Below are 44,407 nucleotides of genomic sequence, written 5' to 3' on the forward strand. Positions count from 1 at the left end.
TCGGCGTTATGCGTGAGCGGACCGGCGCCGGGGGTGAGCACGCCGGTGCCGGCGCGGTGAGCACGCCGGTGCCGGAGTCCTGGCGTACCGCTGGAGTCGGGCTTCGCCGTGCCGGGGAGGGATGAATCGGCGGCCGGCGCGGGTTGACCCACCCAGGAAGCGGCCCGGAGCTGTCTCCCCGGCGAGGGGCGGAGCGGATTCCCGTCCCGACGGCCCGTCGGACACCCTCCGGCCGCGCGCTGCTGCGATGCCGGGACGGTGGAGAGCGGGAGGGGCCGATGAAGTGGCTGACGGGAGAGGGCCGGGGAACGGAGCCGGGGGGTGCTCCCGCGGGAGCGGTGGCTGACGTGCGGGTGGCTGACGTGCCGGGGGCAGTGGTGGTTGACGTGACGGTGGGCGGTGGGGCGGTGGTTGACGTGGCGGTGGCTGACGCGACGGTGGGCGGCGGGGCGGTGGCTGACGGAGCGATGGCCGGCCCGCCCGTGTCGGCGGTGGCTGACGGAGCGGCGGCCGACGTACCCCCGCCGGCGGGTTCCGACATACCCGTGGCCGGCCCCGAAGCGGTGATCGCTGAAGCCGCCGTCCCGGAAGCGGTCGCCCTCGTGCCGTCGGAGGGCGGAGGCGTGGACGGGGAACCGGAGTTCCGGCTCGCGTCCGGTACCGGTGGCCGGGCGGCGCTCGAAGTGGCGCGCGGCGGCGAGGTGGTGGCGGTGGACGTGGCCAACGCGTTCAGCGCGCCGGTGCTGGGCGGACTGCGCGGTGGCGGGGCGGCCGCGGCGTGGGCGGTGGCCTGGGGCTGCCTGCCGCCGGACGGTGGCGGGGTGACGGTGGAGTTTGGCCGGGGCCGGGCGGGGCGTCGGCGGGCGGCGGTGCCGGTGCGGGCGGTGGGGCCGTTCTGGGTCGCGCGGACCCGGGGCCGGTTCACCACGGTGACGGTCGGCGTGGGCACGGCGGACCCGGCCTCCGGACGCGGTGCGGGACGGCAGCAGCGCTGGCGGCTGGCCGGGCGCTGACGGCGGGGGAGCGGGGTGCGGGGTCCGGCGGGCGGAGGTTCGGGCTGCGGGGAACCTTCGGGGTGCGGCCCGCGTCTGTTGCTTAGGACGGGTGGGCCGGTTCTGGGGGGAGCAGTCGGCGATGACGGACTACGGGGGGTCACCGACCGGTCGCGGATCTTCCCGCCGGGCCATGCTCGCGTCGGACGCCGACCGGGAGCGGACCGTCGACACGCTGAAGACGGCGTACGCCGAGGGCCGGCTGACCGCGGACGAGCACGACGACCGGGTCGGGCGGGCCTACGTCTCGCGCACCTACGGCGAGCTGGCCGCGCTCGTGGCCGACCTGCCGCAGTCGCCGGGCGCCATGCTGCCGGCCGTCTCGCCGGTGTACCAGCCGTTCCCGCCCTACCCGTCGCAGGCGGTCTCCCCGCCGCCGTACTACCCGGTGCGGCAGAAGCCGACTAACGGGCTCGCGGTGGCGTCGTTGATGTGCGGGCTGGCGGGCATACCGCTGTGCCTGCCGGCGGTGGCGGCGATCGCACTGGGACACATCGCGCGCTGGCAGATCCGCAACAACGGCGAGGGCACCGAGGGCGGCAAGGGCGCGGCCACCGGCGGCGCGGTGCTGGGCTACCTCGGTGTCGTCTTCTGGCTGATCCTGCTGCTGACGACGGGTTCCGGCTGAGGCCGTGACCGCCGGGCCGAGCGGGATGACCACGGGGGCCGGGGCGCCCGTGGTGCCGGGAGCGTGCGGCCGACCGCCGGGTTGCGGGCGGCGGCAGGGCGGCGGCCGGGTGGCCGGGCTCCCCGGAGCGCGGGCGCGTCGTGCTGCGGGCGTCCGGCGTGGCGGCGGGGTGTCGTGGTGGCCGAGGAGTCGGCGAGTGGCGGCGTGGTGGCCGAGGACTCGGCCGGTGGCGGTGGCATGTCGTGGTGGCCGAGGAGTCGGCGAGTGGCGGCGGCGCGTCGTTGACCGCGGCGGGGCCGGGCGGGTGCTCTTTGGGATGATCTTGGCCGTCCGGAGGTGACCGGGGGCCGGGTGACGGTGGCCACACACCGGTGGAGGGGGAGCGTGGCCGGTCGCCGTCTTCCCCTGTCACAGGGGTGGCGGTTACCGTAACGGCGGTGTGCCGGGGCCGGGCGTCCTTCGCGTGTGCATTTGTTTTGACCGCAGCCCATGCGCTAGGTACGCTCTGTCCTTGTGCCTGGGGTGTCCCCGGGTTCTTGTGCGTGCACTCGACCGCACGGAACTCCGAGACTGCGACATCCAGATAAGTGAGCCGGGCCCGCCTCGCGGGAACGCGCGATCTATCCGACACGCCCGACCGCGTGGGTCGGCGAGTACGTCGGCCTCCGCGCGAGCGGGGTGTATTCCCCAGGTTAGTTGTACCGAGATCGGCACACAGAAACCGGAGAAGTAGTGCCTACGATCCAGCAGCTGGTCCGGAAGGGCCGGCAGGACAAGGTCGAGAAGAACAAGACGCCCGCGCTGAAGGGTTCGCCCCAGCGCCGCGGCGTCTGCACGCGTGTGTACACGACCACCCCGAAGAAGCCGAACTCGGCGCTGCGTAAGGTCGCGCGTGTGCGTCTGACCAGCGGGATCGAGGTCACCGCTTACATTCCGGGTGAGGGCCACAACTTGCAGGAGCACTCGATCGTGCTCGTGCGCGGCGGTCGTGTGAAGGACCTGCCGGGTGTCCGCTACAAGATCATCCGCGGCTCGCTCGACACCCAGGGTGTCAAGAACCGCAAGCAGGCCCGCAGCCGCTACGGCGCCAAGAAGGAGAAGTAAGACATGCCTCGTAAGGGCCCTGCCCCGAAGCGGCCGGTCATCATTGACCCGGTCTACAGCTCTCCGCTTGTCACGTCGCTGGTCAACAAGGTCCTGCTGAACGGCAAGCGCTCCACCGCCGAGCGCATCGTCTACGGCGCCCTCGAAGGTCTGCGTGAGAAGACCGGCAACGACCCGGTCATCACGCTGAAGCGCGCGCTGGAGAACATCAAGCCGACTCTTGAGGTCAAGTCCCGCCGTGTCGGTGGCGCGACCTACCAGGTGCCGGTCGAGGTCCGTCCCGCCCGTGCGTCCACCCTGGCGCTGCGCTGGCTGGTCGGTTACTCCCGTGCCCGTCGCGAGAAGACCATGACCGAGCGCCTCATGAACGAGCTGCTCGACGCCTCCAACGGTCTTGGCGCCTCCGTCAAGCGCCGCGAGGACACCCACAAGATGGCCGAGTCCAACAAGGCCTTCGCGCACTACCGCTGGTAGTCGCTACCCCCATCGAGACCGAGAGAAGACTGAGCCTCATGGCCACCACTTCACTTGACCTGGCCAGGGTCCGCAACATTGGGATCATGGCCCACATCGACGCGGGCAAGACGACCACCACCGAGCGGATCCTGTTCTACACCGGTGTGAGCTACAAGATCGGTGAGGTCCACGACGGCGCTGCCACCATGGACTGGATGGAGCAGGAGCAGGAACGCGGCATCACCATCACGTCCGCCGCGACCACCTGCCACTGGACGGTGGACGGCGAAGACCACACGATCAACATCATCGACACCCCGGGCCACGTCGACTTCACGGTCGAGGTGGAGCGCTCGCTGCGCGTCCTGGACGGTGCCGTCACGGTGTTCGACGGTGTGGCCGGTGTCGAGCCGCAGTCCGAGACGGTGTGGCGTCAGGCGGACCGGTACAACGTCCCGCGCATCTGCTTCGTCAACAAGCTGGACCGCGTCGGTGCCGAGTTCCACCGCTGCGTCGACATGATCGTCGACCGCCTGGGTGCGGTGCCGTTGGTCATGCAGCTCCCGATCGGCGCCGAGGCGGACTTCCGCGGCGTGATCGACCTCGTCCGGATGAAGGCTCTGGTCTGGTCCGAAGAGGCCGCCAAGGGTGAGATGTACGACACCATCGACATCCCGGAGACCCACACCGACGTTGCCGAGGAGTACCGCGGCAAGCTGCTGGAGACGGCCGCCGAGTCGGACGACGAGCTGATGGAGCTGTACCTGGAGGGCCAGGAGCCCACCGAGGAGCAGCTGATCGCCGGCATCCGCCGCGCGACCATCGCCTCGAAGCTCACCCCGGTGTTCTGCGGCACCGCGTTCAAGAACAAGGGCGTCCAGCCCCTGCTCGACGCGGTCGTCAAGTACCTGCCGTCCCCGACCGACGTCGACGGCGTCACCGGCCACAAGGTCGGCGACGAGGAGACCGAGATCTTCCGCAAGGCCTCGGACGAGGAACCGTTCTCCGGTCTTGCCTTCAAGATCATGAGCGACCCGCACCTCGGTAAGCTCACCTTCATCCGGGTGTACTCCGGCCGCATGGACTCCGGCACCCAGGTGCTGAACTCCGTGAAGGGCCGCAAGGAGCGCATCGGCAAGATCTACCGGATGCACGCGAACAAGCGTGAGGAGATCCCCAGCGTCGGTGCCGGTGACATCGTCGCCGTCATGGGCCTGAAGGACACCACCACCGGTGAGACCCTCTGCGATGCGGCCAAGCCCGTCATCCTGGAGTCCATGAACTTCCCGGCCCCGGTCATCCAGGTGGCCATCGAGCCGAAGTCCAAGGGCGACCAGGAGAAGCTCGGCATCGCGATCCAGCGGCTCGCCGAGGAGGACCCCTCCTTCCAGGTGCACACCGACGAGGAGACCGGCCAGACGATCATCGCGGGCATGGGCGAACTGCACCTCGACGTGCTGGTCGACCGCATGAAGCGCGAGTTCCGGGTCGAGGCCAACGTCGGCAAGCCCCAGGTCGCGTACCGCGAGACCATTCGCAAGAAGGTCGAGCGGATCGACTACACGCACAAGAAGCAGACTGGTGGTTCCGGCCAGTTCGCCAAGGTGCAGATCGCCATCGAGCCGCTCGAAGGCGATGGGTACGAGTTCGAGAACAAGGTCACCGGTGGCCGCATCCCCCGGGAGTACATTCCCTCGGTGGACGCCGGCTGCCAGGAGGCCATGGAGTTCGGCGTGCTGGCCGGCTACCCCCTCACGGGTGTCAAGGTCACCCTGCTGGACGGTGGCTACCACGACGTCGACTCCTCCGAACTCGCGTTCAAGATCGCCGGCTCCATGGCGTTCAAGGACGGTGCCCGCAAGGCCAGCCCGGCTCTGCTGGAGCCGATGATGGCTGTCGAGGTGACCACGCCCGAGGACTACATGGGCGATGTCATCGGCGACATCAACTCGCGCCGTGGCCAGATCCAGGCCATGGAGGAGCGCAGCGGTGCCCGGGTCGTCAAGGCTCTGGTCCCGCTGTCGGAGATGTTCGGCTACGTCGGTGACCTGCGCAGCAAGACCTCCGGCCGTGCCAGCTACTCCATGCAGTTCGACTCCTACGCCGAGGTTCCGAGGAACGTCGCAGAGGAGATCATTGCGAAGGCCAAGGGCGAGTAGCTCCGCGTTTCAACGAGCAGCACGCAAGCCTTAGGCTTGACGCCAGGTGGTCCGGGCGACCTACCGCAGACCGTGAGGAAAACGGTGGGTCCCCGGCAGCCCGGCAACCAATCCGCGGGTTGGATGCGCAATGCCCTTCGGGGTTCTCATCAACCCGGCAACGATTCCCCTGTCGCGATACGGCGTATGGCGCACAGAAATAGTTCACAGGAGGACCCCCGTGGCGAAGGCGAAGTTCGAGCGGACTAAGCCGCACGTCAACATCGGCACCATCGGTCACATCGACCACGGTAAGACCACTCTTACCGCGGCGATCACCAAGGTGCTGCACGACGCGTACCCGGACCTGAACGAGGCCTCGGCCTTCGACCAGATCGACAAGGCTCCCGAAGAGCGCCAGCGCGGTATCACCATCTCCATCGCGCACGTCGAGTACCAGACCGAGTCGCGTCACTACGCCCACGTCGACTGCCCCGGTCACGCGGACTACATCAAGAACATGATCACCGGTGCCGCGCAGATGGACGGCGCGATCCTCGTGGTCGCGGCGACCGACGGCCCGATGCCGCAGACCAAGGAGCACGTGCTCCTGGCCCGCCAGGTCGGCGTCCCCTACATCGTCGTCGCGCTGAACAAGGCCGACATGGTGGACGACGAGGAGATCCTGGAGCTCGTCGAGCTCGAGGTCCGTGAGCTCCTCTCGGACTACGAGTTCCCGGGCGACGACGTTCCGGTCGTCCAGGTCTCCGCGCTCAAGGCGCTCGAGGGCGACAAGGAGTGGGGCGAGAAGCTCCTCGGCCTCATGAAGGCCGTGGACGAGGCGATCCCGACTCCCGAGCGTGACGTCGACAAGCCGTTCCTGATGCCGATCGAGGACGTCTTCACGATCACCGGTCGTGGCACCGTCGTCACCGGTCGTATCGAGCGTGGTGTCCTGAAGGTCAACGAGACCGTTGACATCATCGGCATCAAGCAGGACAAGACCACCACCACGGTCACCGGCATCGAGATGTTCCGCAAGCTGCTCGACGAGGGCCAGGCCGGTGAGAACGTCGGTCTGCTGCTTCGCGGCATCAAGCGCGAGGACGTCGAGCGCGGCCAGGTCATCATCAAGCCGGGCTCGGTCACCCCGCACACGGAGTTCGAGGCGCAGGCGTACATCCTGTCGAAGGACGAGGGTGGCCGTCACACCCCCTTCTTCAACAACTACCGCCCGCAGTTCTACTTCCGTACCACGGACGTGACCGGCGTCGTGACCCTCCCCGAGGGCACCGAGATGGTCATGCCGGGCGACAACACCTCCATGACCGTCACGCTGATCCAGCCTGTCGCGATGGAGGAGGGCCTCAAGTTCGCCATCCGTGAGGGTGGCCGGACCGTGGGCGCCGGCCAGGTCACCAAGATCAACAAGTGACCTCACGCTGACGCGTCGGCTCCCAGCCGACCGAGCCCCCGCACACCTTTGGGTGTGCGGGGGCTCGGTGTTTTCCGGCACGCCGGAGCAGAGCCCGCGGGCGCGAACCCTCCGCACGCCACCGCCCCCGGGTACGAACGGTTCCGGAAGCGAACACCCCCCCGAACGACGCCGAGGGCCCGCCGCCGTACTCGCGTACGGCGGCGGGCCCTCGGATACCGGGACGAGACGGGGGTCAGAGGCGTTCGATGACGTAGTCGACGCAGGCCGTCAGCGCCTCGACGTCCGACGGCTCGACGGCCGGGAACATCGCGACGCGCAACTGGTTGCGGCCCAGCTTGCGGTACGGCTCGGTGTCCACGATGCCGTTGGCCCGCAGCACCTTCGCGATCGCGGCGGCGTCGATACCGTCGGTGAAGTCGATCGTGCCGACCACCTGCGAACGCTTCGCCGGGTCGTGCACGAACGGCGTCGCGTACTCCGACGCGGCCGCCCACCCGTACAGCCGCGAGGAGGAGTCCGCGGTGCGCTTGACCGCCCACTCCAGGCCGCCCTGGCCGTTGATCCACTTCAGCTGCTCGTTGAGCAGGAAGACCGTGGACAGCGCCGGGGTGTTGTACGTCTGGTTCTTGCGCGAGTTGTCGATCGCCGTCGGCAGGTCGAAGAACGCCGGGATGTGGCGCCCCGAAGCCGCGATCTCCTCGGCACGGGCCAGCGCGGCCGGCGAGAAGACGGCGATCCACAGGCCGCCCTCGGCGGCGAACGACTTCTGCGGCGCGAAGTAGTACACGTCCGTCTGCGCGATGTCGACCGGCAGGCCGCCCGCACCGGAGGTGGCGTCCACCAGAACGAGTGACCCCTCGTCGGCGCCCGCGACCCGCTCGATGCCCATCGCGACCCCGGTCGAGGTCTCGTTCTGGGTGAACGCGTACGTGTCGACGCCCTGCTGCGCCTCGGGCAGCGGGTGCGAACCCGGCTCGCCGGAGATCACCGACGGCTCGGCCAGCCACGGCGCGTCCTTCGCCGCCTTGGCGAACTTCGAGGAGAACTCACCGAACGTCAGGTGCTGCGACTTGGAGCGGATCAGCCCGTGCGTCGCCACGTCCCAGAACGCGGTGGAGCCGCCGTTGCCGAGGACCACCTCGTAGCCGTCGGGCAGCGAGAACAGTTCGGAGACGCCGTCACGGACCTCGCCCACCAGGTTCTTCACCGGAGCCTGGCGGTGCGAGGTGCCCAGCAGCGACGTGCCGGTGGCGGCCAGGGCGTCGAGCGCCTCCGTCCGCACCTTGGACGGCCCGGACCCGAAACGTCCGTCGGCGGGCTTGATGTCTGCGGGAATCTGGATGTCGGCCACGGGCGAAGCCTAGTGCGTTTCCCCGGTGTTTCACGGCGTGGTCCATTCGGTGAGATGTCTCCCGGATGCCCGCGAAACGGTCCCGGCGCGGTCCCGGCACGGCCGTGCGCGGCTGCGCCGCCCGGGTGTCAGCGGCCGCGCGCGGTCGACTGCCGGCCGCCCGCCGGGGCAGGCTGGGGGGATGGACACGCTGACGGTGGAGCTGGAACGGGACCTGGCCGCGGCCGTCCGCGGCGAAGTGGCCGCCGACGCGGGCAGCCGCGCGCTGATGACCATGGACGCGTCGAACTACCGGCGGATCCCGCTGTGCGTGGTCGCGCCCCGGGACGCCGACGACGTGGCCGCCGCCCTCGACGTGTGCCGCCGGCACGGCGTACCGGTGCTGGCCCGCGGCGCCGGCACCTCCATCTCCGGCAACGCCACCGGCGTCGGCGTCGTGCTGGACTTCACCCGGCACATGAACCGCGTCGTCTCCCTCGACCCGCAGGCCCGCACCGCCGTCGTACAGCCCGGCCTGGTGCTCGACCGGCTGCGCGACGCCGCCGCCCCGCACGGCCTCACCTTCGGCCCCGACCCCTCCACCCACAGCCGCTGCACCCTCGGCGGCATGATCGGCAACAACGCCTGCGGCTCGCACTCCGTCGCCTGGGGCACCACCGCCGACAACGTCCACACCCTCGACGTCATCACCCGCACGGGTGACCGCTTCCAGGCCGGCCGCGGCCTCGACGGCCTGCCCGCCCACCTGCGCGACGGCATCCAGGACCTGACCGCCCGCCACCTCGCCCTGCTGCGCACCGGCTTCCCCGAACTGCCGCGCCGTATCTCCGGCTACGCGCTCGACGCCCTGCTCCCCGAACAACACACCGACCTCGCCCGCGCCCTCACCGGCAGCGAGGGCACCCTGGCCGTCGTCACCGGCGCGACGGTACGGCTGGTCGACGCGCCCGCCGTCCGCGCGCTGGCCGTGCTGGGCTACGCCGACGAGTCCGACGCCGCCGACGCCGCCGCCACCCTGCTGCCGCTGGGCCCGCTGACCGTCGAGGGCATGGCCGCCGACCTGGCGGGCCCGGCGGCCGAAACGCTGCCGCGCGGCAACGCCTGGCTGTTCGTCGAGGTCGGCGGCGACACCGTCGCCGAAGCCGGCGACCGGGCGGCCCGCATGCGCCGGCACGCCGAATCCGTCACCGGCGCCACCGGGACCGCGGTGGTCACCGACCCGGCCGGCCAACGGGTGCTGTGGCGGGTGCGCGAGGACGCCTCCGGCACCGCGACCCGTATGCCCGACGGCAGCGAGGCATGGCCCGGCTGGGAGGACTGCGCCGTGCCGCCCGCCCGGCTCGGCGGCTACCTGCGGGCGTTCCGCGCCCTGCTCACCGAGCACGGACTGCGCGGCCAGCCCTACGGGCACTTCGGCGACGGCTGCATCCACGTGCGCATCGACTTCGACCTGCTCACCGCGGCCGGCATCGCCCGCTTCCGCCGCTTCTCCGAGGACCTGGCCGGCCTGGTCGTCGAGCACGGCGGCTCGCTGTCCGGCGAACACGGCGACGGCCTGGCCCGCTCCGAACTCCTGCCGCGCATGTACGGCCCCGAACTCGCCGGCCTGTTCGGCACGTTCAAGGACCTGTGGGACCCCGAGGGCGGACTCAACCCCGGCGTGATCGCCCGCCCCGAACCGCTCGACGCCAACCTGCGGTTCGCACCGCTGCCGTCCGGGCCGGTCGACGTCGCCTTCGGCTACCCGCACGACGCCGGTGACTTCGGCGCCGCCGTCCGCCGCTGCGTCGGCGTCGCCAAGTGCCGTACCACCGAACCGGCGGCCGGCGGCGGCGTGATGTGCCCGTCGTTCCGCGCCACCCGCGAGGAACGGCACTCCACCCGGGGCCGCGCCCGCCTGCTGCACGAGATGCTGGCCGGCGAACTGGTCACCGACGGCTGGCGGTCCCCCGAGGTCCACGACGCGCTCGACCTGTGCCTGTCGTGCAAGGGCTGCCGCACCGACTGCCCGGTCGGCGTCGACATGGCCACCTACAAGGCCGAGTTCCTCCACCACCACTACGCCGGCCGGACCCGACCCGCCGCGCACTACTCCATGGGCTGGCTGCCCTCCTCCCTGCGGCTGGCCGCCGCCCTGCGCCTGCCCGGCGTGCTCAACGCGCTCACCTCGGTCCGCCCGCTGGCCCTGGCCGCCAAACGCCTCGGCGGCATCGCCCCCGAACGCGGCATCCCCCAACTCGCCCCCGAACCGTTCACCCGCTGGTGGCAACGGCGTGGCGGACCGCGCGGCGCCGGACGGACCGTGGTGCTGTGGCCCGACACCTTCACCAACTACCTGCGCCCGCAGGCCGGCCGGGCCGCCGTCCGCGTCCTGGAGGACGCCGGCCTGCGCGTCGTCGTACCGCCCGGCCCGGTCTGCTGCGGCCTGACCTACGTCTCCACCGGCCAACTCGACCGCGCCCGGAGGGTGATGAGCCGCACCGTGGAGATCATGCGCCCCGCGCTGGCGGCCGGCACACCAGTCGTCGGCCTCGAACCCAGCTGCGCCGCCGCTCTGCGCACCGACCTGCCCGAACTCCTCGGCACCGAACCCGCCCGCCAACTCGCCTCGGCCGTGCGGACGTTCGCCCAGGCACTGGAGGAGTACGCCCCCGACTGGACCCCGCCGGCCCTGAACCGCCCGGTCACCGGCCAGACCCACTGCCACCAGCACGCGGTCCTGGGTGACGCCGCCGAGAAACGGCTCCGCGCGGCCGCCGGCCTCACCGGCGACCTGACTGGCGGCTGCTGCGGCCTGGCCGGCAACTTCGGCTTCGAACGCGGCCACTACGACATCTCCACCGCCTGCGCCGAGGAACAACTCCTGCCCGCGGTACGCCAGGCCGCCCCCGGCACCGCGGTCCTCGCCGACGGCTACTCCTGCCGCACCCAACTCGCCCAACTCGCCGACACCGACGCGGTCCACCTGGCGGAACTCCTGGCGGAGGGGTTGGAGGGCGGAGGAACGGCCGACGGGCGGCCCGGCGGGGGAGCGGTGGATGGAGGAGCGGTCGGCGGAGATGGGGTGGGCGGCGGCGGGGTGGACGGAGGACTGGCCGGCGGAGGTGGGACGGCTGGCGGCGGGGTGGACGGAGGACTGGTCGGCGGAGGTGGAGCGGCCGGAGGCGTGGCGGACGGAGGCGTGGCGGAACCGGGTGGGGCCGGACCGGGCGGCGCGGACCGGCTGGCACCGGAGTAGGTCAGCCCGCCAGCCAGTCACCGCCGAGGTGTTCGCGCAGGGCGTCGAGGGCCTCGGGGGTACGGGCGCGGGCGGCCAGCCCGGTGCCGTCGAGGTCGGCCACCAGGACGTCCGGCGCGGCGAACCAGCGCGATCCCGGACCGCCCGGGAACTCCAGCCCGGTGAAGTCCGCAGCCAGCACCGCGCGAGCGTGGTCGTCCTGCCGATAGCAGAAGTCGCACGATTCGTCGGCCGCCAGCAGCGGTTCGGCCAGCACGATGCCGGTGAACGCCGCCGAGACGCTCCCCAGCCACGGCTCCCAGCGCTCCTGCGCCTTGTCGGCCAGGTCGAGGCGCACCACGACGGGCGGGTCCTCCTGGTCCGGGTGCGGCACAAGTATGCCCCAGTGGGCGACGCCCTGGTTCTCACGCCGGAAGACCAGCACGCCGTCGAAGACGGTCAGTTCGTCCGGGGGCAACAGCGTGTCCTGATTACTCGTCAGGTCACTGCGCCGGCCCAGCAGCGCGTAGGCCTCCCGCAGCGCGGCCGGGAGGGGCAGGCCCAAGCGGCGCTCGGCGGCCGTGAGTTCCGCCTCGCCGACGCCGTCGCCGTCCACCAGCGGCACGTTCCAGAAGGCGGCCACGGCACGGACGAACGCCCAGGCGCCGGCGCGGTCCCGCAGCGCCGCAGCCAGGCCGGTCACGAAATCGAACTCGTTCATGCACTGACCGTAACGCCCACCACTGACAATCCTCCGGCCAGCAGGAAACAGCCGTCGGCGAGGGCGGTCGGCGGGGGTGCTCGGTGGCGGGCGGCGGCGGGTGGTCGCAGGGGGCCGCGGGAGGTACGGAACGCTCGGAGCCGGTGTGCGGCGGAGAAGGCTCGGAGCCGGTGTGCGATGGAGAATGGCGCCGGTCTGCGACGGAGAGGACCCGGAGGCGGCGGGTGGTGGAGAAAGGTGCCGGTGTGCGACGGATGAGGACCCGGAGCCGGCGCGTGACGGAGAAGAAGTGACGGCCCGGACCCCCGTTCGACGGGAGTCCGGGCCGTGCGGGCCGTGCGGTGCGGCCCGACCTCAGTGGTGGGCCTCGCCGTAGCCCTCGACGTCGCGGGGGTCGCGGGTGCCGGGGCCGACGTAGCGGGCGGAGGGGCGGATCAGACGGCCGGTGCGCTTCTGCTCCAGGATGTGCGCCGACCAGCCGGCGGTGCGGGCGCAGGTGAACATCGAGGTGAACATGTGCGCCGGGACCTCGGCGAAGTCGAGCATGATCGCCGCCCAGAACTCCACGTTGGTGGCCAGCACCCGGTCCGGGCGGCGGTTGTGCAGCTCCTCCAGCGCGGCCTTCTCCAGCGCCTCGGCGACCTCGAAGCGCGGCGCGCCCAGCTCCTTCGCGGTGCGGCGCAGCACTCGGGCCCGCGGGTCCTCGGCACGGTAGACGCGGTGGCCGAAGCCCATGAGGCGTTCACCCTGGTCGAGCGCCCTGCGCACGTACGCGGCGGCGTCCCCGGTGCGTTCGACCTCCTCGATCATGCCCAGGACACGGGAGGGCGCTCCGCCGTGCAGCGGGCCGGACATCGCGCCGACCGCGCCGGACAGCGCGGCGGAGACGTCGGCGCCGGTGGAGGCGATGACCCGGGCGGTGAAGGTCGAGGCGTTCATGCCGTGTTCGGCGGCGGACGTCCAGTAGGCGTCGACGGCCTTGACGTGCTGGGGGTCGGGCTCGCCGCGCCAGCGGATCATGAACCGTTCGACGACGGTCTGCGCCTTGTCGATCTCGTCCTGCGGCACCATCGGCAGGCCCTGCCCGCGGGCGGACTGCGCCACGTAGCTGAGCGCCATGACGGCGGCGCGGGCCAGGTCCTCGCGGGCCTGCTCGGCGTCGATGTCCAGCAGTGGCTTCAGGCCCCAGACCGGGGCGAGCATCGCCAGCGCCGACTGCACGTCCACCCGGATGTCGCCGGAGTGCACCGGAATGGGGAACGGCTCGGCCGGCGGCAGACCGGGGTTGAAGCTGCCGTCGACCAGCAGGCCCCACACGTTGCCGAACGACACCTGACCGACCAGGTCCTCGATGTCGACGCCGCGATAGCGCAGGGAGCCGCCTTCCTTGTCGGGTTCGGCGATCTCCGTCTCGAACGCGACGACTCCTTCAAGTCCGGGCACGAAGTCGGTCATCTGGCGGCTCCTCAGGGTGTGGTCGACGTTCGCTGACGTCACCCGGTGTCAGTCCCGCCCGGGTGGGTGGCTCCCGCCGCCGCCTCCCGGCCGGCTCGCGCCGGTGGGCGGCCCGGTGGTGGGCGTTCGCCATGAGCACGATAACCGCCGTGGTCGCGGCGTCACAGTGCTCCCGACCGCATCCTGACCGTTTCCGCACAGACGGGGAAGGGTGACGTCCGGCACACGGTGCCACCACCCGGAGGACCGCGCCGCCGGAGTGGCGCGCGGGACGGAACGGTGCGGCAGGATGAGCGGATGTCCTTCCCCGACCTGGCCGCCATGCGTGCGCGCTACCGTGCCGGCGGCCTGACCGAGGCCGACCTGGCAGCCGACCCGTTCCAGCAGTTCGCCCACTGGTTCACCGACGCGGTCGGCGCTGGACTGCCCGAGCCGAACGCGATGGTCGTCTCCACCACCGGCAGGGACGGCCGCCCGGGATCGCGCACAGTACTGCTGAAGGGTTACGACGCGGACGGCTTCGTCTTCTACAGCAACTACGACTCGCGCAAGGGCCACGACCTGGCCGCCACCCCGTACGCCTCGCTGCTCTTCCCCTGGCACCCGATAGCCCGCCAGGTCATCGTCTCCGGCGAGGCCGTCAGGGTCGGCCGTGACGAGACCGTCGCGTACTTCCGCTCCCGCCCGCACGGCTCGCAACTGGGTGCCTGGGCGAGCGCGCAGTCCACCCCGGTCGCCTCCCGCGCCGAGCTGGAACGCCGCTACGCGGAGCTGGCCGACCGTTACCCCGAGGACGACGACGCGGTACCGGCACCGCCGTTCTGGGGCGGCTACCGCCTCGTCCCGGACCGCGTCGAGTTCTGGCAGGGCCGCGACAATCGCCTCCACGACCGCCTCGTCTACGAACGCGGCCCGGCCCCCGCCGGCACCCCCTCCGCCGGCTGGACGGTAACCCGGCTCTGCCCCTGATCCGTCGGCCAGCGAGGCGACCGAACGCGCTCAGCCCGCGCCGGCGTGCGGTGTACGTGACGATGTGCTGTCGGGGTCGGGAGCCCGTGTACGTCGGGGCCGGCGGGAGCGGCCGAAGGCGTCAGCGAGGCCGCCGCGCGAGCCGCAACGGCGTGACGTGCCGGTGGCGCCGCCCAGGTGCGTGAGCGGCTGAAGGCGTCGGCTACGTGCGTGATGGGCCGAAGGCGCCAGCCGGGTCCGTGATGGGCTGAAGGCGTCAGCCTCGCCGGTACTGGCTCGACGGCGTCAGCCCGCTACGTGCTGTTTCGAAGGCGTCCGCCCCGACCGGCAACGTGCCGATGGCGCCGGCCGGGCCCGTGATGGGCTGAAGGCGTCATCCAGGATCGCGTGGGGTGAGCGAGCCAAAGGGCGCGCCGGTGTCGAAAGCGACGAGGAGGAGGGAGCGAGGGACGAGTGACCGTGCGAGGAAAAGTGTCGACAGCGGGTAAAGCGCCCGGAGGCGAGCCGAACACAAAAAAGCAAGAGCGAACACAAAAAGCAGACGACCCGCAGGCTGCTATCCGGAGGTTTCCGGATACCGGCCGGACGCATCCGGCGAGCCCGCGGGTCGGGTGACTGCGTTGGTTTGCCCCACGTCGCACTACGCGCCGCAGGCGGTGTGCGGCGTCAGGCCGCAGTCACCTCACGCGTCCGATAAGAACACATTCTTCGGACCACCTCCTTTCACGTGTACAGCCAGCTTAGGAACCGGTCCGCTCCAGGACAACCGATTTTCGCGAAGATGCTGTGTCCCGCGTCACAGGGGGGTTGAATGGTGAAATGTGCAGCCATACGACGCCCAACCCACCCGAATCTTGAGTGCCGGGGACGAACCGCTCCTCGCCGCCCTCCTGGAGACCATGGACGCGGCGCTGTGCGCCTTCGACGCCGACGGCGTCGTGACGCACTGGAACGCCGAGGCCGTCCGAGTACTCGGCTGGACCGCCCGGGACGCGGTCGGCCGCCGGGGACTGGCCGGCTGGGCGGTGCGCAGTGCGGACGCCGACGAGATCATGGGGCGGCTGCTCGGCGTCATGGGCGGTGGCGGCCGCCAGGTGCACGAATTCGCACTCGTCACGCGTGACGGCGGCCGGATCCTGGTGCGTGCCCAGACCGCGGCCGTGCACGCCCCGGACGGTGCCGCGATCGGCGTCTACTGCGCGTTCTCCGAGGTCCACGCCCAGATCGGGCTGGAGCGTTCCATCGCGCTCAGTGACGCGCTCTTCCAGGACGCCACCTGGGGCGTCGTCCTCATCGACGCCGACCTGCGCCCCGCCGTCGTCAACGGCTGCGCGGCCCGCGCCCTCGCCTCGGGGCGCGACTCCCTGCTCGGGCGTCCGCTCGGCGAACTGCTGGACCACGGAGTCGCGGAACTGGAGGCGGCGCTGCACCACGTGCTGTCCGAGGGTGCGCCGACCGCGCCGCTCGACCTGTGGTTCACGCTGCGCGGCGATCCGGAGGCCGTGCGGCACTGCTGGCACAGCGGTTTCGTCCGGCTCGGCACGCCGCTGGGCGAGGAACCGGTGCCGCTGGGAGTGGGTTGGCTGTTCAGCGACGTCACTGGCGCCAGGCTGGCCGACCAGGAGGCATCCAGGCTGCGGTTCCGCACCAACCAGCTGCGCCGCGCGGCCAACGTCGCCGCGGACTGCGGGGGCCCGATGGACGCCGCCACGGCCTACGTCGACTACGCCCTCGCCGGGTTCGCCGACCACGCCCTGCTCGACCTGGTGGGCCCGGCGGGCAAGCTGGTGCGGGCGGCCGGTACGCCGGGCGGCCCGGGGCCCTGTCTGCCGGTGTCGTCGGCCGGGATTCCGGTCGGGTACGCCGAGGGGCATCCGGCGCTCCAGGCGTTGGACCGCACCGGCTCGGTACGTACCTCCTGCCTGCCGTCGCACCGCACCGCCCCACTGCGCTGGCCGGACGGCACGGTGTCCGCGCTGTGCTCGGTACTGCGCAGCCGGGCCCGCACGCTGGGGGTGATCACCTTCCTGCGCGGGTCCGACCGCCCGTCGTTCGACCGCGCCGACGCCGCCTACTGCGAGGACGTCGCGGCCCGGGTGGGCGCCGTGCTGGACACCGGGTGAGACGGGAGCGGTCGGTACGTAATGGTGCGGGGTCAGGCGCGGGCGGTACGTGTAGTGCGGCCGTGTACTGCGGCCGCCCAGAGGTGTTCCGTGCCCGGCGTGCGGGCCGACCGCGCAGTAGTACCGGTGTTCAGCCTGCCCGGCGCTCAGGGGTGGTGGCTCAGTGGTGGTAGTGGATGCGGTCGCCGTACTCGGTGAAGACGCGGCGGTTCCAGTCGTGGCCGCCGTCCACGTTGCCGGACCGGAGCATCGGTGGGGTCACGCCGTCCTCCGCCAGGGTGGCGACCGCGGTGGCGATGACCGCCTGCATCAGCGCGCAGCTCACCACGGTCGACGCCGGACCGAAGGGCGCCGGCACGCCGTCGGCCGACAGTTCCGCGTCGCCCACCGCGATCTTGTTGTCGAGCACCACGTCGCAGTGGTCCTTGAGGAACGTCCCTGAGGCGTGCCGTGACGTGGTGGCGGCCGGGTAGGCCATGGAGGTCAGTCCGATGACCTTCAGGCCCCTCTGGCGGGCTTCCATGGCCATCTCGACGGGCAGCGCGTTGCGCCCGGACAGGGAGATCACGATCAGTACGTCGCCGGGGCCCGCCGGGCTGGATTCGAGTACCACCGCCGCCAGACCGTTCACCCGTTCGAGCGCACTGCCCAGAACGGCCGGCCGGACGTCGACGCCGACGGTGCCCGGCACGGCCAGCAGGTTCATCAGTGCCAGGCCGCCCGCCCGGTAGACCACGTCCTGGGCGGGGAGCGACGAGTGCCCGGCGCCGAAGGCGAAGATCCGCCCGCCCGCCCGCACACTGTCCGCGATCATCGCCCCGGCGGCCGCGACGGCGTCCGCCTCCTCGTCCCGGGCCCGCCGCAGCAGTTCCATCGCCGCGTCGAAGTACCGCCCGGCCAGTTCCGCCGTCATCGCGCGTTCTCCTCGCTCGTCACGCCGCCCCGCCGTCCGGGTGATCACCGTGGTGCCTCGCGTCATGGGATGTCAACCGCGTCGGGCGGCGTTGTCGGCGCGATGCGTCAGAATTGGTTGCAGGGCCACCGCACAAGCACTTAGGGGCACGTATGTCGGGACACCTCATCGACACCACCGAGATGTATCTCCGCACGATTCTGGAGCTCGAGGAAGAGGGCGTGGTCCCCATGCGTGCCCGCATCGCGGAGCGCCTGGACCAGAGCGGACCGACGGTCAGCCAGACCGTCGCCCGTATGGAGCGTGACGGGCTCGTCCAGGTCGCCGGGGACCGGCACCTGGAACTGACCGACGAGGGCCGCAGGCTCGCCACCCGCGTCATGCGCAAGCACCGGCTCGCCGAGTGCCTGCTGGTCGACGTGATCGGCCTGGAGTGGGAACAGGTGCACGCCGAGGCCTGCCGCTGGGAGCACGTGATGAGCGAGGCGGTGGAACGCCGCGTCCTGGACCTGCTGGGACACCCCACCGAGTCGCCCTACGGCAACCCGATCCCCGGCCTCGACGAACTGGGCGAGGCCGGCGAGGCCGACCCGTTCCTCGGCGAGGGCACCCTCAGCCTCTCTGAGCTGGCCCCGGAGAGCTCCGACGCCAGGAGCGTCATCGTCCGGCGCATCGGCGAGCCCATCCAGACGGACGAACAGCTCATGCACACCCTGCGCCGGGCCGGCGTGCGTCCCGGCGCGGTCGTCAGCGTCACCGCGTCCGCCGGCGGCGTGCTCGTCGGCAGTGGCGGCGAAGCGGCCGAGCTGAGCAACGACGTCGCGGGCCACGTCTTCGTCGCCAAGCACTGACCGCCGCGCGGCGCCGCCGGTACGTCGGTGGCGCGGCCGGGAGAGCGGCGACAGGTCAGGAGGCCGTCGACGGATCGGCGACGATAGGGGCCCCGGTGCCATGAACGGCACCGGGGCCCCTCGTCGTCCCCGCCGGCGTTCACCCGGATCCCCGAGCTCCCCGGGTCCCCCCTCGCCCTGCGGAGACTGTCCCTCCCGCTGGAACTAATCCCCGGGACGACACCGCGCGACACTCGAGGGTCGTCACTCGTAAGGGGGATCTTGGCTCGTGGGGGCGTTTTTTCGTTCATGCGTACGAATGATGTCGCCCAGTCCGTGCGTGCGTGGCCGTTCCGCCCGCCGGACCCGGGTGGGCCGCCGCGACAGCGGTCGCAGAGCAACGTTTCTGCCGTCCCCGGCCCGCCGTATACCCACTGAAAAGGCTCATACGATCCGTTAGCGGTCCGATCACCGTGATCGGCCACAAGGTGACGTATGGGGGCGCCGGGATGGCGGATCTGCGAGTGGACGACGGCCTGCTGGCCGACTGCGAGCTGCGGCTCTCCCGCCTGCACCGGGAATTCCGGGATCTCGACGCCCGGCGCGTCGACCTGGCCGGACTGCTCGGCTCCCGTGAGGTGGCCGACGCCATGGACGGCTTCTTCGACAACTGGACCCACTACCGGGCCAAACTCCTCACCGCCCTGGAGACGGTCGGCACGCAGGTCGCGCAGACCCGCACCACGTTCCGCCACGTCGACGAGCGCCTCGCCGGCGCGCCCCACCGGTGAGGTCCACCCGCAGTGCGCACCGCCCCTGCGACTGGGCTCCGCTGGCCGGCCACGACCCCGTTCCGGGTGACCCGGCCGCCATCCGCGACGAGGTGGCCCATATGCGCCGCACCGCGCAGGCGCTCCGCGACCAGGCCCGCGAACTGCGCGCCATCGCCACCACCGACGGCCGCCTCGAAGGCGCCTACGCCGACACCCTGCGCGCCGGTGCGGCCGACCTCGACCACCACCTGCGCCAGACCGCGGAACGCTACGAACACGTCCACGCCCACCTGACCAACTGGGCCAACGAACTCGACGACATGCAGTCCGAGTCCACGGTCCTCCTGCGCCGGGCCCAGGAGGAGTCCTCAGGCCCCGCGGGAGCCCCCGTCGGCACCCACCCGGACGACGACCCCGTCCAGCCCCTCCGCCGCTCCCTGAACCGCCTCACCGCCGACCGCGACGACCGCGCAGCCGTCTACGCCGCCCGCATCCGCCACGCCTGCGACGACGTCATCGCCGACAGCGCGTGGGAGGGGGTGGAGGACGCGGTGGGGGCGGTGCTCGACGCCGACTGGGTCGGCAAGGTGTTCGAGGCGGCCGGCTGGATCGTCACGATCGTCGGTATCGCGGCCCTGTTCCTGACGCCCGCCGGCTGGATCGTCGACCTCGTCCTGGGCCTGACCATCGCCCTCATCACCAAGGACGTCATCGCCCTCCTCGTCGGCGACGGTTCGTGGTTCGACATCGGCATGGACGTCGTCGGCCTCCTCGCCGTCGGTGCCGGGAAGATCGCCTTCCGCGCGCTGACCGAGATCCAGGCCGCGACGAAGCTCGCCGCCGAACGCGCCCTGGAGGAACGCGCCACGGCTGCCGCACTGCACGACATCCGCCCCGCCCTCGACCGCACGTACAGCATCACCCGTCGCCGCGGCACCTCCCAGGCGGCGAAGACGGCCGCCCGCCAACTCCGCGCCCGCCTCCGCGCCGCAGCCGAACGCGCCGGCGCCAACGCCCGCCAGTCCGAATCCGCCCGCCCCCTCGCCGAGGCATCCCGCCCGCAGACGATTGCTTACGGTGGCGACCAGGAAACCGCCAACCTCGCCGCCGACATCGACCACCTGCACACGAATTACGGCCAGCACGAGGCGGTGCGGCAAGCACTTCACAGGGTTGCTCTGTGGAAGGGGGCGTACAAGGCAAGTTGGATGGTCGGTATGGGGACTGATGCGACCGACAAGATTATTGGTAGAAGTTCGCTGGCGCCCCGGAAGCCGTATTCGCGGCCCTATGACGATTTCAAGAACCGCCTACAAGTGGGCACCAGTTGGTAGCCGTCGCACCGGGGAGCACCTATGGCCTTCATTGAGAATCCACAGAATGACCCTGTTCTCCGGCGGGGGGAGCGCTTGGGGCGCTATGGATCGCTGTTGCCGGTGATGGGCACGTTCGCAGTGATCTTCTCAACGGATCTTGTGCGCTACACAAAAAGCGAGTACCTGGCTGCTGTCCTCTGCTTGGCGGCGATTGGGCAAACCGTCACTTGGGTGGGCATGCTGAGCTTGAAGCGTAGCGCCGGATGGGATTCGGGAATCATCTTCTATCTGTGGGCGGGCGCCTTCGTAACGACAATCGCCCTCTATGGAACCGTGGTTTCACTGTTCGGCCTACGGTTATTCCTGCCTGCCCTCATCCCCTGGATCGCCCCCATCACAGCCTCCGTGGCCAAGCGCCGTATGGCCGTCAGAAGTCAAGCTGAATCCAGGAGTTGACGGCCGGGGCAACCGGCGCAGCCGTCCGTCACCGCAAGCGGACGAACTCGCCGGCGCCGCCCACCGCGCCCCGAACGCCCACCTCGGTCAGCCCCGCTTGATGGCGCCCCCATGAAGGCGTGGGCGTCAACGTCCGGCGGCCCCCGTCGAGCCCCGCGCTCGCCCGCACGGCGTACACCATCGCGTTGAACAGTGATTCCGCATCCGGGAGCCATCGGTTCTCGGCGGTGGGTTCGCGTACCCATTGCGTGTGGCCGGCGGAGCCGACCCGGGTGGGAGGGGCGACGACGTGACTCCCGGCGGCGTGGACGACGAGGTCGATGGAGGCCGGCGGCCGGCCGAGGCGGCGCAGGCGGGCGGGGAACTTCGACGCCGAGCCGGGGAGGACGAAGAAGACGACGCGGCGGGTCGGCGTGCACAGGACCGGGCCGAGGGGGACGCCCAGGCGTTCCAGCCGGGCGAGGGCCAGGCAGCCGGCGGCCTCGGAGACGTCGAGCGCGTCGAAGGCGCGGCCGGTCGGCAGCAGGACGGAGGCCAGCGGCTGCCCGGACCACAGGCGGCGGACGGTGAGCGTGCTCCCGGTGGCGAGGCCCGCCCAGCCGGGGTCGACCGGGTGGGCGCCGGGTGAGGCGCACGCCGGATGCCCGCAGGAACAGCGCGGCATCCCGTCAACGGTGGTCAGCCACGTGCCGGGGACCACGTCCCAGTGCCGGTCCTCCGCGTAGCGCAGCGCCGCGTCCAGTAAGTGCGCGGCGACGGTGTCGGCCGCGCTGGCGGGAGCGGGAGGGGTACGGGTGGCCACAGGCGCGAGGGTGTCTTCCACGTGGTGCCCAACTTGCGCGCCCGGCACGGGTTACGGGGACGCGTCGCCGATCCCGCACCGTCCGCGCGACACGCGGGGCGCACGGATGCACGGCCGGTAGCGCGCGATAGGGACGTGTCCGGGATGGGTAGTCCCTCTTCAGCACGTTGGGGCGTCTCATGGAGGAACGCGGTTGATCGTCAGCGTACATGACGTTACAGAGCGATCCGGAAGGATAAAAAACGGTACGTACGCATACGCGACGTTGCGCACCGGTGCCTGGATGTCGTCGACGGTACGTAACCGCTCGGCGTGTCAGAGGGCGTACGCGGAGCCCTCACATGCCGGACAGCGGTACGCGGCAGCCCCCGCGTGCCGCACAAGTACGCGGCGGTCCTCACGCCGGACGGCGGTACGCGTGCCGGGCGGCGGTACGCGGTGGCCCTCGCGCACCACCGGAGGGCCCGTCGTCGATCCGCCCGCGGAGAAAAGTCCCTTTCGTTGGCATGGCGAACAGCGCGTTTTGGGCAGATAAGCCGCATCAGGTACGGACTTCGACCGAAGGGGGAACGACGGATGGCCGCGAGACCGCTCGTGACACGCCAGCCCAACGAACGTCTGCAAGCCCTCATCCAGGAGGCGGGGTGCTCCAACGCGGGGCTCGCGCGCCGGGTCAACATGTGCGGCGCGGAACACTCCGTCGACCTGCGGTACGACAAGACGTCCGTGGCGCGGTGGTTGCGGGGGCAGCAGCCGCGCGGCCGGGCGGCGTCCGTGATCGCGGAGGCGCTGGGCCGCAAGCTGGGCCGGGCCGTGACGGTCGACGAGATCGGCATGGCCGACGGGAAGGGCCTGGCGTCCGGTGTGGGGCTCCAGTTCGCACCCACCGTGCACGCGGCCGTCGAGCAGGCCTGTGAGCTGTGGCGCGGCGACGTCGGGCGGCGGGAGTTCCTGACCGGTTCGGCGGTCGCGTCCTCGGCGCTGGTGGAACCGAGCCGGGACTGGCTGATCACCGGGCCGGACGCCACGGTCGCGAGGAGCGGCGGGCCGCGGGTCGGAACGGGCGACGTGGAGGCGGTGCGGGCCACCACGCGGGCGCTGGTGGACCTCGACCACCGGTTCGGCAGCGGGCACATGCGGCCGGTCGTCGTGCACTACCTCAACAGCGTGGTCTCCGGGCTGCTGTCCGGCTCGTACCGGGAGGCGACGGGACGACAGCTGTTCGCCGCGGTGGCCAGGTTGACGGAACTCGCCGGGTACATGGCGGTCGACACCGGGCAGCCCGGCCTGGCGCAGCGGTACTACATCCAGGCGCTGCGGCTCGCGCAGGCCGCCGGGGACCGCGGATACGGCGGTTACGTGCTGGCGGCCGGCATGAGCCACCTGGCCGCCTCGCTCGGCAACCCGCGCGAGATCACCCAACTCGCCCGTGCCGCCCAGGAAGGCGCGCGGGGACACGTGACGCCGACGGCGCAGGCGATGTTCCTGGCGGCGGAGGCCCGCGGGCACGCGCTGCTGGGCGACGCGCGGGCCTGCGACGAGACCGGCGCCCGGGCGGCGCAGGCGCTGGAGGGCGCCCGCCCGGCCGACGACCCGGACTGGATCGCGCACTTCGACAACGCCTACCTGGCCGACGAACTCGCCCACTGCCAGCGGGACCTGTCGCGTCCGGGGCCGGCCGCCAAGCACGCCAGGGACGCGCTAGACGGCCACCCGAAGACGCGTGCCCGGCGCCGGGCGATAGGGATGTTCGTGCTCGCCTCGGCCCAGGTGCAGGCCCGCGAGGTCGGCCAGGCGTGCCACACCGCCCAGCAGGCTGCCGCGCTGCTCGGCCAGGTGCGGTCCAGTCGCGGTACCGAGTACCTGGAGGACTTCCGACGCCGCCTCCAGCCGTTCGCCGCCGAGCCGGAAGTCCGCGATTTCCACGCCAGGTTGACGGAGACGGAGGCAGCCGCATAAGCCGCACAAGCGGAGGAAACATGCCAACGGAGTGCAGGCAAAGCCTGGTCACAGCCGATCAAGACGGAATCGTTACGTGACCGACATGCCGGTTCCCACCTGCGCCGACATCTGGCGGATCCGGCCTTGACCGGGACATGAGTGCCGCGGCCGGGACGTTACCGCCTGGTCGCCGTCCCGGCCGCGTGGTGGTCAACGGAATTAACCCGGTAGCGTGAACCGATGTTCTGAAGGTTCGGTCGGGGGCCCGGGACGGGTGTCCCGGGATCACGCAGCAGGCAGGAGTTCCGGTGATGCACAGCGGACAGGGAGATGAAGGGCCGGACAACACCTACCGGCCCACGCCACTCCCGCATGAGCCGCAGGCGCCGTCGGGGTCGGAGCCCCGCGAGGGCATCGTGCTGCCCTCTAAGGGCGGCCGCTGGGTGCCTCCGTCGCGCCGCGAGGAGCAGGGGCAGCAGTGGGACCAGCCCGCCCCCGCCGCGCCGCCCGCGCCCGGCCAGCCCTGGGGCTCGCCGCAGCAGGACCCGTACGGTCAGCAGCAGCCCGCGCCCTACGACCCGCCGGCCGCCGACCCCGCCGACGCGCAGGCCACCCGGATGATGGCGCCGTACGACCCGCAGGCGGGCCAGCACGCGCAGAACGCGGGCGCCCCCTTCAACGCCGGCCCCGGCCAGCCCGGCGGCGGCTACGACCCGTCCTACGGCGGGCTGCCCATGCAGGACGCGGGTCAGCCCGGCGCCCAGCCGATGCCCGGCGCCGACGCCGACCGCACGCAGCTGATCGCGCCGTACGGCCAGCAGCAGATGCCCGGCGGCCAGCAGCAGATGCCGAACGCGCAGCAGATGCCCGGTGACGCCGACCGTACGCAGCTGCTCGCGCCCTACGGCCAGCAGCAGATGCCGGACGCCCAGCAGCAGATGCCGGGGCAGCACGGCGGCCAGCCGATGTCCGGGGACGACGCCAACCGTACGCAGATGCTCGCGCCGTACACCGGGCACTCCGCCGAGCTCGTACCGCAGCAGCCCGAATCGCGCGCCCCGCTGCCGCCCGAGCAGCAGTTCAACGCCCCGGTGCCGCCGATGCCGCAGGCGCCGCCGCCCGGCGGGCAGCAGGAGGGGCAGCAGTACGCGCCTCCGATGCCCGGTGGCGCGCCGTTCGCCATCCGGCCCGGCGCCCCCGGTGACCAGCCGGTCGCCTACGGCCAGGACGGCGCCGCGCCGGCCACCCAGCAGCTGCCCCGCTTCCAGGATGACTGGCAGCAAGGCGGCGGTCCGCAGCCGTCGCAGCAGCAGCAGCCGGACGACTACGACTACCTCTACCGCCGCGACGACGAGCCGGCCCAGCAGCGCGGACCGCGCGGCGGTGCGGTGGCCGCGTTCCCGCAGCAGCAGCCCGTCCCGCAGCGCCAGGGCGGCTACAACGGCCCCGACGGCTACGGGACGGACGGTTATGGGTCGGGCGGCCGCGGCGGCGTCAGCGGGCCCCGTGACGGCTCCCGGCGCGGCGACCAGGGTGCGCGGGGACGCAAGAAGATGTCCACGCCGGTGCTCGTCGGGATCGGCGTGGTGGTGCTGGCGGTGATCGGGGTGGGCGCCGGCGCGCTGTTCAGCGGTGGCGGCGGCTCCAACTCGGCGCAGCCCGGCTCCTCCACGTCGGCCGCCCCCTCGGCCGGTTCCGGGGCCGCCGACAGCGCGGCCCAGGGGCAGGCCAAGCAGCTGGACGCGTTGCTCAAGACCAGCAACAGCAGCCGCACGTCGGTGATCAACGCGGTGGCGTCCATCAAGGCGTGCAACAACCTGAGCGCGTCGGCCGCCACCCTGCGCGCCGCGGCCCGTGAGCGCGACGACCTCGTCACCCAGCTGTCCGGGATGACGCTGACGGCGCTGCCGAACAACGCCGACCTCGTCGGCCAGCTGACCGCGGCCTGGAAGGCGTCCTCCTCGGCGGACAACTACTACGCCGCGTGGGCCGGCCAGGCCGCTCAGCCCAAGGGCTGCAAGAAGCACCAGGCGAAGATCACCGGTGCGGTGGAACACGGCAACCTGGAGAGCGGCAAGGCCACCTTGGCCAAGCAGAAGGCCGCCGACCTGTGGAATCCCATCGCCAAGCAGTACGGGCTGACCCAGCGCCAGTACACCCAGCTGTGACCGGCGGGCGAGTCCGGTGACCCTGGACGCGCCCGGCCGGACCGGCGAACCGTACGATCGATGGTCGTGCAAGGTTCCGAGAAGTCTTCCCGGCGGGGTACCGCCTCGTCCACGATGGATGCCATGCCCGTCAACGACATGCCCTGGTGGCGCTGGCGCACCAACGTGCGCTCGGCGCTGCACATGATCAGCGACCCGGTCTTCCAGCAGGAGTGCTGGCTGGCCGGGCTCCCCGGCTACGGCGACGTGACCGACGCCGTCTACCGGCTGGTGGAGGACACCTGGCTGGACAACTGGTCGGCCGAGAAGTACATCGGCACGATATTCCGGGACGCCCAGGAGGCCGCGCTGGTGGACGCCGTCGTGCTGCGGGTGCTGCGCATCCTGCACGACGTCGGTGCCGACGCCCCCGCCCTCACCTACTTCGGCCATCCCGGCTGGCCCGAGGCGGTCCACACCGCCCGGGACGCCCACCTCGTCCTCGCCACCAACGACGGCGACGACCCCGACGCGCCGCCGCGTTCGCTGGACGTACTGGCGATCTACACCCGGTCCCGCTGAACGACCCGCGCCCCCGCGAGCGACGACCCCTGCCCGCGCCACGTCCGGTCTCGCTGGCCGGACGTGACCGGGCGCGGGGCCCCGAATGTGCGACGCTGGTGCGGTGAGCGATGCGCAGTTCGTCCTGACGCTGTCCTGCCCCGACAAGCAGGGCATCGTCCACGCGGTGTCCAGCTACCTGTTCATGACCGGATGCAACATCGTCGACAGTCAGCAGTTCGGCGACCAGGACACCGGGCTGTTCTTCATGCGGGTGCACTTCTCGGTGGAGTCCACCGGGTACGCCGCCGAGGGCGCCGACAAGCTGCGGGCCAGCTTCACGGCCATCGGCGACAGCTTCCGCATGGACTGGCAGATCCACCCGGCCGACCAGCGCATGCGCGTGCTGATCATGGTCAGCAAGTTCGGCCACTGCCTCAACGACCTGCTCTTCCGGTCGTCCACCAACGCCCTGCCGGTGGAGATCGCCGCGGTCGTCTCCAACCACCGCGACTTCGAGGAGCTGTCCGGCTCCTACGGCGTCCCGTTCCACCACCTGCCCGTCACGCGGGACACCAAGGCGGAGGCGGAGGCCGCGTTGCTGGCGGTGGTGGAGGACTCCGGTACCGAACTGGTCGTACTGGCCCGCTACATGCAGGTCATCTCCGACGACCTGTGCAAGCGCCTGCCCGGCCGCATCATCAACATCCACCACTCCTTCCTGCCGAGCTTCAAGGGCGCCAAGCCGTACCACCAGGCGCACGCCCGCGGCGTCAAGCTCATCGGCGCCACCGCGCACTACGTCACCGCCGACCTCGACGAGGGCCCGATCATCGAGCAGGAGGTCGAACGCGTCAGCCACGGCGTCACCCCCGAACAGCTCGTCGGCATCGGCCGCGACGTCGAATGCCAGGCCCTCGCCCGCGCCGTCAAATGGCACAGCGAACACCGCGTACTGATCAACGGCACCCGCACGGTCGTCTTCTCCTAGGGCTCCCGCCGACGTGTACCGCGGTGGGGGCTTCAGCCGACGGTGTACCGCGGTCGGGCCTCCCGCCGATGCGTACCGCGGGCGGGTCTCCCGCACCCGTTGCCGCGGCCGGAGCGGACGGACGCTGTCGTCACCGGTACTGGTACTGGTGCGGTTTTCATGGCGGCGGGTGCTGTCATCGGCAGGTATTGATGCGGTTTTCATCGGGACACGCGTCGTAGTCGGCGGGTACTGATGCGGTTTCGTGGGGGCGAGCGTTGTCATCGGCGGGTACTGGTGCCGTTTTCGTCCGGCGGGCACCGTTATCGTTCGGTACACGTGCGGTTTCCCGGAAGCCGGGTACTGCCGAGACCGGCGCCGGTACTGATGACGTCGTCCAGGGCACCCGTTCCGTCGGCGGCTACAGGCGTGACATGCTCGCGGCCGCCGACAGGACGTCGTGGACCGCGCCCGCGTCGCCCTCGATACCCGCCGCCAGTTCCTCGGGCGTACGGTGGCCCGCGGCGAGCTGGCAGAACTCCACGCCGTCCAGCGCGACGTGCGCCACGCTGTGCTCCTTGCAGCCCTTGGCGGCGGGAGAGTCCAGCGGGATGTACCACTCCCCGCCGCCGTCGCCCTCGACCTCCAGGTAGAGCGAACGTCCCGGTTCGCCCGCGGCGGTCAGCCCACCCGGCGAGGTCGCGAGACCGGCCCGCCGCCGCCCGGCGATGGCGGTCGGCAGCAGACGCGCCGCCAGGTCGATCATCCCGTGCAGATGACGGGGCGCGGGCGCCTCATACGGATATCCGACCGCCTCGGCGATGTCGTCGGCGTGTATCCAGCACTCGAACGCCCGGTCCAGGAACGCGTCCTCCAACGCCAGCACCGGACCGCCGTAGTCGACCTCCAGCCCACCCGCCGAGTTGCCCGCGAACGCCACCGTCCGCACCAGCGAACGGCCCTGGTCCCGCCACGTTTCGCGCACCCGACCGGGCGGCAGCTCCCCGAACCGCTTCCAGTACGTCTCGGTACGCGCCCGGGGCTCGCGCGAGACGTCCGGCCCCGGACCCAGCGGCTCCTCCAGGTCCAACGCCGCCGCCACCAGCCCGTCCACCGCCGTCAGATGCCCGATGACACTCGCGACATCCGCCACCTGCCGGCCCTGGTGCCACCGCAGGACGACCTCCTGCCGCCAGTCGTCCGGACCCAGGTCGGCCAGCAGGGCGTCCAGCCGCGCCGCCTCCGCGTCGTACGCCACGGCCCAGCTCGGCACCGGGACCCGGGCCGGACGCCGGCCCAGGCAGCCCGCCAGCACCCGGTGGCGCAGCGTCGGGTCCAGGTCCAACTGGTCCTCGTTCCGCAACAGCCGCACCGCGTCGCGCAGCCGCCGCGCCTCGTCCGCGCAGGCCACACAACGGCCCAGATGCTCCTCGACGGCCGTGTTCTCGTCCGCCGCGCACGCCGACAGCGCCCACGCGCCCAGCAGCGACCGCAGCGTCGAGTGGTCCAGCGCGGGCGGCGCGGCCGGCGGCATCACCGGTATCGGCGGCCCGTCGTCCGCCGCGCCCCGCGGCAACGGCACCCTCGGCAACGGCACACCGTGCGGCGGAGTACCGCCGCCGTCCCAACCGCCGTTTTCCCAGCGGCTGTCGTCCGGGCCGCCGCCGATCGGCTCCTGCGGCCCGCCCGGCCCGTTCACCGGGCACCCCCGTTCGCGCCGGGGTGCTGCATCGCGGTCGCCAGCATCTGCAACCCCAGCCGCATCCGACGTCGCGCCTCCACCTCGCTCAGCCCCAACTCCAGCGCGGCCTGCCGGTAGTCGCGCCGCTGTATGTACGCGAGATTGAGCGCCGCGCGGATCGAGGCGGGCATCGAGTCCCGGATGAAGTCGGCACGAGCCGCGGTGTTCGCCTCCCTGACCCTGGCCTCGAACGGCTCACCCGCCCGCTGTCCGCCGGATCTCACCCGCTCCGCCTCGAAGGCGCGCAGCCGGCTGACCGACTGCCGTTGGGTGAGCGTCGCGATCCACGATCGCATGTTGCCATCCCTCGGGTCGTACGCGTCCGGGTTCTCCCAGATGTGGCCGAAGACCTCGCGCGTCACCCGGTCCGCCGCGTCCTCGTCGTCCAGTATCCGCAGGGCCAGGCCGTAGACCAGCGGACCGAACCGGTCGTACAGCTCACCGAGCGCCGCCTCCTCGCCCCGTGCGAGCCGCTGCTGCATCGCGCGGTCCCAGCGCGGCGGTGCGGGTGTCGCCATCGGCCCTCCCCTTCCGGCCGGCCCGGCGTCGGCGGTCCGATCTCTCTCGAATGTAACGGCCGTACCGGGCACCGTACGGCGCTTTACGGGAACGGACTACCAAACGACGGCGTTTCCTCACCCACCGTGAACATTCCTGGCAAGCTGTTGAGCGGGTATGACCACCGTCAAACGGGGAAGGGATCGCCTTCCGGCTCGGCAGTACGTGTCGTCGCGGTCCGCCGTGGCCGCCCCGCCACCGGCCGGGCACGGACGGCCGTGAGCGGAGGGCCCGCGCGCGGTCGCCCCGCGATACGAGACGATGCGGGGAACGAGACGGTGCGATGCCGACGTGGAGGAAGCGGCCCCCTGGCCGCGTCCTCCGGCGCTCGCGGCATCGCGAGGCGAGAGACGGGGCGACACGACAGTGACTTTGAGCGTGACGTTGGAGGAACGGGACGGCTGGACGGCTCTGCTGGTGAGCGGTGAACTCGACCTGGTGACCTCCCCGACAGTCCGTGAACACGTGCACGCGGTCGTCGCCGACGGCCGCCGCGCCCTGGTCCTCGACCTGTCCGAGGTCAGGTTCTGCGACTCCAGCGGCATCGGCGTCCTCGTCGCCACCCGCCGCCTCATGCGCTCCTGCGCCGGGCGCCTGCGCCTGGTCCTGCCCGCCCAGGGCGCCCCCGACGGTTCCCACGTCAACCGCGTCCTCGCCGCGCTCGGCCTGCGCCGCCTCTTCGACGTCTACCCCGACCTGCTCACCGCCGCGGACGAGTCGGCCTCACCACTGTCGGCGTGAGGGAATCCGGTCGGCCTGAGGGAGCCCGGTCGGCGTGAGGGAACTCGGTCGGTGTGCTGGAGCCCTGTCGGCGCGAGGAGACGGCTGACGTCCTGACGGCGTGCCGGCCTCCGCTCGGCCGGTCACGCCGGTCACGCCGGTCCGCGTCCGGTCGATTGCGCCGGCCAACGTCCGGCTGACGGTGCTGGCCCATGTCCGGTCGACGGGTAGCGGCCTACGTCCGGCTGGCAGCGTCGGTCCACTGGAGGCCGGGGCGGTGTGAGCCGGGCTGGCGCTGCGGTGGTCGACGTCCGGGGCGCTCCGTCAGGCGGACCGCACCGCATAGTCTCCCAGCGCCGGCTCCAGCAGGGTGAACGCCTGGCCCGCCAAGGCGGCGAGTCCGCTGAAGAAGGCGTCGTCGTCGCGCTCGTCGGCCAGTGTCCTGTGGCGTGCCTCCTCCATCAACACCCTCAAGGTGGCAGCCAGTTGGGCTGCCGCCAGCCGTGGCTCCAGCAGGCCGCCGCCCGGGCCGACCGCCTCGGTGAGCGCGGCGGCGAGGGCCTGTTCCTGCTGGTCGTAGACCTCCCGGAGCCGGGACCGCAGCGCCGGGCTGTCGGCTATCAGACGGGCGAAGCCGGGGGCGAACCGCCCGAGCAGCGGGTCCTGCCGCTCGGTGGCCGCGAGGTAGGCCCGGCGTATCGCCGCGAGCGCGGACTCCCCGATCTCCCGCTCGGCGACCGTCCGGGCCGGCCAGCGCACGACCATGTCGGCGGCGTCGAAGAAGAGGTCCTCCTTGCGCGGGAAGTAGTTGGTGACGGTCATCTTCGAGACCCCGGCCGCCTCCGCGATGTCGGCGATCGTCGTCCGCTCGAAGCCGTGCTCGATGAACAGCCCGGTGGCGACGTGGGAGATCGTCTGACGGGTCTGCTGCTTCTTGCGCTCGCGGAGTTGGGTCATGTCCTCACTCTACCCCAAAAATATTGGTCGGACCTAAAAATTCTCTTGACGATTAACTTAGTTCGACCTAAATTTAGGTCCATGCAAACCAACCGAGTATCCCAGCGCCGATCCCTCCGCCGAACCGCCGGCCCGACCCTCGCCGGGGCCTGCGGCATGCCGTTGCCCGAGTTGCCACTCCCGCCAGGTCGTGGCGGGGGCGCTCGCGCCGGTGGTCAGGTCCCCTTGGGCGATCAGCCGACGGCGCGGCCGCCCGGAACCGGGCCACCGCGGCTCGCCCTGCCGGCGCTACGGCGACCGGCGCCCCTCCTCAGGCTCGGCCTGGTCCTCCTGCTTGGCCCGATCCTCGCCCTGCTTGGCGCCACGATCGTCAGTGTGGGCCCGCACTCGGTCGCCGCCGGGCCGGGCATTCCACCGGCCATCCTGCGGTGGGCTGTCACCGGCTGCCTGCTCGTCGTCACACTGGTCAGGCCGCTCACCGGCTGGGCGCGCTGGCGGTTCGGCGGGCGGGCGGTGCGAAGGCGTCCCGGCAGCCTTGTTCACCGCCGGGTTCGCCTTGTGCGCCGGAACCGTGTTGGGTGGGTCGGCCCGGTCGCTCTCCGCGCTGATCTCCTTGCTGATCTCCTTCCGGGGTCTGCGGAGATTGGTCGACGGCGAGATTCTGCCGGTCGGTCGGTCCATGCTGACCTGGGGCGCTGGAGCGGGGCGCCTCGGCGGGGTGGTCGGCGTGAGCGCCGGGCCGATAGCCCTGTCCCCGCTCCCGGTCCTCGGCCCTCGCTCAGTCCCCGACTCGGTCTTCGGCGGCCTGATCGACTGGCACCTCGGTTGGCGCTGGGCGCTCTAAGCCAATGTGGGGGTCAGCATCATCACGCTGCTGCTCGCCGCCCGGGTGCTTCCCCGCACGCTCCGCCCGCCCCGCCCGGCGTTCGTCGGCCGCGCGGCTGGACGGTGCGGGCTGCTCCTGCTGTTGTCGCGGGCTGGCGGGCTGGCGGGTGGTGCGGTCTGGCGGTCTGGTCGCACGGATGCGGCGCGGAATCGGTTCGTGTTGACCACGGGCACGGTGCTGCTGGCCCGCTACGACCGGTGCGCGATGCGCGGACGGGCGGGGCGCCGCCGATCGACCTGCGGGGTTCCGCCGGTGCGGTTTCGCCGACCGTCTGGGGCGTTGGCATCAGCTCGGCGACCATCGCGGCGGCGCTGCGGACCCGTTGGAAGCGATGGACCCGTCGGGACGGGAGCCGGGACATATGTCACGGCCGCGGTCTTACTGCTCACCGGCCGCGTCGGCGACCGCTTGGGCCCGCGCCCGCACAAGTTGGGGGCTTGGCGCTCGCGCTGGGGGGCACGTTCCCCTTCGTCCCGCTGAGGCACGGTCACAGTCCGGTGGCGTGAGTGCCGGCCTGCGCGCCGGTGGTGCGCGGTGCCGGACGCGGGCTCGCGATGGCGCCGGGAAGTCGGCGGTGCCGGGGAGGCCGGCGGTCCACGCCTCGGTCTGCCGCCCCGAAGCGCCCCAGGTCACCGGTACCGTCAACGTACTGAACCGGTTAAGTGGTTCGCAGGGTACCGAGGTGCCGGCGGTGGTGCTTTAACGCGGGTTCGCCGCGCCCACGGCACCGGCGAACGCTTCCGGTGACGCGTTCCGGCGGGCGCCGGGCCTGTCCGCGCCGGCCTTCGCGCCGGCCTACTTCTACCTCGCGGGGACGACCCGCGCGAAAGGACCCGGACGATGAGCGAGCAGACCTTCCGGTCGGTGCGGTCACCGATGCGGCTGATGGCGGTGCACGCCCACCCCGACGACGAGTCGAGCAAGGGCGCCGCCACGCTGGCCCGTTACGCGGCCCAGGGCGTCGAGGTGCTGGTCGTCACCTGCACCGGCGGCGAACGCGGCGACGTGCTGAACGCCGCGCTCGACCGGCCGGAGATCCGTGCCGACCTGCCGGCGGTGCGGCGCCGGGAGATGGCGGCGGCCGCCGCGGTGCTCGGCGTACGCCAGCAGTTCCTGGGCTACACCGACTCCGGACTGCCGGGGGAGGGCGAACCGCTGCCGGAGGGGTGTTTCGCCCTCCAGCCCGTCGACGAGGCGGCGGAGCGGCTCCAGACCGTCATACAGGAGTTCCGCCCCCACGTCGTCGTCACCTACGACCCCACCGGTGGCTACCCGCACCCCGACCACGTGCAGACGCACCGGGTCGCGCTGGCCGCCTTCGAGGGCGCGGCGGCGCAGGCGTGGCAGCCGGCGAAGCTGTACTACCTGGCCGCTCTCTCCCGGGAATGGTTCACCGCCCTGCACCGGGCGATGACCGACCGGGAAATTCCGTCGGCGCTCGGGGAGATGCTGGACAACTGGCCGGACTGGGCGCCGGAGTTCGAGGTCACGACACGGGTGGCGTGCTCCGAGTACTTCTCCGCACGGGACGCCGCCCTGCGCGCACACGCCACCCAGGCCGATCCCGGCCACCCCTTCTTCGCCCATCCGCGCGACCTGGAACGGGAGGTGTGGCCGACGGAGGACTACGTACTCGCCCGAGGCAGCGCCGGCGGCACGCTGCCCGAGACCGACCTGTTCGCCGGCGTCCCGGTCACCGGCTGACGCCGCCGAGGCCGCCAGCGGATCTCCGGTCCGGGGTCAGGGGTGGGACTCCGGTGCGGGCGCCAGGGGCGGGGGCGGTGGCTGACGTTGCCGAGCCTGTTGGTGGGTCTCCGGTTCCCAATCACCGGTGGGGCTCCATCCCGGGGCGCCGTCCGACGTTGCCCCAAGCCGTCGGTGGACCTCCGACCCCAAGCTGTCGGGTGGACCTCCGGCCCCAAGCCGTCGGTCGACCTCCGGCCCCAAGCCGTCGGTGGACCTCCGGCCCCAAGCTGTCAGTGGACCTCCGGCCCCAGGTCGTCAGCCGACGGCGCCCAGCTCACCGGCCATTCCTTGCCCGGAACGGCAGCTCACCGGTTGCCCCTCCCCGAAGCCCCGCGGTCACGCCTTCACCCCGGCCGGCGTCCGGCACAGGCCGACCCGGCGTCCGGCACAGGCCGACCCGGCGTCCGGCACAGGCCGACCCGGCGTCCGGCGCCGGTCGACGCGCCCGCCCCACCCCGTCCTGCCCCGCGGCAGCCTCACCCCCGCGCCGCATCCAGCGCCGCCCCGCGCTAGGTCCGCCCCGCCCCGGCCCGCCCCGCACGTCCCGCCACCCCGTCCCTCCTCCCCTCACCGCCTGACGCACGTATACGCCCCGTACACCCCGTTGGCGTAATCGACGCGGGCGATGTCGAAACCGGCGGCGGAAAGCATTGGTTCGAGCAGCCAGCGGAAGGTGCTGAATTCGGTGCGGACGTGTTCGGCCAGGTCGTGGCGGGTGTAGCCGCGGGCGGGGTCGGTCGCCGCGCCGGCGAACCAGCGTTCCATCACGGCTTCGGCCTGGCCGGGTTCGAAGTCGTAGACGAGGTCGCGCAGACGCAGCACCCCGCCCGGCCGTAGCAGTCGCGCGATGCGTTCGAGGGCCAGTGCCTTCCAGAAGTCGGGGAGTTGGTGCAGGGCGTGCCGGGAGTGCACGGCGTCGGCGGGTGGGCCGGTGTGTTCGTAGCCGAGGAAGCCGCCGCGCACGCACTCCAGCCGGCCGGTCACCCCGGTTTCGGCGGCGCGGGCGCGTAGGAATTCCAGCATGGCGGGGGAGACGTCCACCGCCACCACACGGTCGAACTCGCGGGCGGCGGCGAGGGCGAACTGGCCGGTGCCGGCGCCGAGATCGACCACGGTGGAGTGCGGGCCGACGCCGTGGGCGCGCAGTTCGGCGAGGTCCTCGGCGGGATCGGGCCGGCCCTGTTTGCGGTCGAAGCCGGCGACGAATGCGGGGTCGAGGTGTTCGGGGCCGGCGTGGGCCGGCTCGTCGATCATCCATGTCTCGGTCATCGTTCGATGATGCTGTCCGGACCGCTTTCGTGCCCGGGAATAACCCGGGGCCGGTGCCGCGCGGCGGGAGGATGGACGTATGACACGGATCGTTCTGGTACTCGGAGACATCACGCGGCATCCGGCGGACGCGATCGTCAACGCGGCGAACTCCTCGCTGCTCGGTGGTGGCGGGGTCGACGGCGCGATCCATCGGGCGGGCGGCCCGGAGATCCTGGCGGAGTGCCGCGCGTTGCGTGCCTCCTCCTACGGGCGGGGGCTGGCGGCGGGCAGTGCGGTGGCCACCACCGCGGGGCGGTTGCCGGCGCGCTGGGTGATCCACACCGTGGGGCCGGTGTGGGCGGCGGGCGAGGACCGTTCGGCGGTGCTGGCGAGCTGCTACCGCGAGTCGCTGCGGGTGGCCGACGAGGTGGGGGCGCGGTCGGTGTCGTTCCCGGCGGTGTCCACTGGGGTCTACGGCTGGCCGATGGACGACGGGGCGCGGATCGCGATCAGCACGGTCCGAGCGGCGAGCACGTCCGTGGAGGAGGTCTCCTTCGTGCTCTTCGGCACAACCGCCCACCACGCGTTCGAGACGACACTCGGCGTCGGCTAGACGCACACATTCCAGGTGTTATGTCCGAAGCGAAAGTGGTCACTGTGCGTTGATGGCGGATTGCGTCCGGCTATCGAGCGGTTACGCAGTGGAGTCGTGACGATGCGCGGGTGTGTTCCGCCGCGTGCGCGTGGTTCGGCGGCGCGGCGAACTGGCGGGGCCCGCGGGGCGGTCGATGCGATGATTCGCGGCATGCGCAGCGTTCGCATGGTGGGCGCACGCGCGAAAGATCACGTATTGCCATCGAACGTGTGCCGAAAGTGCGCACGGGGCAGTATGCGATACGGCGGCCGTCATCCGCAGGTATACCCCCGGAAGCCCTTGTGGTGGTGACGGAACGTCAATCATGCTGGAGCGCACTGTCGTCACGTTCGGTGACGGCGGGCAGGCGCGAGGCGACGTGTCCGCGAGTTCGGATGGTGTGAGCGGTGCAGGTGCTTCAAGTGCAGTTGACAGTGGGACCCGAGCCGGCCGAGGTGGGCCGCGCCAGGCGATGGGCCCGCGCCCGGCTGCTCGGCTCAGGCATAAAAGCCGATGAGCCGCTGGCCGAGACGCTGATGCTGCTCATCTCCGAACTAGTCACCAACGCCGTCGTGCACACCGGCTGTCCCGCGGTGCTACGCATGCTGGCGCCCGGCCAGGTGGTCCCGGGCGCCGACACGGTCCGCGTCGAGGTCGCCGACGCCAGCAGCCAACCGCCCGCGCCCCGGCACGCCGGGGGCGACGACACCGGCGGCCGCGGCCTGGAACTGGTCGAGGGGCTGGCCGATCGCTGGGGCTGGAGCCGCGAGGGCAGCGGCAAACGCATCTGGTGCGAAGTGGACCGGGTCACCAACGCCGTCGCCACGATGAGCGGTTGGGGCTTCGTCGCGCGCCGCGAGTCCCGTTGCCCGACCGCAGCTGACGCTCCGGCGGCCCACCGGCGCCGGTGTTGAATGAGCGGGTGCTGAGCATGGTGGAGATCTCCGCGGACGGCCTGCTGCTGCGCCCCTGGCGGGAGGAGGACGCGCCGCGGCTGCTGCGTGGCTTCACCGATCCGGAGTTCCGCCGCTGGAGCACCCCGCGGGTCACGGTCGCCGACGAACGGGACGCCGTCGACGTCATACGCGGCCGGGCGCTCGGCTGGCGGCGCGGCGACACGGCGTCGTTCGCCGTCACCGAGGACGGCGTGGTGGTGGGAAGCGTCGCGCTCAACCTCATCGACTGGTTCGAGCACTCCGCCCGGGTCAGCTACTGGACGCTCCCCGAGGCCCGCGGGCGCGGCATCGCCATCAGAGCACTGGAACGGGCAGGCAGCTGGGCCCTCGGCGAGCTGCGCCTGCACCGTCTGGAACTGCGGCACGCGGTCGGCCACCAGGCGTCGTGCGCCGTGGCGCAAGCCTGCGGCTACGCCCTGGAGGGCACGCTGCGCGGTGCGATGATCGACCCGGCCGGCGGATTCCGTGCGCTGCACGTACACGGTCGCGTCGCGGACCGCGATGAGGCGCGGGCCGGGGACGCGGATGAGAGCCCGTCCGTCGCCGTACGGTCCGACGACGGCCTCGGGTGAGCCCGTACGCCGCGCGGTGGTCGAGGCCAGGCTTCTCCTGGTTCGCCTTCGCCTACGACACCGACGTACGCCGTGCCGTGGTCGGGCCATGACCCCAGGGGGCTGTCCGGGTCAGGATCGCGACGCGTGGTCCCGCTTGCGCCGCATCAGCCCGTACGCGTTGAGCGCCTGGACGAGGGACACCAGCGCGAGCGCCGCCATCAGCAGTCGCCGCAGCGTCGAGCCGTCCCCCCAGAACTGCCAGCTGATCCACAACGCGCACAAAACGAGCCATCCGACCACGTGGGTTCGCAGGAGAAGCCAGGAGCTGTGCTCGTTCGGGGAGACCAGGTTCGTGATCCGGCCGTTCGGGGAGTCGCTGCGCATCCCTCGATGATGCCCGCACGCCCCGGCCCGCCGTCCGCCGGGATGCGCGAACGGGATACGCGAACGCGGGCGTCCCGGACGGCGGCCCTCTCCCGAGGACCGGCGGAACGCCCGCGTCGATCGCGTGGCAGGACTGGCGATGCGGCTCGTCGGCCCCCGCACGGACGCCGGGGCCGGACCGGCTACCGGGTCGGCTTCTTCCCGGTCACGCCGAGGTGCACCAGCAACGCCAGGTTCGGCTTGAGGTCGGCCTGCTTGACGCCCCAGGACTGGAAGCCCTTCTGGTGGACGGCCACCGCGGCCAGCATCTCCACCAGGGCGCCGGCCACCGCTGCCGGACTGACCGTCTTGTCGACGCGGCCCTTGTCCTGCAACTCCTTGATGGAGTCGGACAGCGAACCGGTCACCGCGTTGAGGATCTTCATGCGGATCTTGTAGAACCGCTTGTCCCCTTCCGCGGCGCCCAGGTCGATGACCCGCAGGATGGCGTCGTTCTTGCGCCAGAAGGCGAGGAAGCCGTCGACCAGTTCCTCGGCCGCGGCCCAGGCCGATCTGCCGGTCCAGTTACGGTCGGCTACCAGACCGCTCAGGCCCGTGCCTTCCTTGGCCGTGTCCTCCGCGAGCTCGAGGACGGCGCCCTCCACGTCGGGGAAGTATTGATAGAACGTTGCGGGTGAGGTGCCCGCCATCCGGGCGACGTCGATGACCTTGACGTCCCGGTACGGCGAGGTGCTGAGCATCTCGCTGAGGCATTCGAGCAGCTTCTGCCGCGTCGCCTGCCCGCGGCGCCCGGCGACCCGGCCGTCAACGGTGCGAACTTGTCCTGTCATGCCGTCAGTTTACCTTCGGGTGATCAGGGCGCGATTCGGCGGCCCGCAAATGGGAGATGCGCCAGCACCCTCGATAAATGCCCAGGTCAGAGCGGCGTTTCGTAGAGCCTCCCGACGCTCCGTCGGTCCCTTGACGACGCTGTGTGTCCGTCAGACCTACCGGCTGGCCGGTCGGCTATCCGCCGGATATGTGCAGATCATCGGATCTGTCTACCGAGATTTTCGGCCGCTCCGGCGAGGCGGGGTTCGTGGCCCGAAATATTCGCCTGCGCGCTCCGAAGCTGTGGATAACTCGAAGTTATCCACAGGGGTCGAGCGGGGGTGGTGACAGAGGGCTACCGTGGCTAATGCGGCGTTCGTCCTGGATGTCGTCATAGTCGGCCGAGCCGGTTCACGGTTGGGCGGAGCCCGGGCCGGGGTGGGCCGGCCGGGGTGAGGGAAGGGGACGGGGTCATGGTGGAATTCGCTGCGGGAGCGCCGTGCTGGGCGGACGTGATGCTCCCGGACCTGGAGGCCGGCAAGCGGTTCTACGGCCCGCTGCTGGGCTGGACCTTCGGCAAGCCCGACCCGGACCGCCACCGCTACACCCTGACCTACCGCGATGACAAGGCGGTCGGTGCCCTGGTCGCCAAGCCCGACGGCCGCATGCCCACGGTCTGGAACGTCTACTTCGCCTCCCCGGACGCCCGCGCCACTGCCCGGGCGATCCACGAGGCGGGCGGCCAGGTCTTCGCCGGCCCCGAGCAGGTCGGCCCCTTCGGCACGATGGTCATGGCCGCGGACCCTGTCGGCGGCGTCTTCGGCGTGTGGGAGGGTGCCCGGCGCCCCGGCTTCAGCCTGAAGGACAGCCCCGGTTCCTTCTGCTGGACCGAGCTCACCACCCGCGACCCCGAGACCGCCGACCCCTTCTACCGAGCCGTCTTCGGCTATCGCACCGAGCAGATAGGCCGGGCCGGCGGCGCCTTCGACTACGAGGTCTGGACCCTGCCCGACGGGCCGGACGGCGCCTACGCGGGCGGTCGCCTGCGGATGGACCCGCAGGCGCCGGCCGCGCTGCCCGCGCACTTCACCGTGCTGCTCGGGGTCGAGGACTGCGACGAGGCCGCCGACCAGGTCCTCGGCCTGGGTGGCAAGGTCCGCACCCCGCCGCGGACCAGCCCGTACGGACGGCTGGCAGAGGTCACCGACAACCAGGGCGCCCGCTTCACCGTCATCGACCTCTCCCGGACTGCCGAGGGCTGAGAGGAGCAGTTCTGCCGCGGGGTTGCCGTGCGACCTGGGGCGCGGTGGGCCGGGGGCGGGGTGGGCCGCTGAGGGGTGGCTGAGGGGGCGACCGGTCGGCGCGACCGCGGTGGTGAGTGGTCGACGGTTCCGGGGCGAACCCGCCGGTTCGCCGGAGGTGCCGGCGGCGTGCCTCGGGTGGTCAACGGCCCCGCCAGGAGCCCGGCCCCGTCCGTCGGAGGCCGCGATGGGCGGCGGTGGGCAGCGGTGGGCGGCGGTGAGCGCGATGGGCCGCGGTGAGCGCGATGGGCCGCGGTGGGCAGCGGTGAGCCGCGGTGGCCTGCGGTGGGTCGCTGAAGGGTGCCGTCGGGGCTGAGGGCTGGGGGCGTGACGGAGGCGCTGAGCGGTCGACGGTTCCGGGGGCGGCCTCGCCGGTTCGGCCGGCGCCCTGAGCGTGCCCGCGGTGGTCAACGGTGCCGCTGGAAGCCCGCCTGTCCTCCGGAGGTTCCGAGGGGCCGCCGGCGTCCGTTCGCCGCCACGAAAGAAGGCGGTTGACGGCTCCGCGGGGCGGTCCGCCGACCGCCGGAGGCCGCGAAGGGTCGCGATGGGCTGTTCAGGGGGTGTCCGGCGGCCGGTCGGGGTCCTCGGAGAGCGTGTCGTCAAGGCGTTAAAGGTGACGGACGGTTTGCGGAGATCACCCTCCGTACGGTGACATGCGGGATGCAAGGGGTAAAACGGCCCCGCGTTGGCCTGTGGAGGGCGGGCCGGGGAGAATCGAGCGCCGTATCCCGGCGCCACAGCGCTGTTTCGCGGGTCGGGACTGCAACAATTTCGGGGGACGGGGAGGTGGCAGGGCAGTGGATCAGCTGACGCAGCACGACCCGAGGCGGATCGGCCCGTTCGAGGTCCTGGGACGGCTCGGAGCCGGCGGGATGGGTCTGGTGTATCTCGCTCGGTCGGCGTCCGGGCGGCGGGTGGCCATCAAGACGGTCCGCGCGGAACTGGCCGAGGACCAGTTGTTCCGGGTCCGCTTCACCCGCGAGGTCGAGGCGGCGCGCGCCGTCAGCGGGTTCTACACCGCCGCCGTGGTGGACGCCGACCCGCGTGCCGCGGTGCCGTGGCTGGCGACCGCCTACGTGCCGGCGCCCTCGCTGGAGGAGATCGTCACCCGGACCGGTCCGCTGCCGCCCCAGGCGGTGCGGTGGCTGGCGGCCGGGGTCGCCGAGGCGCTCCAGTCCATCCACGGCGCCCGCCTGGTCCACCGTGACCTCAAGCCGTCCAACGTGCTGGTCGTCGAGGACGGACCGCGGGTCATCGACTTCGGCATCGCCAGCGGTGTGTCCAACACGCGGCTGACGATGACGAACGTCGCCGTGGGCACGCCCGCGTACATGTCCCCGGAGCAGGCCAAGGACTCGCGCAGCGTCACCGGGGCGAGTGACGTCTTCTCGCTGGGGTCGACGCTGGTGTTCGCGGCGACCGGGCACGCGCCGTTCCGCGGGGCCAACCCGGTCGAGACCGTCTTCATGCTGCTGCGCGAGGGACCGAACCTCGCGGGGTTGCCGGACGAACTGCGGCCGCTGATCCAGTCGTGCATGCGCAAGGAGGCGGCGGACCGGCCGTCCCCGGCGGAGTTGCAGGCCCAGCTCGCGCCACACCTGTACGCCTCCAGCGACGACACCGGCACCGCGTCGGCGTGGCTGCCGCCGGCCGCGCTGGCGATGATCGACGAACGCAACGGCAGGTCCTCCCGGCCGTCCGCCGCGCCGGTGGGGCAGCCGTTGCCGCTGGCCGTGCCGCCGATGCCGTTGCGGCCACCGCTGCCGCCCGCCGAGCCGATGCCGGAGGGGCCGGTGCAGTTGGCGAACTCGGTGCCGATAGGACCGGGGCCGCTGGTCGCGGAGCCGAAGGAGCCGGCGTTCGGCGAGGTGACCGGGGCCACCGCACCGCCGGCCGGCCTGGCGTGGTCGCAGGGGTCGGCGCCGATGTCGGCGGCGCCGGTCTCGGCCGCGCCGGTGTCGCAGCCCACCGCCCCCTACCCGGCACCGTTGCCGCGCCCCCAGCAGGCGGGACCCCAGCAGGCGGGACCCCAGCAGGCGGGACCCCAGCAGGCCGGGCCGCAGCAGGCGGAGTCGGCGCAGCAGACCGGGCCGGCCGGGCCGCAGCACGCGGCGGCGCACGGCGCGATGGCGGACGAGTGGTGGCGGCCCTGGCGGTTCCGGATGTCCAACGACGTCTGGGGCACGCCGGTCGTCGCCGGGAACCGGCTGTACGTGACGTCGTTCGAGGTGCACGCGCTCGATGTGGCCACCGGTCAGCGGCAGTTCAAGACCAGTGAGGTTGCCTGGACGATGGCGCTGGACGACGGGGTCATCCATGCCTCCGACGGCAACCGGATGTTCGCGTTCGACGCGCTCGACGGGGGCCCGCGCGGCAGCATCACGCCGGGCGGCTGGGTGTACTCGATGCGTGCCGCGGACGGGATGCTGGTCGCCGGGGTACGCGGCGGCGGGGTGGAGGGGTACGACGTCTCGCGGGGCACGCTGGCCGGCAAGGCGTGGGAGCGGTTCGGGGCGCAGACGGACTTCGAGTCGGCGGAGGCGGGGCCGGCGCTGATCGACGGGACCGTCTACTTCCGTGGCGGCGGGCGGCTGTACGCGCTGGACGCCCGCACCGGCGAGGAACGCTGGTGGCACGCGCTGGGCGACGCCGAGGTGACCGGCGGGGTTCCGGTGCCGCCGGCGGTGGTCGACGGCGTGGTCCACCTGACCGTTGGCAGCCGGGTGCTGGCGCTGGACGCGGCGGACGGCACGGAGCGGTGGCGGTTCGACGCGCCGGCGGTGTTCTTCTCGCCGCCGACGGTGATGGCCGGCGGGGTCTACGTCGTCGACTACCTCGGCACGGTGTACGCGTTGTCCGCGCATGCCGGGGTCGAGCGCTGGCGGGTGGCCACCGAGGCGCGGCAGAGCGTCGAACCGTTGCTGGTCAACGACGGGCTGGTGCACCTCGGCAGCGGACACGCGCTCTACACGCTGGACGCGGCGGCAGGTATACCGCGCTGGCGGTTCGCGACCACGGGTGACGTGGTCGGGGCGCCGGTCGCGGCCGGCGGACGGCTGCACTTCGGGTCGAAGGACCACTGCCTGTACACGGTCGACGCCGCCAACGGCCAGTTGCGCTGGAAGCTGGAGACCGGCGGCGCGATCACCGGCACACCCGTGGTGCAGGACGGCATGGTTTTCGCGTGCAGCAAGGACCGCTGCGTCTACGCGCTCGACGCCGCCAAGGGCACCGGTTCCGCCCAGCGCCGCCCCTGAGCCCCGGCCGATCCGACGGAGCCCGGCCGATCCGGCTGCGCGAGGGTGGCTGCGGCCTGCTCGTGGTCGCGCGGCTCGGCCGTGCCCGGGGCAGGCGCGCCATCGACGCGGGCAAGGGCAGGCGGGCGAGGGCGGTTGGGCAGAGTCAGCTGCGCCAAGCCGGGCGGTTAGGGGCAGTTGGGCCAAGCCGGGCGGGCAGGGTCAGTTGGGCCGGGCCGGATGGGCGAGGTCGGGCGGGCCGGGCAGTCGCTCACCGCGCCGTGCGGCTTCGCCGCCTGACGAAGCTCGACTGCGGCGCGGTGAGCGACCCGGCGGACCTGGACGGCTCGTAGGAGCCGTCCAGGCGTTTTCCCCCGGCTGTGGCGGGCGCCCCCCAGCGCCCCCGCGCCCCCCGCGCGGTCGTCCGCGCCCCCCCGCGCGGTCCACAGCCTGCCGGTCCCCCCGGGCCGGCGGTCGGGTCAGCGGTGCGACCCGACGTCTCAGGGCTTGCCCCAGTTGTCCGGCTGAGGCGCCGTGCCGTCCGCCGTGACGGCCGTGCGGACGACGTGCGTCGCGGCCCGGGCGGCCGGCAGGGCCAGTACGACCGCGGTGGCGGCGAGACCGATCGCGATCAGGGCGATCCGCTGGGCCAGGCGCATGGCGGCCGGTTCCGTTCTGTGTGCGGTGTGTGGTGCGGCGCCCCGGTGTCGGGTGCGACCGGTGAGGTGACCGCCGGTGCCGTACGGGTCGGCCGCCGCGTCCCCTCCGCGCGGCGATCGCCCCGTACGACCCGACGGAGTCAGGGCTTGGTCCAGTTATTGGGCTGCGGCCGGTTGCCGCTACCGACCTTCGTGCCGGTGCCGGTGCCGGTGGCCGTCTCGGTGCCGGCGGCCTCGCTCTCGGTCGGCTGCTCGGTGGTCTCGGGCTCGGTCACCGTCGCGGTCTCGGCGGTGGCGGTCTCTTCGGCCTGCTTGATCTCGGTCGTCATGAGTTCTCCCCTGGTGCCTGTGGGGGCCGGAGCCCGCCCGGTGACGACCCCCGTACATCGCCGGGCGGGCGGTTGTGCGAGTGATGGAATTCTGACAGCGCCCGATAACCAATCGATAAACGCCCGCGTATACCCCGCCGGAGCCCGCGTCACACCTGTCTCACGTACCCCGAACTCCACAGCAGCGCAAGGGAGTTGACCTTCGCCGACCTTCGCCGACCTTCGCCGACCTTCGCCGACCTTCGCCGACCTTCGCCGACCTTCGCCGACCTTCGCCGACCTTCGCCGACCTTCGCCGACCTTCGCCGACCTTCGCCGACCTTC

The 44,407-nt window shown here is 72.0% G+C and carries 37 protein-coding genes; 24 read left to right on the top strand and 13 right to left on the bottom strand.

Annotated elements, in window-relative coordinates:
• The first annotated feature begins 545 nt into the window (after positions 1-545).
• From POF43_RS20430 to tuf, 6 genes are all read left to right on the top strand, one after another.
• A complete protein-coding gene (locus POF43_RS20430) occupies positions 546-1,013 on the top strand; it encodes a hypothetical protein (protein WP_282704690.1) in 468 nt (155 codons plus the stop codon).
• A gap of 172 nt (positions 1,014-1,185) precedes the next feature.
• Entirely contained in the window at positions 1,186-1,680 is a 495-nt protein-coding gene (locus tag POF43_RS20435) for a DUF1707 and DUF4190 domain-containing protein (RefSeq protein ID WP_271323926.1), read from the top strand.
• Positions 1,681-2,412: 732 nt separating this feature from the next.
• Positions 2,413-2,784: a 30S ribosomal protein S12 gene (gene rpsL, locus POF43_RS20440; RefSeq protein WP_014144289.1), complete on the top strand. Its 372-nt coding sequence runs from the start codon at positions 2,413-2,415 to the stop codon at positions 2,782-2,784.
• A 3-nt stretch (positions 2,785-2,787) separates the two neighbouring features.
• A complete protein-coding gene (gene rpsG, locus POF43_RS20445) occupies positions 2,788-3,258 on the top strand; it encodes a 30S ribosomal protein S7 (protein WP_271315387.1) in 471 nt (156 codons plus the stop codon).
• A 38-nt stretch (positions 3,259-3,296) separates the two neighbouring features.
• Positions 3,297-5,399: an elongation factor G gene (gene fusA, locus POF43_RS20450; protein WP_271315386.1), complete on the top strand. Its 2,103-nt coding sequence runs from the start codon at positions 3,297-3,299 to the stop codon at positions 5,397-5,399.
• Between the two features lie 220 nt (positions 5,400-5,619).
• Positions 5,620-6,813, top strand: coding sequence for an elongation factor Tu (gene tuf, locus POF43_RS20455; protein WP_271315385.1), 1,194 nt, complete (start codon positions 5,620-5,622; stop codon positions 6,811-6,813).
• Positions 6,814-7,048: 235 nt separating this feature from the next.
• On the opposite strand, the gene serC is transcribed toward tuf, so the two are convergent.
• Complete coding sequence (serC, locus tag POF43_RS20460) at positions 7,049-8,167, bottom strand: phosphoserine transaminase (RefSeq protein WP_271323925.1); 1,119 nt, start codon at positions 8,165-8,167, stop codon at positions 7,049-7,051.
• 181 nt (positions 8,168-8,348) lie between these two features.
• Between serC and POF43_RS20465 the strand changes: the two genes are divergently transcribed.
• Positions 8,349-11,405: an FAD-binding and (Fe-S)-binding domain-containing protein gene (locus POF43_RS20465; protein ID WP_282704691.1), complete on the top strand. Its 3,057-nt coding sequence runs from the start codon at positions 8,349-8,351 to the stop codon at positions 11,403-11,405.
• A gap of 1 nt (position 11,406) precedes the next feature.
• Here POF43_RS20465 and POF43_RS20470 read toward each other — a convergent pair whose 3' ends face one another.
• Both POF43_RS20470 and POF43_RS20475 read right to left on the bottom strand, forming a co-directional pair.
• Positions 11,407-12,105 carry an SMI1/KNR4 family protein gene (locus POF43_RS20470; RefSeq protein ID WP_271326063.1) on the bottom strand — a complete coding sequence of 233 codons (699 nt, stop codon included), beginning with the start codon at positions 12,103-12,105 and terminating at the stop codon, positions 11,407-11,409.
• Between the two features lie 354 nt (positions 12,106-12,459).
• A complete protein-coding gene (locus POF43_RS20475; protein WP_271313260.1) occupies positions 12,460-13,560 on the bottom strand; it encodes a citrate synthase 2 in 1,101 nt (366 codons plus the stop codon).
• Positions 13,561-13,881: 321 nt separating this feature from the next.
• Here POF43_RS20475 and pdxH point away from each other — a divergent pair, with 321 nt between their 5' ends.
• A complete protein-coding gene (gene pdxH, locus POF43_RS20480; protein WP_308217750.1) occupies positions 13,882-14,529 on the top strand; it encodes a pyridoxamine 5'-phosphate oxidase in 648 nt (215 codons plus the stop codon).
• Positions 14,530-15,350: 821 nt separating this feature from the next.
• Positions 15,351-16,652 carry a PAS domain-containing protein gene (locus POF43_RS20485; RefSeq protein WP_372516081.1) on the top strand — a complete coding sequence of 434 codons (1,302 nt, stop codon included), beginning with the start codon at positions 15,351-15,353 and terminating at the stop codon, positions 16,650-16,652.
• 160 nt (positions 16,653-16,812) lie between these two features.
• On the opposite strand, the gene POF43_RS20490 is transcribed toward POF43_RS20485, so the two are convergent.
• The gene (locus POF43_RS20490; RefSeq protein WP_271322614.1) at positions 16,813-17,565 is read right to left on the bottom strand and encodes an SIS domain-containing protein; all 753 of its coding nucleotides are present in this window, start codon (positions 17,563-17,565) and stop codon (positions 16,813-16,815) included.
• 152 nt (positions 17,566-17,717) lie between these two features.
• Here POF43_RS20490 and POF43_RS20495 point away from each other — a divergent pair, with 152 nt between their 5' ends.
• The 4 genes from POF43_RS20495 (at position 17,718) to POF43_RS20510 (ending at position 20,940) form a co-directional block, all read left to right on the top strand.
• Positions 17,718-18,416 (top strand): iron-dependent transcriptional repressor DtxR, encoded by a 699-nt coding sequence (locus POF43_RS20495; RefSeq protein ID WP_271313264.1) that lies wholly within the window; start codon positions 17,718-17,720, stop codon positions 18,414-18,416.
• A 488-nt stretch (positions 18,417-18,904) separates the two neighbouring features.
• Positions 18,905-19,186 carry a hypothetical protein gene (locus tag POF43_RS20500; protein WP_271322615.1) on the top strand — a complete coding sequence of 94 codons (282 nt, stop codon included), beginning with the start codon at positions 18,905-18,907 and terminating at the stop codon, positions 19,184-19,186.
• Positions 19,187-19,287: 101 nt separating this feature from the next.
• On the top strand, positions 19,288-20,502 hold the full coding sequence (locus POF43_RS20505; protein WP_271322616.1) for a hypothetical protein: 1,215 nt from the start codon (positions 19,288-19,290) through the stop codon (positions 20,500-20,502).
• 21 nt (positions 20,503-20,523) lie between these two features.
• A complete protein-coding gene (locus POF43_RS20510; RefSeq protein ID WP_271322617.1) occupies positions 20,524-20,940 on the top strand; it encodes a hypothetical protein in 417 nt (138 codons plus the stop codon).
• Positions 20,941-20,968: 28 nt separating this feature from the next.
• Here POF43_RS20510 and POF43_RS20515 read toward each other — a convergent pair whose 3' ends face one another.
• A complete protein-coding gene (locus POF43_RS20515) occupies positions 20,969-21,742 on the bottom strand; it encodes a bifunctional DNA primase/polymerase (RefSeq protein WP_271322618.1) in 774 nt (257 codons plus the stop codon).
• Positions 21,743-22,318: 576 nt separating this feature from the next.
• Between POF43_RS20515 and POF43_RS20520 the strand changes: the two genes are divergently transcribed.
• The 4 genes from POF43_RS20520 to purU all read left to right on the top strand — a co-directional run bounded on the left by POF43_RS20520 (position 22,319) and on the right by purU (position 27,382).
• On the top strand, positions 22,319-23,701 hold the full coding sequence (locus POF43_RS20520) for an NsdA family TPR-like regulatory protein (protein ID WP_271322619.1): 1,383 nt from the start codon (positions 22,319-22,321) through the stop codon (positions 23,699-23,701).
• Between the two features lie 293 nt (positions 23,702-23,994).
• Positions 23,995-25,851: a hypothetical protein gene (locus POF43_RS20525; RefSeq protein WP_271322620.1), complete on the top strand. Its 1,857-nt coding sequence runs from the start codon at positions 23,995-23,997 to the stop codon at positions 25,849-25,851.
• 60 nt (positions 25,852-25,911) lie between these two features.
• Positions 25,912-26,412: an SCO4402 family protein gene (locus tag POF43_RS20530; RefSeq protein WP_271313270.1), complete on the top strand. Its 501-nt coding sequence runs from the start codon at positions 25,912-25,914 to the stop codon at positions 26,410-26,412.
• Positions 26,413-26,497: 85 nt separating this feature from the next.
• Positions 26,498-27,382 (top strand): formyltetrahydrofolate deformylase, encoded by an 885-nt coding sequence (gene purU / locus POF43_RS20535; protein ID WP_271313271.1) that lies wholly within the window; start codon positions 26,498-26,500, stop codon positions 27,380-27,382.
• 400 nt (positions 27,383-27,782) lie between these two features.
• Here purU and POF43_RS20540 read toward each other — a convergent pair whose 3' ends face one another.
• The gene (locus POF43_RS20540) at positions 27,783-29,060 is read right to left on the bottom strand and encodes a maleylpyruvate isomerase N-terminal domain-containing protein (protein WP_372516083.1); all 1,278 of its coding nucleotides are present in this window, start codon (positions 29,058-29,060) and stop codon (positions 27,783-27,785) included.
• On the bottom strand, positions 29,057-29,620 hold the full coding sequence (locus POF43_RS20545; RefSeq protein ID WP_271313273.1) for a sigma factor: 564 nt from the start codon (positions 29,618-29,620) through the stop codon (positions 29,057-29,059). Before POF43_RS20545 ends, POF43_RS20540 begins: the two co-directional genes overlap by 4 nt.
• A 406-nt stretch (positions 29,621-30,026) precedes the next feature.
• Here POF43_RS20545 and POF43_RS20550 point away from each other — a divergent pair, with 406 nt between their 5' ends.
• Complete coding sequence (locus POF43_RS20550) at positions 30,027-30,401, top strand: STAS domain-containing protein (protein ID WP_271313274.1); 375 nt, start codon at positions 30,027-30,029, stop codon at positions 30,399-30,401.
• A 303-nt stretch (positions 30,402-30,704) separates the two neighbouring features.
• Here POF43_RS20550 and POF43_RS20555 read toward each other — a convergent pair whose 3' ends face one another.
• Positions 30,705-31,337, bottom strand: a complete 633-nt coding sequence (locus POF43_RS20555; protein ID WP_271322621.1) for a TetR/AcrR family transcriptional regulator — start codon at positions 31,335-31,337, stop codon at positions 30,705-30,707.
• A gap of 1,726 nt (positions 31,338-33,063) precedes the next feature.
• Here POF43_RS20555 and mca point away from each other — a divergent pair.
• The gene (gene mca / locus POF43_RS20560; protein ID WP_271322622.1) at positions 33,064-33,927 is read left to right on the top strand and encodes a mycothiol conjugate amidase Mca; all 864 of its coding nucleotides are present in this window, start codon (positions 33,064-33,066) and stop codon (positions 33,925-33,927) included.
• A gap of 609 nt (positions 33,928-34,536) precedes the next feature.
• Here the strand turns inward: mca and POF43_RS20565 are convergent.
• Positions 34,537-35,238 carry a class I SAM-dependent methyltransferase gene (locus POF43_RS20565; RefSeq protein WP_271325194.1) on the bottom strand — a complete coding sequence of 234 codons (702 nt, stop codon included), beginning with the start codon at positions 35,236-35,238 and terminating at the stop codon, positions 34,537-34,539.
• Between the two features lie 79 nt (positions 35,239-35,317).
• Between POF43_RS20565 and POF43_RS20570 the strand changes: the two genes are divergently transcribed.
• The 3 genes from POF43_RS20570 (at position 35,318) to POF43_RS20580 (ending at position 37,382) form a co-directional block, all read left to right on the top strand.
• Positions 35,318-35,833 carry an O-acetyl-ADP-ribose deacetylase gene (locus tag POF43_RS20570; RefSeq protein ID WP_271325193.1) on the top strand — a complete coding sequence of 172 codons (516 nt, stop codon included), beginning with the start codon at positions 35,318-35,320 and terminating at the stop codon, positions 35,831-35,833.
• A 428-nt stretch (positions 35,834-36,261) separates the two neighbouring features.
• Positions 36,262-36,768, top strand: a complete 507-nt coding sequence (locus POF43_RS20575) for an ATP-binding protein (RefSeq protein WP_271317193.1) — start codon at positions 36,262-36,264, stop codon at positions 36,766-36,768.
• Positions 36,769-36,785: 17 nt separating this feature from the next.
• The gene (locus POF43_RS20580; RefSeq protein WP_271325195.1) at positions 36,786-37,382 is read left to right on the top strand and encodes a GNAT family N-acetyltransferase; all 597 of its coding nucleotides are present in this window, start codon (positions 36,786-36,788) and stop codon (positions 37,380-37,382) included.
• A 111-nt stretch (positions 37,383-37,493) separates the two neighbouring features.
• Here the strand turns inward: POF43_RS20580 and POF43_RS20585 are convergent, their stop codons facing one another.
• On the bottom strand, positions 37,494-37,748 hold the full coding sequence (locus tag POF43_RS20585) for a hypothetical protein (RefSeq protein ID WP_271325192.1): 255 nt from the start codon (positions 37,746-37,748) through the stop codon (positions 37,494-37,496).
• Between the two features lie 182 nt (positions 37,749-37,930).
• On the bottom strand, positions 37,931-38,578 hold the full coding sequence (locus tag POF43_RS20590; protein ID WP_271317191.1) for a TetR family transcriptional regulator: 648 nt from the start codon (positions 38,576-38,578) through the stop codon (positions 37,931-37,933).
• A gap of 453 nt (positions 38,579-39,031) precedes the next feature.
• On the opposite strand from POF43_RS20590, the gene POF43_RS20595 reads away from it, so the two are divergent.
• Positions 39,032-39,820, top strand: coding sequence for a VOC family protein (locus tag POF43_RS20595; protein ID WP_271326077.1), 789 nt, complete (start codon positions 39,032-39,034; stop codon positions 39,818-39,820).
• A gap of 836 nt (positions 39,821-40,656) precedes the next feature.
• Positions 40,657-43,116 carry an outer membrane protein assembly factor BamB family protein gene (locus POF43_RS20600; RefSeq protein WP_271325408.1) on the top strand — a complete coding sequence of 820 codons (2,460 nt, stop codon included), beginning with the start codon at positions 40,657-40,659 and terminating at the stop codon, positions 43,114-43,116.
• 479 nt (positions 43,117-43,595) lie between these two features.
• On the opposite strand, the gene POF43_RS20605 is transcribed toward POF43_RS20600, so the two are convergent.
• Together POF43_RS20605 and POF43_RS20610 are read right to left on the bottom strand one after the other, a co-directional pair.
• The gene (locus tag POF43_RS20605) at positions 43,596-43,754 is read right to left on the bottom strand and encodes a hypothetical protein (RefSeq protein ID WP_271318857.1); all 159 of its coding nucleotides are present in this window, start codon (positions 43,752-43,754) and stop codon (positions 43,596-43,598) included.
• A gap of 140 nt (positions 43,755-43,894) precedes the next feature.
• A complete protein-coding gene (locus POF43_RS20610) occupies positions 43,895-44,083 on the bottom strand; it encodes a hypothetical protein (RefSeq protein WP_271326100.1) in 189 nt (62 codons plus the stop codon).
• Positions 44,084-44,407: the final 324 nt, after the last annotated feature.

The sequence above is a fragment of the Streptantibioticus silvisoli genome, from assembly GCF_027947535.2.
GTDB classification, from domain to species: Bacteria; Actinomycetota; Actinomycetes; order Streptomycetales; family Streptomycetaceae; genus Streptantibioticus_C; species Streptantibioticus_C silvisoli.

Bases quoted from the DNA above. Each gene is read 5' to 3' on its own strand.
- pdxH (WP_308217750.1), top strand. From the start codon at position 13,882: ATGCGTGCGCGCTACCGTGCCGGCGGCCTGACCGAGGCCGACCTGGCA.
- fusA (WP_271315386.1), top strand. From the start codon at position 3,297: ATGGCCACCACTTCACTTGACCTGGCCAGGGTCCGCAACATTGGGATC.
- POF43_RS20475 (WP_271313260.1), bottom strand. From the start codon at position 13,560: ATGACCGACTTCGTGCCCGGACTTGAAGGAGTCGTCGCGTTCGAGACG.
- POF43_RS20565 (WP_271325194.1), bottom strand. From the start codon at position 35,238: ATGACCGAGACATGGATGATCGACGAGCCGGCCCACGCCGGCCCCGAA.
- POF43_RS20595 (WP_271326077.1), top strand. From the start codon at position 39,032: ATGGTGGAATTCGCTGCGGGAGCGCCGTGCTGGGCGGACGTGATGCTC.
- POF43_RS20580 (WP_271325195.1), top strand. From the start codon at position 36,786: ATGGTGGAGATCTCCGCGGACGGCCTGCTGCTGCGCCCCTGGCGGGAG.
- mca (WP_271322622.1), top strand. From the start codon at position 33,064: ATGAGCGAGCAGACCTTCCGGTCGGTGCGGTCACCGATGCGGCTGATG.
- POF43_RS20585 (WP_271325192.1), bottom strand. From the start codon at position 37,748: ATGCGCAGCGACTCCCCGAACGGCCGGATCACGAACCTGGTCTCCCCG.
- POF43_RS20490 (WP_271322614.1), bottom strand. From the start codon at position 17,565: ATGACGGCGGAACTGGCCGGGCGGTACTTCGACGCGGCGATGGAACTG.
- POF43_RS20465 (WP_282704691.1), top strand. From the start codon at position 8,349: ATGGACACGCTGACGGTGGAGCTGGAACGGGACCTGGCCGCGGCCGTC.
- purU (WP_271313271.1), top strand. From the start codon at position 26,498: ATGTGCGACGCTGGTGCGGTGAGCGATGCGCAGTTCGTCCTGACGCTG.
- POF43_RS20500 (WP_271322615.1), top strand. From the start codon at position 18,905: ATGGCGGATCTGCGAGTGGACGACGGCCTGCTGGCCGACTGCGAGCTG.
- POF43_RS20505 (WP_271322616.1), top strand. From the start codon at position 19,288: ATGCGCCGCACCGCGCAGGCGCTCCGCGACCAGGCCCGCGAACTGCGC.
- POF43_RS20605 (WP_271318857.1), bottom strand. From the start codon at position 43,754: ATGCGCCTGGCCCAGCGGATCGCCCTGATCGCGATCGGTCTCGCCGCC.
- POF43_RS20510 (WP_271322617.1), top strand. From the start codon at position 20,524: ATGGCCTTCATTGAGAATCCACAGAATGACCCTGTTCTCCGGCGGGGG.
- POF43_RS20590 (WP_271317191.1), bottom strand. From the start codon at position 38,578: ATGACAGGACAAGTTCGCACCGTTGACGGCCGGGTCGCCGGGCGCCGC.
- POF43_RS20495 (WP_271313264.1), top strand. From the start codon at position 17,718: ATGTCGGGACACCTCATCGACACCACCGAGATGTATCTCCGCACGATT.
- POF43_RS20570 (WP_271325193.1), top strand. From the start codon at position 35,318: ATGACACGGATCGTTCTGGTACTCGGAGACATCACGCGGCATCCGGCG.
- POF43_RS20435 (WP_271323926.1), top strand. From the start codon at position 1,186: ATGCTCGCGTCGGACGCCGACCGGGAGCGGACCGTCGACACGCTGAAG.
- POF43_RS20545 (WP_271313273.1), bottom strand. From the start codon at position 29,620: ATGGCGACACCCGCACCGCCGCGCTGGGACCGCGCGATGCAGCAGCGG.
- POF43_RS20555 (WP_271322621.1), bottom strand. From the start codon at position 31,337: ATGACCCAACTCCGCGAGCGCAAGAAGCAGCAGACCCGTCAGACGATC.
- POF43_RS20520 (WP_271322619.1), top strand. From the start codon at position 22,319: ATGGCCGCGAGACCGCTCGTGACACGCCAGCCCAACGAACGTCTGCAA.
- POF43_RS20525 (WP_271322620.1), top strand. From the start codon at position 23,995: ATGCACAGCGGACAGGGAGATGAAGGGCCGGACAACACCTACCGGCCC.
- rpsG (WP_271315387.1), top strand. From the start codon at position 2,788: ATGCCTCGTAAGGGCCCTGCCCCGAAGCGGCCGGTCATCATTGACCCG.
- POF43_RS20530 (WP_271313270.1), top strand. From the start codon at position 25,912: ATGGTCGTGCAAGGTTCCGAGAAGTCTTCCCGGCGGGGTACCGCCTCG.
- POF43_RS20610 (WP_271326100.1), bottom strand. From the start codon at position 44,083: ATGACGACCGAGATCAAGCAGGCCGAAGAGACCGCCACCGCCGAGACC.
- POF43_RS20470 (WP_271326063.1), bottom strand. From the start codon at position 12,105: ATGAACGAGTTCGATTTCGTGACCGGCCTGGCTGCGGCGCTGCGGGAC.